Source organism: Amycolatopsis sp. CA-126428 (genome assembly GCF_002904335.1).
Taxonomy (GTDB): domain Bacteria; phylum Actinomycetota; class Actinomycetes; order Mycobacteriales; family Pseudonocardiaceae; genus Amycolatopsis.
This window is the reverse complement of the sequence record NZ_PPHF01000135.1, coordinates 1-55,228: the sequence shown is the minus strand read 5'-3', so window position 1 is coordinate 55,228 and position 55,228 is coordinate 1. Positions and strand designations below refer to the sequence as shown.

General features: G+C 72.5%; 55 protein-coding genes and 2 tRNA genes (1 of these 57 cut by a window edge). 18 read left to right on the top strand and 39 right to left on the bottom strand.

The genetic code is table 11. The annotated features are described in order from the left end of the window. The 3 genes from C2L58_RS32745 to C2L58_RS32735 form a co-directional block, all read left to right on the top strand. Positions 1-500 carry the final stretch of an ABC transporter ATP-binding protein gene (locus C2L58_RS32745; RefSeq protein WP_103341527.1) on the top strand. It extends 1,513 nt beyond the left edge of the window, so only the last 500 of its 2,013 coding nucleotides appear in the window; its start codon lies beyond the left edge, outside the window; its stop codon occupies positions 498-500. Positions 501-555: 55 nt separating this feature from the next. Then, on the top strand, positions 556-1,623 hold the full coding sequence (locus C2L58_RS32740; RefSeq protein WP_103341526.1) for a DNA polymerase ligase N-terminal domain-containing protein: 1,068 nt from the start codon (positions 556-558) through the stop codon (positions 1,621-1,623). 153 nt (positions 1,624-1,776) lie between these two features. Continuing rightward, entirely contained in the window at positions 1,777-1,989 is a 213-nt protein-coding gene (locus C2L58_RS32735) for a hypothetical protein (RefSeq protein ID WP_146073723.1), read from the top strand. Between the two features lie 153 nt (positions 1,990-2,142). Here C2L58_RS32735 and C2L58_RS32730 read toward each other — a convergent pair whose 3' ends face one another. From C2L58_RS32730 to C2L58_RS32720, 3 genes are all read right to left on the bottom strand, one after another. After that, positions 2,143-2,652 carry a hypothetical protein gene (locus tag C2L58_RS32730; protein WP_103341524.1) on the bottom strand — a complete coding sequence of 170 codons (510 nt, stop codon included), beginning with the start codon at positions 2,650-2,652 and terminating at the stop codon, positions 2,143-2,145. Positions 2,653-2,755: 103 nt separating this feature from the next. Next, complete coding sequence (locus C2L58_RS32725; RefSeq protein ID WP_103341523.1) at positions 2,756-5,710, bottom strand: AfsR/SARP family transcriptional regulator; 2,955 nt, start codon at positions 5,708-5,710, stop codon at positions 2,756-2,758. 105 nt (positions 5,711-5,815) lie between these two features. Then, positions 5,816-6,520, bottom strand: a complete 705-nt coding sequence (locus C2L58_RS32720) for a DJ-1/PfpI family protein (protein WP_103341562.1) — start codon at positions 6,518-6,520, stop codon at positions 5,816-5,818. Positions 6,521-6,618: 98 nt separating this feature from the next. Between C2L58_RS32720 and C2L58_RS32715 the strand changes: the two genes are divergently transcribed. Beyond that, positions 6,619-7,596 carry a GlxA family transcriptional regulator gene (locus tag C2L58_RS32715; RefSeq protein WP_103341522.1) on the top strand — a complete coding sequence of 326 codons (978 nt, stop codon included), beginning with the start codon at positions 6,619-6,621 and terminating at the stop codon, positions 7,594-7,596. Positions 7,597-7,827: 231 nt separating this feature from the next. Continuing rightward, the gene (locus C2L58_RS32710) at positions 7,828-9,570 is read left to right on the top strand and encodes a YibE/F family protein (protein ID WP_103341521.1); all 1,743 of its coding nucleotides are present in this window, start codon (positions 7,828-7,830) and stop codon (positions 9,568-9,570) included. A gap of 1 nt (position 9,571) precedes the next feature. Here the strand turns inward: C2L58_RS32710 and C2L58_RS32705 are convergent, their stop codons facing one another. Then, entirely contained in the window at positions 9,572-10,201 is a 630-nt protein-coding gene (locus C2L58_RS32705) for a hypothetical protein (protein ID WP_103341520.1), read from the bottom strand. Continuing rightward, a complete protein-coding gene (locus C2L58_RS32700) occupies positions 10,198-10,770 on the bottom strand; it encodes an MBL fold metallo-hydrolase (RefSeq protein WP_103341519.1) in 573 nt (190 codons plus the stop codon). Before C2L58_RS32700 ends, C2L58_RS32705 begins: the two co-directional genes overlap by 4 nt. Before the next feature lie 148 nt (positions 10,771-10,918). On the opposite strand from C2L58_RS32700, the gene C2L58_RS32695 reads away from it, so the two are divergent. From C2L58_RS32695 to C2L58_RS32680, 4 genes are all read left to right on the top strand, one after another. After that, positions 10,919-11,794 carry a peptidylprolyl isomerase gene (locus tag C2L58_RS32695; RefSeq protein ID WP_103341518.1) on the top strand — a complete coding sequence of 292 codons (876 nt, stop codon included), beginning with the start codon at positions 10,919-10,921 and terminating at the stop codon, positions 11,792-11,794. Then, positions 11,794-12,573: an aminotransferase class IV gene (locus C2L58_RS32690; RefSeq protein WP_103341517.1), complete on the top strand. Its 780-nt coding sequence runs from the start codon at positions 11,794-11,796 to the stop codon at positions 12,571-12,573. Before C2L58_RS32695 ends, C2L58_RS32690 begins: the two co-directional genes overlap by 1 nt. 73 nt (positions 12,574-12,646) lie before the next feature. Next, the gene (locus tag C2L58_RS32685; RefSeq protein ID WP_103341516.1) at positions 12,647-13,471 is read left to right on the top strand and encodes a LysM peptidoglycan-binding domain-containing protein; all 825 of its coding nucleotides are present in this window, start codon (positions 12,647-12,649) and stop codon (positions 13,469-13,471) included. Between the two features lie 95 nt (positions 13,472-13,566). Further along, positions 13,567-14,130, top strand: a complete 564-nt coding sequence (locus tag C2L58_RS32680; protein WP_103341515.1) for a hypothetical protein — start codon at positions 13,567-13,569, stop codon at positions 14,128-14,130. Between the two features lie 3 nt (positions 14,131-14,133). Here the strand turns inward: C2L58_RS32680 and C2L58_RS32675 are convergent, their stop codons facing one another. After that, complete coding sequence (locus C2L58_RS32675; protein WP_199191562.1) at positions 14,134-14,913, bottom strand: enoyl-CoA hydratase/isomerase family protein; 780 nt, start codon at positions 14,911-14,913, stop codon at positions 14,134-14,136. Positions 14,914-15,164: 251 nt separating this feature from the next. On the opposite strand from C2L58_RS32675, the gene C2L58_RS50890 reads away from it, so the two are divergent. Further along, positions 15,165-15,353 carry a hypothetical protein gene (locus tag C2L58_RS50890; protein ID WP_233226067.1) on the top strand — a complete coding sequence of 63 codons (189 nt, stop codon included), beginning with the start codon at positions 15,165-15,167 and terminating at the stop codon, positions 15,351-15,353. 278 nt (positions 15,354-15,631) lie between these two features. Here the strand turns inward: C2L58_RS50890 and C2L58_RS32665 are convergent, their stop codons facing one another. Further along, positions 15,632-16,066, bottom strand: coding sequence for a MarR family winged helix-turn-helix transcriptional regulator (locus C2L58_RS32665; RefSeq protein WP_103341513.1), 435 nt, complete (start codon positions 16,064-16,066; stop codon positions 15,632-15,634). Between the two features lie 50 nt (positions 16,067-16,116). On the opposite strand from C2L58_RS32665, the gene C2L58_RS32660 reads away from it, so the two are divergent. Further along, positions 16,117-17,406 carry an amidohydrolase family protein gene (locus tag C2L58_RS32660; RefSeq protein WP_103341512.1) on the top strand — a complete coding sequence of 430 codons (1,290 nt, stop codon included), beginning with the start codon at positions 16,117-16,119 and terminating at the stop codon, positions 17,404-17,406. On the opposite strand, the gene C2L58_RS32655 is transcribed toward C2L58_RS32660, so the two are convergent. The 8 genes from C2L58_RS32655 to ruvC form a co-directional block, all read right to left on the bottom strand. Continuing rightward, a complete protein-coding gene (locus C2L58_RS32655; protein ID WP_103341511.1) occupies positions 17,382-19,733 on the bottom strand; it encodes a RelA/SpoT family protein in 2,352 nt (783 codons plus the stop codon). The two genes, C2L58_RS32660 and C2L58_RS32655, sit on opposite strands and share 25 nt — an antisense overlap. Before the next feature lie 179 nt (positions 19,734-19,912). After that, the gene (locus C2L58_RS32650; protein WP_103341510.1) at positions 19,913-20,431 is read right to left on the bottom strand and encodes an adenine phosphoribosyltransferase; all 519 of its coding nucleotides are present in this window, start codon (positions 20,429-20,431) and stop codon (positions 19,913-19,915) included. Between the two features lies 1 nt (position 20,432). Beyond that, a complete protein-coding gene (gene secF / locus C2L58_RS32645; protein WP_103341509.1) occupies positions 20,433-21,647 on the bottom strand; it encodes a protein translocase subunit SecF in 1,215 nt (404 codons plus the stop codon). Position 21,648: 1 nt separating this feature from the next. Beyond that, complete coding sequence (gene secD, locus C2L58_RS32640) at positions 21,649-23,439, bottom strand: protein translocase subunit SecD (RefSeq protein ID WP_199191561.1); 1,791 nt, start codon at positions 23,437-23,439, stop codon at positions 21,649-21,651. A 237-nt stretch (positions 23,440-23,676) separates the two neighbouring features. Further along, the gene (gene yajC / locus C2L58_RS32635; protein ID WP_199191560.1) at positions 23,677-24,087 is read right to left on the bottom strand and encodes a preprotein translocase subunit YajC; all 411 of its coding nucleotides are present in this window, start codon (positions 24,085-24,087) and stop codon (positions 23,677-23,679) included. A 135-nt stretch (positions 24,088-24,222) separates the two neighbouring features. Beyond that, positions 24,223-25,290 (bottom strand): Holliday junction branch migration DNA helicase RuvB, encoded by a 1,068-nt coding sequence (ruvB, locus tag C2L58_RS32630; RefSeq protein WP_199191559.1) that lies wholly within the window; start codon positions 25,288-25,290, stop codon positions 24,223-24,225. An 8-nt stretch (positions 25,291-25,298) separates the two neighbouring features. Next, positions 25,299-25,895 (bottom strand): Holliday junction branch migration protein RuvA, encoded by a 597-nt coding sequence (gene ruvA, locus C2L58_RS32625; protein WP_103341506.1) that lies wholly within the window; start codon positions 25,893-25,895, stop codon positions 25,299-25,301. Beyond that, a complete protein-coding gene (gene ruvC / locus C2L58_RS32620) occupies positions 25,892-26,485 on the bottom strand; it encodes a crossover junction endodeoxyribonuclease RuvC (protein WP_199191558.1) in 594 nt (197 codons plus the stop codon). Before ruvC ends, ruvA begins: the two co-directional genes overlap by 4 nt. A 75-nt stretch (positions 26,486-26,560) precedes the next feature. Here ruvC and C2L58_RS32615 point away from each other — a divergent pair, with 75 nt between their 5' ends. Beyond that, entirely contained in the window at positions 26,561-27,001 is a 441-nt protein-coding gene (locus C2L58_RS32615) for a cupin domain-containing protein (protein ID WP_103341505.1), read from the top strand. On the opposite strand, the gene C2L58_RS32610 is transcribed toward C2L58_RS32615, so the two are convergent. The 5 genes from C2L58_RS32610 to C2L58_RS32590 form a co-directional block, all read right to left on the bottom strand. Further along, complete coding sequence (locus tag C2L58_RS32610; protein WP_199191557.1) at positions 26,998-27,549, bottom strand: DUF4262 domain-containing protein; 552 nt, start codon at positions 27,547-27,549, stop codon at positions 26,998-27,000. The two genes, C2L58_RS32615 and C2L58_RS32610, sit on opposite strands and share 4 nt — an antisense overlap. 86 nt (positions 27,550-27,635) lie before the next feature. After that, a complete protein-coding gene (locus C2L58_RS32605) occupies positions 27,636-28,391 on the bottom strand; it encodes a YebC/PmpR family DNA-binding transcriptional regulator (protein WP_013227126.1) in 756 nt (251 codons plus the stop codon). A gap of 41 nt (positions 28,392-28,432) precedes the next feature. Further along, the gene (gene pdxT, locus C2L58_RS32600; protein WP_103341503.1) at positions 28,433-29,053 is read right to left on the bottom strand and encodes a pyridoxal 5'-phosphate synthase glutaminase subunit PdxT; all 621 of its coding nucleotides are present in this window, start codon (positions 29,051-29,053) and stop codon (positions 28,433-28,435) included. Positions 29,054-29,310: 257 nt separating this feature from the next. Then, positions 29,311-29,631 carry an AzlD domain-containing protein gene (locus C2L58_RS32595; protein ID WP_103341502.1) on the bottom strand — a complete coding sequence of 107 codons (321 nt, stop codon included), beginning with the start codon at positions 29,629-29,631 and terminating at the stop codon, positions 29,311-29,313. Further along, on the bottom strand, positions 29,631-30,323 hold the full coding sequence (locus C2L58_RS32590) for an AzlC family ABC transporter permease (RefSeq protein ID WP_146073722.1): 693 nt from the start codon (positions 30,321-30,323) through the stop codon (positions 29,631-29,633). Before C2L58_RS32590 ends, C2L58_RS32595 begins: the two co-directional genes overlap by 1 nt. A 68-nt stretch (positions 30,324-30,391) precedes the next feature. Here C2L58_RS32590 and C2L58_RS32585 point away from each other — a divergent pair, with 68 nt between their 5' ends. The 3 genes from C2L58_RS32585 (at position 30,392) to C2L58_RS32575 (ending at position 33,509) form a co-directional block, all read left to right on the top strand. Beyond that, the gene (locus C2L58_RS32585; RefSeq protein ID WP_199191556.1) at positions 30,392-30,955 is read left to right on the top strand and encodes a helix-turn-helix domain-containing protein; all 564 of its coding nucleotides are present in this window, start codon (positions 30,392-30,394) and stop codon (positions 30,953-30,955) included. Positions 30,956-31,138: 183 nt separating this feature from the next. Then, positions 31,139-32,329 (top strand): FAD-dependent oxidoreductase, encoded by a 1,191-nt coding sequence (locus C2L58_RS32580; protein WP_103341500.1) that lies wholly within the window; start codon positions 31,139-31,141, stop codon positions 32,327-32,329. Between the two features lie 16 nt (positions 32,330-32,345). Beyond that, positions 32,346-33,509: an acyl-CoA dehydrogenase family protein gene (locus C2L58_RS32575; RefSeq protein WP_103341499.1), complete on the top strand. Its 1,164-nt coding sequence runs from the start codon at positions 32,346-32,348 to the stop codon at positions 33,507-33,509. A gap of 51 nt (positions 33,510-33,560) precedes the next feature. Here C2L58_RS32575 and C2L58_RS32570 read toward each other — a convergent pair whose 3' ends face one another. From C2L58_RS32570 to C2L58_RS32545, 6 genes are all read right to left on the bottom strand, one after another. Then, positions 33,561-35,828 carry an amino acid adenylation domain-containing protein gene (locus C2L58_RS32570; RefSeq protein WP_103341498.1) on the bottom strand — a complete coding sequence of 756 codons (2,268 nt, stop codon included), beginning with the start codon at positions 35,826-35,828 and terminating at the stop codon, positions 33,561-33,563. Beyond that, a complete protein-coding gene (locus C2L58_RS32565) occupies positions 35,815-36,123 on the bottom strand; it encodes an acyl carrier protein (RefSeq protein ID WP_233226066.1) in 309 nt (102 codons plus the stop codon). The genes C2L58_RS32570 and C2L58_RS32565 overlap by 14 nt, the downstream gene beginning before the upstream one ends. Before the next feature lie 44 nt (positions 36,124-36,167). Next, complete coding sequence (locus C2L58_RS32560) at positions 36,168-36,932, bottom strand: thioesterase II family protein (RefSeq protein ID WP_103341496.1); 765 nt, start codon at positions 36,930-36,932, stop codon at positions 36,168-36,170. A 376-nt stretch (positions 36,933-37,308) separates the two neighbouring features. Further along, a complete protein-coding gene (gene pdxS / locus C2L58_RS32555) occupies positions 37,309-38,232 on the bottom strand; it encodes a pyridoxal 5'-phosphate synthase lyase subunit PdxS (RefSeq protein ID WP_199191555.1) in 924 nt (307 codons plus the stop codon). 88 nt (positions 38,233-38,320) lie between these two features. After that, the gene (locus C2L58_RS32550; RefSeq protein ID WP_103341494.1) at positions 38,321-39,304 is read right to left on the bottom strand and encodes an ArsR/SmtB family transcription factor; all 984 of its coding nucleotides are present in this window, start codon (positions 39,302-39,304) and stop codon (positions 38,321-38,323) included. A gap of 32 nt (positions 39,305-39,336) precedes the next feature. Further along, positions 39,337-40,779, bottom strand: a complete 1,443-nt coding sequence (locus C2L58_RS32545) for an FAD-binding oxidoreductase (protein ID WP_103341493.1) — start codon at positions 40,777-40,779, stop codon at positions 39,337-39,339. Between the two features lie 135 nt (positions 40,780-40,914). Between C2L58_RS32545 and C2L58_RS32540 the strand changes: the two genes are divergently transcribed. Next, the gene (locus C2L58_RS32540; protein ID WP_103341492.1) at positions 40,915-43,023 is read left to right on the top strand and encodes an elongation factor G-like protein EF-G2; all 2,109 of its coding nucleotides are present in this window, start codon (positions 40,915-40,917) and stop codon (positions 43,021-43,023) included. 129 nt (positions 43,024-43,152) lie between these two features. Here the strand turns inward: C2L58_RS32540 and C2L58_RS32535 are convergent, their stop codons facing one another. The 13 genes from C2L58_RS32535 to C2L58_RS32475 all read right to left on the bottom strand — a co-directional run bounded on the left by C2L58_RS32535 (position 43,153) and on the right by C2L58_RS32475 (position 54,228). After that, on the bottom strand, positions 43,153-43,662 hold the full coding sequence (locus C2L58_RS32535) for an XdhC family protein (protein ID WP_103341491.1): 510 nt from the start codon (positions 43,660-43,662) through the stop codon (positions 43,153-43,155). A 13-nt stretch (positions 43,663-43,675) separates the two neighbouring features. After that, positions 43,676-43,945, bottom strand: coding sequence for a hypothetical protein (locus C2L58_RS32530; protein ID WP_103341490.1), 270 nt, complete (start codon positions 43,943-43,945; stop codon positions 43,676-43,678). A 32-nt stretch (positions 43,946-43,977) separates the two neighbouring features. Continuing rightward, a complete protein-coding gene (locus C2L58_RS32525) occupies positions 43,978-44,232 on the bottom strand; it encodes a hypothetical protein (protein WP_103341489.1) in 255 nt (84 codons plus the stop codon). Positions 44,233-44,234: 2 nt separating this feature from the next. After that, positions 44,235-44,717 carry an NUDIX hydrolase gene (locus tag C2L58_RS32520; RefSeq protein WP_103341488.1) on the bottom strand — a complete coding sequence of 161 codons (483 nt, stop codon included), beginning with the start codon at positions 44,715-44,717 and terminating at the stop codon, positions 44,235-44,237. Then, positions 44,714-45,859, bottom strand: a complete 1,146-nt coding sequence (locus C2L58_RS32515; RefSeq protein WP_103341558.1) for a glycosyltransferase family 4 protein — start codon at positions 45,857-45,859, stop codon at positions 44,714-44,716. The genes C2L58_RS32520 and C2L58_RS32515 overlap by 4 nt, the downstream gene beginning before the upstream one ends. An 18-nt stretch (positions 45,860-45,877) precedes the next feature. Beyond that, positions 45,878-46,795, bottom strand: a complete 918-nt coding sequence (locus tag C2L58_RS32510) for a phosphatidylinositol mannoside acyltransferase (RefSeq protein ID WP_103341487.1) — start codon at positions 46,793-46,795, stop codon at positions 45,878-45,880. Continuing rightward, on the bottom strand, positions 46,792-47,418 hold the full coding sequence (gene pgsA, locus C2L58_RS32505; protein WP_103341486.1) for a phosphatidylinositol phosphate synthase: 627 nt from the start codon (positions 47,416-47,418) through the stop codon (positions 46,792-46,794). The genes C2L58_RS32510 and pgsA overlap by 4 nt, the downstream gene beginning before the upstream one ends. Positions 47,419-47,506: 88 nt before the next feature. Beyond that, positions 47,507-48,028, bottom strand: coding sequence for a MarR family winged helix-turn-helix transcriptional regulator (locus tag C2L58_RS32500; protein ID WP_103341485.1), 522 nt, complete (start codon positions 48,026-48,028; stop codon positions 47,507-47,509). Positions 48,029-48,114: 86 nt separating this feature from the next. Further along, positions 48,115-48,657, bottom strand: coding sequence for an HIT family protein (locus tag C2L58_RS32495; RefSeq protein WP_103341484.1), 543 nt, complete (start codon positions 48,655-48,657; stop codon positions 48,115-48,117). Next, positions 48,654-50,681: a threonine--tRNA ligase gene (thrS, locus tag C2L58_RS32490; RefSeq protein ID WP_103341483.1), complete on the bottom strand. Its 2,028-nt coding sequence runs from the start codon at positions 50,679-50,681 to the stop codon at positions 48,654-48,656. Before thrS ends, C2L58_RS32495 begins: the two co-directional genes overlap by 4 nt. Before the next feature lie 133 nt (positions 50,682-50,814). After that, entirely contained in the window at positions 50,815-51,429 is a 615-nt protein-coding gene (locus tag C2L58_RS32485) for a malonic semialdehyde reductase (protein WP_103341482.1), read from the bottom strand. A 431-nt stretch (positions 51,430-51,860) separates the two neighbouring features. Further along, complete coding sequence (locus C2L58_RS32480) at positions 51,861-53,384, bottom strand: sugar transferase (protein WP_199191554.1); 1,524 nt, start codon at positions 53,382-53,384, stop codon at positions 51,861-51,863. A gap of 772 nt (positions 53,385-54,156) precedes the next feature. Beyond that, positions 54,157-54,228 (bottom strand) — tRNA-Val (locus tag C2L58_RS32475). Positions 54,229-54,618: 390 nt separating this feature from the next. On the opposite strand from C2L58_RS32475, the gene C2L58_RS32470 reads away from it, so the two are divergent. Then, on the top strand, positions 54,619-55,044 hold the full coding sequence (locus C2L58_RS32470) for an SsgA family sporulation/cell division regulator (protein ID WP_013227152.1): 426 nt from the start codon (positions 54,619-54,621) through the stop codon (positions 55,042-55,044). Between the two features lie 112 nt (positions 55,045-55,156). Next, a tRNA-Gly gene (locus tag C2L58_RS32465) sits at positions 55,157-55,228 on the top strand.

The window sequence follows — 55,228 nt, the reverse complement described above, 5'->3', positions numbered from 1 at the left end:
TGCTGCAGGACGCGTGGCTGTTCGGCGGCACGATCGCGGAGAACATCGCCTACGGCGCCGACGACCCGACCCGCGAGGAGATCATCGAGGCGGCACAGGCGACGTACGTGGACCGCTTCGTCCGGACGCTGCCGGACGGCTACGACACGGTGCTCGACGACGAAGGCGGCACGGTCAGCGCGGGTGAGAAGCAGCTGATCACGGTGGCGCGGGCGTTCCTGGCCAAGCCGGTCATCCTCATCCTCGACGAGGCGACCAGCTCGGTCGACACCCGCACCGAGGTGCTCATCCAGCGGGCGATGAACTCGCTGCGCAGCGGCCGCACGAGCTTCGTCATCGCGCACCGCCTCTCGACGATCCGCGACGCGGACGTGATCCTGGTGATGGAGAACGGCCACATCGTCGAGCACGGCGATCACGAAACGCTGCTGCACAGCGGGGGTGCCTACGCCCGGCTGTACGCGGCGCAGTTCGCCGAAGCCATGGCCGAGACGGACTGAGGCCGGCACCCGGTACCCTGGACGCTCTTCGAGCGGAAGGGGTACCGGGGCGGCCATGGCCGACAATCTCGAGGAATACCGCCGCAAGCGAGCCCGCGACCGCACCCCCGAACCCTGGCCGGACGGCCCGCCCGTCCCCGGGGACGACAACCTCTTCGTCATCCAGGAACACCACGCCACCCGGCTGCACTGGGACTTCCGGCTCGAGCGTGGAGGCGTGCTGGTCTCCTGGGCGGTGCCGAAGGGCCTGCCGCTCTCCCCCGGCGTGCCCCGGCTCGCCGTGCACACCGAAGACCACCCCCTGGAGTACCTCACCTTCTCGGGCGAAATCCCCGCGGGCGAGTACGGCGGCGGCCGGATGACCGTGTGGGACACCGGGACGTACGAAACCCTGCACTGGAACGACCACAACGTCGAGGTGGTCTTCCACGGCGCCCGCACGCGCGGCAAGTACCTGTTCCGGAACCGGCACGACGAGGACGGCCGCGACTGGACCCTGCGGCGTCTCGACCCCGCCGAACCCGGCCACGAAGACGCGCCCGAATTCCTCGAGCCGATGACGGCGGAACCGGGCGAGCTGCCGCCCGACGACGACGAGTGGGCCTACGAATTCGCCTGGGGCGGCCTGCGCACGATGCTGCTGGTCTGCGGCGGCCACGTCACCGCGCACGACGAAACCGGCGCCGACGTCACCGACCGCTATCCCGAGCTGCACAAGCTGGGCGAGCGGTTCGGGTCGACGGAAGTGCTGCTGGACGGCGAGGTCGTCGTGATGAAGGACGGCAGGCCCCATCCCGCCGGCCTCGACCAGCGCCGGCGGGCCGACAGCGCGGCCGCCAAACGCCTCAAGACCGGCTGCCCGGTCTTCTACTTCGCCTCCGACGTCCTGCACCTCGACGGCCGGGCAACGCTCGACCTGCCCTACACGAAGCGCCGCGAACTGCTGGACGGCCTGGCGATCGAGGACCGGCACTGGCAGGTGCCGCGCTCCTACCTGGGCAGCGGCGAGGCCGTCGCCGGCGCGAGCCGCCAGCACGGCCTCCCCGGCGTCGTCGCGAAGCGGGCCGACAGCCCGTACCGTCCCGGCGGCGGTCAGGGCGACTGGCTGTTGATCGGGAACTGACCCGGCAGCTCCGGCCGCAGTGCCCGTGGTCCGAATCGGCGGCCTGACCGACGGCGGAATTCCAGGGCGCGTCGTTCTACGGTCTCGAATCCGCGATCAAAGCCCGCCTGCCTTCGGGCTCGGTACGGACGCTCGGCCCGAGGAATCCGACGGGTGAGCTCAGGACCCCTCCACGCGTTGCCGTTCGCCCCGGCGAGGTTCCCGATTTCGGCGACCCTTCGGGCAGGGGGGACGTCGGCGTCGGCGACCGTGGACCCTCCCGGCGGCAGCTGGGACCACACGTGGACCACCACGGACGCCGACAAGGGCGGCACCGTCTACGTCGAAGAGAACGGCGACGTCGTGTCCGTCTGCGACACGGCGTGAACATCGGCGTCTCGGTCTACCTGGGGACGAACTTCCGGCACTTGAGCAACCACAAGTACCTCAACGATCACCAGGCGTCCTGGCTTCGTGAGCTGAGCCGAAGCCGGTGGACGGCCCGGTCGATGGATCCGACCGGGCCGTCCACACCGGCACTCAGCAACCGCAGGTGTAGTACGTGATGTCCCAGTGGTTGCCCTCGTCGCAGTAGAGGTTGCCGGACGCCGCCTGCCACTGCGGGTAGCCGTCGCCGCGTACGCCGGCGTAGGAAAAGCTGTTCTTGATGTAGGCGTCGATGCAGCTGTTGTGCGCGATGTCCACCTTGTAGCCGTTCCAGTGGCTGTAGGTGCCGGACGCGTGCCCGGTCTCGGTGCCGCCGGTGATGTTGATGGCGCAGCCGCTGGCCCGCTTCAACGTGATGACGCCGCTGACGGTGCTCTGGTTGATCTGCTCGTACGACGTGCACGTCGAGTTGCTGCGGCTGGTGCAGCCGCCGCTGGACGAGTGCGTCACGCCGGCCGCGGACAGCTGCGACGCGGCCTGCGCCTGGGTGAGCTTGGTGACCTCGACGCTCGCCGACGCGGTGCCGATGGTCGCGAACACCCCGGTCGCCGCGGTGGCGGCCAGCGTCAGTGCCGCCCGCGCCAGCATCGGTTGTCCCGGCATGAGTTGCCTCCCTCTCCTGCGACGATCCGGACGCCGGTGAGCCAAATCGGGCCGGCCATAACTTCGCCAAACTCCGGGCGCCGCAGCCCGGGCCGGGAGGCCGTCAGGTCCTGATCTTCGTCAAGACTTCACGAGTCCGGTCGTGGTCCGGGGACGCGCTGGTGACGGCGTTGAGTTCGCGCAGCGCCCGCAGTTCCCACAGCGGGAACCCGAGCTCCCGGAACAGGCCGGCGGAGGTGCGCAGCAGCCGTTCCGCCTCGCCGCCGAGACCGTCCTCGGCCTCGGTCCGGCCGAGGCTGAGCAGGGCGTACCCGGCGCCGCGGCGGTCGCGCAGCTCCCGGAACACCTCCAGCGCGAGCAGCAGGTGCCGCCGCGCGCCCGCCGGGTCGCCCGCGCGGCGGCGGGCCTCGGCCAGGCTGCGGTGGGTGTAGGCGGCGGCGTGCCGGTGCCCGATCTGCTCGAACAGCGCCAGCGACCGCGTCAGGAAGCCGTGTCCGTCGGCCAGTTCCCCGGCGTCGGTGTGCAGGTCGCCGAGGCTGCGCAGGACGTGCGCCTCCCAGTGCCGTTCGCCGGTGCGGACGGCGCCGCCGAGCGCGCCGGTGAGCAGGTCGGCCGCCTGGTCGCGGCCGCCGTGGCGGCGCAGGACGTCGGCGTAGCGCTTGGCGGCGTGGTCGTGCCCGCGGCCGTCGTCGCAGTCCCGGGCGAGCAGCATGCTCGCCTCGAAGCTTTCGACGGCGCGCCGCACGTCGCCGACGTCCTCGGCCAGCGAGCCCAGCTGCGCCGCCGCGGCCGCCTGCCCGCGGCGGTCCCCGCACTCGCCCAGCAGCGCCAGGGCTTCCCGCAGCTCGGCCTCGGCGGCACCCGGGTCACCGCCGTCGAGGTGGACGTCGGCGAGCGCGGCCAGCACCGCGCCGGTGCCCCGCGGGTCGGCCAGGGCGCGGTAGCGCTGCTCGGCCAGGACGAAGCAGTTCCGGGCCCGGTGTCCGTGGCCGTGCTGCCAGTGCACCGCGCCGAGGTTGTAGAGCTTCTCGGCCTCCGCGCGCGGGTCGCGGCGGCGGCGCGCCGCCGCCAGCCCGAGCACGGACACGGCGTGGGCGGCGTGGCCGAGCCACGGGCGGCCCGCCAGCGCGGTGCAGGCGTCGGCGAGCCGTTCGGTCAGCTCGTGCCAGCCGTGGGCGCCCGCCAGCCGGGCGGTGGCGGCGAGGTGCCCGGTCTCTTCGGCCGCCCAGGCCGCCGGGTCGGCGGCGATCCGCCGGGCGACCGCCGGATCCGGCTTCGGCAGGCCGGGTGCCGGACGGCCGCGGGCGTGCTCGGCGTATACCAGCGCGACCTCGCACGCCCGGCGCACCGCGGCCTGATCGGTGTCCGCCGGCCGCTCGGCCAGCACCAGCCGCACGAACGGGGCCACCGCCCAGCGCGACCCCGCCGGGGCGGCCAGGTGCGTGGCGGCCAGGTCGTCGAGGCGGTCGCGGGCCTCGGCGAGGGACCGGCCGAGCAGCGCCGCGGCGCACCAGTCCGGGACGGCGGCGCCGAAGGCAGCGAGCTGCCGCAGCAACGACACCTCGGCGGCGGACCGCTCCCGCAGCGCCGAAGTCACCGCGGCGCGGACGTCGAGATCGCCGGCGGTCAGCTCGTCGAGCCGGCGGCGGTCGTCGGCGAGCCGCGTGGCGAGGTCGCCGACGCGCTGGTTCGGCCGCGTCGCGAGTTTGACGCCGGCGATCCGGACGGCGAGCGCGAGCCCGCCGCAGTGCTCGAGAAGCCGGTGCACCGCTTCGGGTTCCGCCCGCAGCCGCGTCTCGCCCGCGATCGCCGCGAGCAGCGCCCAGGCGTCCTCTGTGGACAGTTCTGGCACCGGGATCGCCCGCGCCCCGCACAGCCCCGGCAGCCGGTGGCGGGTGGTGACCAGCGTCGCGCAGCCGGGCCCGCTCGGCAGCAGGGCACGCACCTGGGCCTCCGACGCGGCGTCCTCGAACAGCACGAGCAGCCGCCGGTCGGCGGTGTAGCCGCGCCAGAGCCCGGCCAGCCCGGCGCGGTCGGCCAGTTCCGCCGGGGTCGCGCCGAGCCCGCGCAGGAAACCGGCCAGCACGGCCGCCGGTTCGGCCGGTGTCCCGTCCGGGGCCCGCAGCGAGGCGGTCAGCTGGCCGTCGGGGAACCGGCGGCGGGCCCGCCAGGCGGCCTGGACCGCCAGCGCGGACTTGCCGGCCCCGGCGGCGCCGTGCAGCACGACCGGGGCCGGGCCCCGCAGCGCCCGGGCGACGTCGGCGAGCTCGGTCACGCGGCCGGTGAAGTCGGGCACCGCGGCCGGGAGCTGGGCGGGCGGCCCCGGCGTCGTCCACTCGGTGCCGGCGATGCGGCGGTACACGGCGACGAGGTCGGCGCCCGGCCACACGCCCGCCTCGTCCCACAGGGCCCGCCGGGTCCGGCGCAGCACCTCCAGGGCCGATTCGCGGCGGCCGACGGCACCGAGCGCGGCGGCGAGGCGGGCGGCGAAACGTTCGTCGGCGGGCCGGGCCGCGACCACCGGGTCGAGCCGCTCGACGACGGACCGGCCGTCGCCGTCGGCGAGCTCCAGCTCCACCAGCTGCAGCAGGGCCGCCGAGCGCCGGTCCTCCAGCCACAGCTTGTGCGCCTCCAGCAGCGGCCCGCCCGCGATGTCGGCGAACGCGTCGCCACGCCAGCACGCCAGGGCCCGTTCGAGCGCGCGGCGACGCTGGGCCCGGTCGTCGGCGCCCGAGGCGAGCAGCGCGAGGAAGTCGTCCGCGTCCAGCTCCCCCGGCTCGACGGCCAGCGCGTAGCCCCGGGGCCCGGACCGCAGCCGCTGCCCGGCCTCGCCGGCGCCGAGGCCGGGCGAGAGCGTCTTGCGCAGCTTCGACACGGTGACCTGCACGATCGCCGCGGCGCTCGACGGCGCGCCGTCCGGCCACAGCTCGTCGACCAGGGTGTCGCGGCCGACGAACCGGCCGGCGCGGGTGAGGAGGACGGCGAGCAGCCGCCGCGGCTGGGCCGCCGACGGCAGCGGCACGGAGGCCGTCAACGGGCCGAGGACCTGGAACCGCACGGCTACAACACCCCACCCGCGAGATCACCTGATCGAGCGAGCTGAATCTAACCTTCCGGCGCGCCGGCGTAACCCCGCTCACCCGGATGGCCGACGCCGTTCGCCTCAGACGTAAGCGAGCAGCTTCGCCAGCAGCGCCGGGTTCTCCTTCAATCCTTCGCGCAGCGTGTGTTCGCGCAGCGGCGTCAGGTCGCCGTAAGGCTGGTTCGCCCAGTCCAGGGGACCCTGCGGCGGTTCGGGGTCGTATTCGATGCCGAACTGGATGGTCGTCGCGATCCGGCGGCCGGCCAGCCGCTCCACCAGGTGCAGGGCCAGGTCGATCCCGGCCGAGACGCCCGCCGCGGTGATCACCGGGCCGTCCTCGACCCACCGCCGGGCGACCGGGGTCGCGCCGAGCCCGGCCAGCAGGTCGCGGAACATCCAGTGCGTCGTCGCCTGCCTGCCGTCCAGGAGCCCGGCCGCGCCGAGGACGAGGGAGCCGGTGCACACCGACGTCACCAGCTCGGCACCTCCGGCGGCGGTGCGCAGCCAGGCTAGGAGGTGCTCGTCGGCCATCGCGTGCAGCGTCGGGACGGTGCCGCCGGGCACCAGCACGGCGAAGGGCGACGGCACCTCGTCGAACGTGTGGCTCGGCGCGATCCGCAACGGCGTGTCGGTACCGACGGTGTCCTTCGTCGCGCCCACGACGACGGTCCGGTACCGCGGGTCCAGCTGCGCCAGCGCACTCAGCACCTGCAGCGGGCCCACGAGGTCCAGCGGCGTCAGGCCCGGGTAGACGACGAAGGCGACGGTCTTCTGCTCATCGGTCATGCCGTTCACCGTGGCGTTCGTGCGGGTGGCGGGCGGCGCGGATGTCCGAATTCCTGCGAACCACGTCCGAGCGCCGGTCCGGCTGCTAGCGTTCGATCATGCCAGGCTCACCCAGACGGGTCGTGATCGTCGGTTACGCCGACGCCGAGCTGCTGGACATCGCCTGCCCCGCCGATGTGTTCGACGCCGCCAACCGGCTCGGCGCGCGACCGCCGTACGACCTCCAGCTCGCCTCGGTCGACGGCCACGGCATCCGCACCGGCTCCGGGCTGACGCTGCAGCCGCACCTGCGGCTCGACCAGGTCGCCGGCGACCTCGACACGCTGGTCGTCGCGGGCGGCTGGGGCAGCACGGCCGCGGCGGCCGACGAGCGCGTCCTGGCCCACGTCCGGCGGCTCGCCCGCACCAGCCGCCGGGTCGCGTCGGTGTGCACGGGCGCGGAGGTGCTCGCGGCGGCCGGGCTGCTCAACGGCCGCCGCGCGACGACGCACTGGCGGTACGCCGCGCGCCTGGCCCGCGACTACCCGTCGGTGACGGTGGACCCGGTGCCGCTGTACGTCCGCCACGGCAACGTCTACACGGCGGCGGGCGTGACGAGCGGGCTCGACCTGACGCTGTCGCTGGTGGAGGCCGACCACGGCCCGTCGCTGGCCCGCGAGGCGGCCCGCGCGCTGGTCACCTACCTGCAGCGGCCGGGCAACCAGGCCCAGGTCAGCCTGTTCCTGGCCGGGCCACCGCCGGAGCACCGCGAGGTCCGCGACCTCACCGCGTACATCGCCGAGCACCTCGACGACGACCTCGGCACCCCGGCGCTGGCGGCCCGCGCGGACATCAGCACCCGCCAGCTCACCCGCCTCTTCGACGCCCACCTCGGCACCACCCCGGGCCGCTACGTCCGCACGATCCGCACGGAGCACGCCGCCCGCCTCCTCTCGGGCACGGACCTCCCGCTGGCGACGATCGCCCGCCGCTGCGGCTTCGGCTCGACGGAGACGTTGCGCCAGGCCTTCCTCGACCACTTCGACACCCCACCGTCGGCTTACCGCCGCGTCCACGTCCGCCAAGCCTACGGCTGACCCTCGTGTCGTCCCGCCAATCACGCGTGCTGACCTTCCAATCACGCGAGATGCCTCTCCAATCACGCGAGTTGCCTTTCTGATCACGGGAGTTGCCGTGCCGGAAGGGACGACACGCGTGATTGCGGGGACGACACGCGTGATTGACGGGACGACACGGCGCATCGGGACGAACCGGGCCGTCGGCGGCCCCTCGCGCGGGGTGCGGAAACCCGCTGTCAGGATGTGCGGGTGGACCGCCCCGACCTCGACGACGACGAAACCGGCCCGATCCGCCGGATCACGGACGAGGTGTCCCTTTCGCCGGGCCACGGAACGTCCGGAACGCCGGGTACGCCCCGGAAACCCGCCCGCCGCGCCCCGGCCGAGGGCACCCGCCGCGCGGGCGACGCCGACCGCCGCCGAGCCGACACCGGTCCCCAGCGCACCGCCCACTCCGGATCGCTGCGGGTCCCGGCCGAGCCCGGTCGCGCCGCCACCCCGCGACGCCGCGGCGACACCGGGCCGCAGCCGATCCCCGCCGACAGTGACCGCCCCACGGCCCGTCGCGGCGACACCGGACCACAGCCGATCCCCGCCGACAGTGACCGCCCCGCCGCACGCCGGGGCGGCACCGGGCCGCAACCAGTCCCCGCCGACAGTGACCGCCCCGCCGCCCGCCGTGGGGACACCGGGCCGCAGCCGGTCCCCGGGACCGCCGGCCGGCCCCGGCGCAAAGCCGCGGCCACCACTCCCGAAGCCGGACACGGGCACGGCCATGGACACGGCCACGGCCCCGCCGCCCCGGCCTCCCGGCGCGTGCGGCTGCTCCTGATCTGGCTGCTCGCGCCGCTCGCCCTGGCCACCGTCGTCGGCATGATCGTCCTCTACCCGTGGGGCAAGGCCGCCCCCACCAGCGTCGTCCCGCAGGGCACGCCCGTGCACGCCGACATCCGCACCACCGCCACCGGCCCCTGCCTCGCCCAAGGCCAGGTCCAGGTCGGCGACCAGACGGACCCGAACGCGAAACCCTGCCTGACCGTCGAACTCACCATGACCGACGGCCCGGCCGAAGGGAAACCGCTGCGCCTCACCGTCCCGATCGAGCCCAGCACCCCGCGCTTCGCCACCGGGGACGCCGTCGTCCTCGCCTACAACGGCGGGAACGCCGGTGATCCCGCCAGTTTCCAGCTGGTCGACTTCCAGCGCGGCACCCCGCTGCTCGTGCTGGCCGCCCTCTTCGCCGTCGCCGTGCTCGTGCTCGGCCGGTGGCAGGGCATCGCAGCGCTCGTCGCGCTCGGGCTGTCCTTCGTCGTCATCGCGCTGTTCATCCTCCCGGCCATCCTCGCCGGGGAAAACCCCCTGGTCGTGGCCATCGCCGGGGCCGGCGCGATCATGTTCATCGCGCTCTACCTGACCCACGGCCTCTCCGCGAGAACCTCCGCGGCGGTGCTCGGCACCCTCGTCAGCCTCGCGCTCATCGGCGTCCTGTCCGCGATCTTCTCCGCCGCGGCCTCGCTCACCGGGCTCGACGACAGCACCTCGACGCTGATCGGCTCGCTCGGCCACGGCATCGACGCGCGCGGGCTGCTGCTCGCCGGCGTCGTGATCGGCGCCCTCGGCGTGCTCGACGACGTCACCGTCACCCAGACCAGCGCGGTCTGGGAGCTCCGCCGCGCCAACCCGGACCTGACCTGGCGCGAGCTCTACAGCTCCGGCCTGCGGATCGGCCGTGACCACGTCGGCTCGGCGGTCAACACCCTCGTGATGGCCTACGCCGGGGCCGCGCTGCCGGTGCTGCTGTACTCGTCGATCTCCGGCGTCGGGCTCGGCGCGCTGCTCGGCAGCGAAGACATCGCGCAGGAGATCATCCGGACCCTCGCCGGCAGCGTCGGCATCGTCGCGGCCGTCCCGGTGACCACCGTCCTGGCCGCGCTGATCGCCTCCCGCGAGCCGGCGGGCCACCTCAGCACGGCGAAAGCGGCTCCGGCCTGACTCAGTCCAGCGTCGCCACGAACCGGCTGACGGCTTCCATGGTGAAGCGCTGCACGTACTTGCCCGACGGCGCCACCGACGCCAGCCGGTAGAGCGGGCGCTCCGCCACGCCGGAGCCGCGGGCCTCCGCCTTCAGCTCGGCGACCAGGAGCTCGCCGAACACGATGCCGTTCGCCTCGGTGTTGTTCATCAGCGCGTTCGCCAGCTTCCGCAGCTGCATGATGCCGAGCTCGCGCCCGCCGGTCCCGGAGAAGACGGCGAGATCCACCTTCGCCACCTTGCCGCGCCGGCCGGCGTTGACCAGCAGGCTCACCGTGCGGCTGCCCCGGACGTCACCGATGACGAGGTCGAGGCGCGTCGCCGTCGACAGGTCGACACGGCGCAGCCCCCACGTGCGCACCAGCAGCGTCGAACCCTCCAGCCAGACGCGGCGGCGGATGCTGACCGCCATCACGTACAGCAGCGGCAGGGCGATCACCAGCGCGACGACCAGGCCGGTCACCGTGCCGCCGATCAGGCCGGCGATCCCGCCGAACGCCGCCGCGACGATCACCACGCCGATCAGGCCCGAAATCCCGCGGCGACGGCGGCCGCGCGGATCCTCCTCGAACAGCGCGATTCGCTCGGTCATCGGTGCGCCCCCGTCCCGGCGAGGAACGGGTTGCCCGCGCGTTCCCGGCCGATCGTCGTCGCCGGGCCGTGGCCCGGCAGCACCACCGTGTCGTCCGGGAACGCCGCCAGCAGGTCCCGCAGCGCCGCCGTCACGTCCCCGCGGCCGATCGATCCGGCGAACAGCGTGTCGCCGGTCAGCGCGAGCCGGCCGCCCTCGGGCGTCTCCAGGCCCAGCACCACCGATCCCGGGGTGTGGCCCGGCACCGGCCGGACGTCGACGTCCAGGCCCGCGTACACGCCCGGGGAAAGGGGCACGCTGTCGCCGTCGTACAGCGGCACGTCGGCCGGGTGCAGGTGCAGCGGGACGCCGTGTTCGGCCGACAGCGCGGCCGCCGAGGCGACGTGGTCGGGGTGCCCGTGGGTGGCCAGCAACGCCGCCGGGACCAGCCCGTGCTCGCCGAGCGCGGCGGCCAGCGGCGCGGCCACCTCCTGGCCCGGATCGACGACCACGCACGGCCCGCCGGCGGCCGCCGCCAGCAGGTAGCAGTTGGCCTGCAGCGGGCCGCTGCCGAACCCGACGACGAGCACCGAACGCCTCCCCGGACTTCCGCGCCGGATGGCGCCGATCACGATCGGGTTGAGACTAGCGGGCCCTGTACATGGTCCTCACAGGCTGTGCCCATACACTGCCGCTACCTCAAACGTGTGAGACGAGCGGAACCTGGGAGGGTACGGGGTGGCGACCAACCAGCAGCGCCGCGAAGCTGCGAAGCGCAAACTCGAGCGGCAGCTCGAGCGCCGACTGGAGCAGCAGAAGCGACGCCGGATGATCGGGGCTGGGGTAGTCGGCGTGGCCGTCCTCGTCGTCGCCGGTGTCGTGGTGTGGATCGTGAGCGCGAACAGCGGCGACAGCGCCAACACCGCGGCATCGTCGTCCTCGGCCGCTCCGCCGCCGACCGACCTCCAGATCCCGACGCAGCGCACCGCGCTGCCGAAGCGGGCGACGCCGTTGCCGAACCCGACGACGTGCGACTTCAAGGCCGACGCGACGGGCAAGGCGCCGAAGAAGGTGAACCCGCCGGACGGCAAGAACGTCCCGTCGACCGGCACGGTGAACGTCACGCTCAAGAGCACCGCGGGCGACATCCCGCTGACGCTCGACCGGGCGCTCGCCCCCTGCGCGGTGCAGAGCTTCATCAGCCTCTCCCAGCAGAACTTCTACACCGACACCATGTGCCACCGGCTCGGCACCGAGGGCCTGCAGATGCTGCAGTGCGGTGACCCGTCGGCCACCGGCGACCCGACCCAGGACGGCCAGGGCGGCCCGGGCTACACGATGCCGGACGAGGCGTTCCCGGAGATCAAGTACGGCCGCGGCATCCTCGCCATGGCGAAGACGCAGGCCCCGAACTCCGGCGGCAGCCAGTTCTTCATGGTCTACGGCAGCGCCGACGGCCTCCCGGCGGACTACTCGGTGTTCGGCAGCATCAGCGACGAGGGCCTGAAGGTGCTCGACGCGGTGGCGAAGGCCGGCATCGCGAACCCGAACCCGCAGGACGGCACCGGAGCGCCGACCAAGCAGGTCAAGTTCACGGGCGTCACCGTCCAGTAGTGCCGCACCGGTTCGAGCTGAACGGGGATCCGCTCGGCCCGGACGCCGCACTCGCGGGAATGGTCTCCTACGGCCACTTCACCGCGATGCAGGTCCGGGACGGGCGGGTCCGCGGGCTCGCGTTCCACCTCGAGCGGCTCGCCACGAGCACGCGGCTGCTGTTCGGCACCGAACTCGACGTCGGCCTCGTGCGTTCCTACGTCCGGCGGGCGGTCGCCGGGGAATCCACGCTCTCGGTCCGGGTCGTCGTGCTCACGCGGTCCTTCGACGAGCCGATGACCCCCGAGATCCTGGTCCGGACGGGGCCGCCGCGCCCGGCCGACCCGGCGCCGCTGCGCCTGCGGACCGTGCGCTACCAGCGCGATTTGCCGGAGGTCAAGCACCTCGGCACGTTCGGCCAGATCCACGCGGCCCGCCAAGCCCGGTTGGCGGGCTTCGACGACGCGTTGTTCGTCGACCACCGGGGCCGGATCAGCGAAGCCTCGATCTGGAACGCCGGCTTCCTCGCCGGGAACACCGTCGTGTGGCCGGAAGCCGCGGTGCTGCCCGGGATCACGATGCTGGTGCAGCGGGAAGCCCTACGGCGGCGCGGCGTGCCGCAGGAGACGCGGGAGGTCCGGCCCGCCGACCTCCGCGATTTCGACGCCGTGTTCGTGACGAACTCCGAGACGCCCGGGCGCGCGGTCGCGTCCGTCGACGACCTCGTGCTGCCGCCGGCCGACCACGCCGTGGCCCTGCTCGCCGAAGCGTACGAGACCGTGCCGTGGGACAAGATCTGAACCGCGTCCGCGCCCGCCCCGTGTAGGGGGCAACACCGGAGGCCCGCCGGGTCGCCGGGGAGAGGTGCCGACGATGGTCGAAAACCGGGTTCCCGCGGTCCGCCGCGTCCTCGGGCGGGCCGGTCAGGCCGGCTGCGCCGGTGTCCTCTTCGCCGTGCTCGCCGGCGGTCCCGCGTTCGCCCAGGCCGACCCGCCGCCGGTCAAGTACTACATCGTGCCGCACGCCGACAACCCCGAGGACATCACGCTGTTCAAGATCGCCGAACGCGCGCTCGGCGACGGGCGCCGCTTCCCCGAGATCTTCCAGCTCAACCAGGGCCGGCCGCGGCCGGACGGCACGCCGTTCACCGATGCCGCGGCGATCGAGCCCGGTCAGGTGCTCCAGCTGCCCGAGGACGCCGTCCAGAAGCCGGGCGTGCAGTTCGGCCCGCTACCGGCCCCCGCGCCCGTTCCTCCGGCGGCCAAGCCGGCTCCGGTGGCCAAGGCCGCTCCGGCCGAGGAGACGTCCGGTCTCGGCGTCGGCCTCGCTTCGGCCGTCAGCGGCACCGGCGGCCTGCTGACCGGCCTGCTCGCCGGGCTCTGGTGGCGGCGCCGCCCGCAGCTGCTCCCCCCGGCCCCGTTCGAACCGCAAGCGCGCGAAGAGGACGACTTCGGCAGCGGCTCGGTCAGCGGCACCCTGCCGCTCCCGATCGTCGTCCCCGAGCCGCGCCCGGACGTCGTGCTGCGCCCGGAACCGAAGACCACCGAGCTCGCGATCATCGTGCTGGACACGGCCGAAAACCAGGTGATCGCCGCGGTGCGGCCGGGCTCGCGCTTCCACTTCCGGATCGGCCCGCAGCCGGACTTCGCGGACTCCGCCACCGTGCTCGTCGTCGACGGCGAAGGCGACCGGCCCTGACCCCCGGGCGTGCGCGCCCGGTCACGGTGCGCTGAACGGATCAACCGGCGCCGGAACACTGGCCATCGGGGCGCCGGGCCCGCGATAGTCGTCCCATGACGCGGGATCCGTTCGGCACCCTCCGGAAGGCGCTGTGGATCGGTGGCGCTCCCTGGACCGGCAAGTCCACCGTCGCGCGGCTGCTGGCCGAGCGGCACGGCCTGACGGCGTACCACCACGACGACCGGGCCCGGCCCGGGTCCCCGCTGCCGGACGACCTCCCGGCGGGCGACCAGCTGGCCGCGCTGATGGCCGAGTTCGGGCGCCGCTTCGACCGCGCCCTCGACGACCTGCGCGCGCTGACCTCGCCGCGGCCGGTCGTCGCCGAAGGCCGGGGCCTGCGGCCGGAGCTGGTCGCCCCGCTCGTGGACTCCCCCGGCCGCATGGTGGTGCTGGTGCCGACCGAGCTGTTCCGCCAGCACCAGCTCCGGCACCGGCCGGAGGCACCCGCGATCCCGCAGCAGCGCACCCGGCTCACGCGCGACCGGATGCTCGCCGCCCAAGCCGTGCGGGCGGCGCGGGACCTCGGCATCCGCGTCATCGAGATCGACGGCAGGCTCGGCCCCGCCGGTGTCACCGACGTCGTCGCCGAGCACTTCCACGCCTACCTGGACGGCTGAGGCTCAGCGGAAGGTGAACCGCGGCGGGCGCCGCGCCAGGAAGGCGGCGACCCCCTCGGCGTAGTCCTCGCCGTGCAGGGCTTCCGAGCGGATCTCCTCGACCTCGGCGTCCGGGGTTTCCTGCCCGGCGACGATCTTTTCGATGATCCGGTTCATCCCGCGGATCGACGCCTGGGACCGCGCGCACAACGTCTCCGCGAACGCCAGCGTCGAGGCTTCGAGGTCCTCGGCCGGGAAGACGTCGTTGAGCAGGCCGATCTCGCGGGCGCGGGCGGCGGTGATCAGCTCACCGGAGAGGAGGAAGTACTTGGCGTGGGCCGGCCCGACGAGCGAGACGAGCTGGCGCGTCGAGTCGAAGTGGTAGACGATGCCGAGCTTCGCCGGGGTGATGCCGAACCGCGCGCCCTCGGCGGCGAACCGGAAGTCGCAGGCGACCGAGACCTGGCAGCCGCCGCCGATGCAGTTGCCCCGGATCATCGCGACCGACGGCTTGCGCATCGCGGTGAGGGCGGCGACCGCGCCTTCGACGGCTTTGTCGTAGCTCGCCGCGCCGTCGGCCGTGGTGCGCAGCTCCCCGAACTCGCTGATGTCGGCGCCGGCGGAGAAGTGCTCCCCCGCACCGGTGATCACCAGCACTTTCAGCGCCGGGTCGGCCTCCACCTCGGCGACCACGTCCGGGATCGCCGCCCACATGCCGTAGGTGATGGCGTTCATCTTCTCCGGCCGGGTCAGCGTCAGGCGGGCGACATCGCCCTCGCGCGTCAGGTCGAATCCGTCGGTCATGAGCCGCACTTTAGCTTCTCGCCCTCAGCGAAACCGGCGGTGTGTGACGCGGTCGGGTGGCTGGTTTGGGGCCGTGGCGGCGATCGAGGTGGGCGGGACGGCGTTCGGCCACGACGACGCGGGAGAGGGGCCCGCGGTCGTGCTGCTGCAGCCCGCACTGGGCGACCGCCGGATGTGGGACGCGCAGTTCACCGAGCTCGCCGCCACCCACCGGGTGATCCGCTACGACCGCCGCGGGTTCGGGGAAACCCGTGGCGAAACCGGTGAACGCCCACTACGAGGATCTGCTGGCGTTGCTCGGTTCGGGTCTCACCGGGCACACCTGGCCGGACCACATGCTGGCGGACATCGCGCGGCTGGCCGCGGAAGTCATGCCCGGCGGACGTGCGGGCCATGGTGGAGGCCAACATCCGGTACCTGGTCGCCGGGCCGGCGCGTGAGGTCTCCGTGTTGCCGGGCGAAATGCTCGCGCTGGTCCGGGCAATGTGCTCACAGGTGTACCGGCACGAGTGGACCGCTCCACAGTGGACGGAGTGGATCCCGGACACCCGGCACCGGCTCGCCGAGATCACCACGCCGGCCCTGGTGGTGATCGGGACGTCGGACGCGCCGGGGCTGGTGGCCCGGATCGGCGGCGGCAGGTACGGCGCCTACTCGACGTACAGCGTGGTCTCGTCCACCGCGGCAAAGTCCCGTCGGCGAACCTGGCCGCCCGGTTCTAGCCCGGCTCGACGCGCTCGACCAGCTCCTCGCTCCAGGACCGGATGGCCGCCGCCTGGTCGGGGGTGAGGTGGTCGAGAACAGACCGGCGGATGTTGGCGCCGTGGACCCTCGTCGCGCTGCCGGCCAGGCGGCGGCCCTCCTCGGTGAGCTCGATCCCGGTGCGCCGGCCGCCGGCCCCGTCTTCGGTCCGGACGACCAGGCCGCGCTTCTCCATGCGCGTCAACAGGTGCGCGACCCGGCTCTTCTCCCAGCCGAGCGCGTCGGCGAGCTCGCCGACGCGCATCGGGCGCCGCAGCGTCACCAGCACGCTGAACTCGGCCTTCGAAATGCCGCAGTCGCGCTGCAGGCCGCGGTCGAGCTCGCGGACGAGCAGGCGGTGCGCGCGCATCCAGGTGTCCCAGAACGCCCAATCCTCGGGGCTCATGTCCATGCCGGACAGTCTAAGCTAGAGTTGACGCATCAACTCTTGGGAGGACGCTGATGAACACGCTCGTGCGCGGTGGCCTGGTGGTCAGCATGGATCCGGCGGTCGGGACACTCCCCCGCGGGGACGTGCTCATCGAGGACGGCCGGATCGCCGCGGTGGGCCCGGACCTGGACGCGGCCGGGGCCGAGGTCGTCGACGCGGGAGGCAAGATCGTCCTTCCCGGGTTCGTCGACACCCACCGGCACACCTGGCAGACCGCGTTCCGCGGTCTCGGCGCCGACTGGACGTTCGGCCAGTACCGCGTCGCCGTGCACGGCACGCTCGGGCCGCACTACCGCCCCGAAGACGTCTACCTGGGCAACCTGCTCGGCCGGATCGAAGCGCTGAACTCGGGGGTCACCACCCTGCTCGACTGGTTCCACCGCGCCGACCGCCCCGAGAACGCCGACGCCGCGATCCAGGCCCTGCATGACGCGCCGGGCCGCTCGATCTTCTGCTACGGCGCCGCCGGGCCGGACATCGCGCCGGAGATCCGGCGGGTCCGGGCCCTGCTCCCGGGCGAAGACATGGCCCTCGGCCTGCGCGGCCCGGTGATGTCCACACTGGACGAAACCGCCGCGGACGTCGCGCTGGCGCGGGAACTCGGCCTGCCGGTGAGCATGCACGTCCACGGCACCGGCGGCTGGCCGCGCGGTGACCGGCCGATCGCGGAACTGCACGAGCGCGGCCTGCTCGACGACCGCACGACCGTCGTCCACGGCAACGGCCTCTCCGACGACCAGCTGGCGATGCTGGCCGACGCGGGCGGCTCGGTGTCGGTCAGCCCGGACGTCGAGCTGAAGATGGGCTTCGAACCGCTCATCACCGCCCGGGCCCTCTCCGCCGGAATCCGCCCGTCGCTGTCGGTCGACGACTGCCCGTCCGCCGGCGGCGACATGTTCTCCGCCATGCGCACCGCGCTGGCCGCCGAGCGCGGCGCCCTCACGACCCGGGACGTCCTCGCGTTCGCCACGGTGGACGGGGCCCGGACCTGCGGGCTCGGCGCCCGGACCGGCAGCATCACCGTCGGCAAGGACGCCGACCTGGTCCTGCTCGACGCCGAGGACCCGGCGGTCTTCCCGGTGGGCGACGCCGTCGGCACGATCGTCAGCGCCGGTCACCCCGGCCTGGTCGACAGCGTGTTCGTCGCCGGAACGGCGGTCAAACGCCACGGCAGGCTGCTCGGCCTCGATCTCCCGGCCCTGCGCGCGCGGCTGCTCGAGTCCCGCGACCGGATCGCCGCGGCCGCGGGCATCCCGGTCGACGGGTCGTGGCAGCCTCAGGAAGCGGACGTCACGCGGTAGACGTCGTAGACACCTTCCACGCCGCGGACCACCTTGAGGACGTGGCCGAGGTGCTTCGTGTCGCCCATCTCGAACGAGAACCGGCTGACCGCGACCCGGTCCCGCGACGTCGTCACCGACGCAGACAGGATGTTGACCTTCTCGTCGGCCAGCACCTTGGTCACGTCCGAAAGGAGGCGGTGCCGGTCGAGCGCCTCGACCTGGATGGCCACCAGGAACACCGAAGACGCCGAGGGCGCCCACTCGACCTCGACCAGCCGCTCGGGCTGGGACTGCAGGTCGCCGGCGTTCGTGCAGTCGGTGCGGTGCACCGAAACGCCGCCGCCGCGGGTCACGAACCCGAGGATCTCGTCGCCCGGCACCGGCGTGCAGCAGCGGGCCAGCTTCGCCCAGACGTCGCTGGCGCCCTTGACCACCACGCCGACGTCGTTGGAGCCGCGGCGGCGGGTCACCGTGGACGGCGTCGCGCGCTCGGCGAGCTCCTCCTCCGCGGCGTCGACACCGCCGATCAGCGCGACCAGGCGCTGCACGACGTGCTTCGCGCTCGTGTGGCCCTCGCCGACCGCCGCGTACAGCGACGAGATGTCGGCGTGGCGCAGCTCGGTGGCCACCGCGCCCATCGACTCCGCGGAGACCAGCCGCTGGATCGGCAGGCCGACCTTGCGGATCTCCTTGGTGATGGCTTCCTTGCCGCCTTCGATCGCCTCGTCGCGGCGTTCCTTGGCGAACCACTGCCGGATCTTGGCGCGCGCCTTCGGCGAGCCGGCGAACTGCAGCCAGTCCCGCGACGGCCCGGCGTTCTCCGCCTTCGACGTGAAGATCTCGACGACTTCGCCGTTCTCCAGCTTGCGTTCGAGCGCGACCAGGCGGCCGTTGACGCGGGCGCCGATGCAGCGGTGGCCGACCTCGGTGTGCACGGCGTAGGCGAAGTCGACCGGGGTCGACTCGACCGGGAGCGTGATCACGTCGCCCTTCGGCGTGAACACGAAGATCTCGCGCGAGGCCAGCTCGTAGCGCAGCGACTCGAGGAAGTCGCCCGGGTCCGCCGCCTCCCGCTGCCAGTCGAGGAGCTGGCGCATCCACGCCATCTCGTCGACGTCCATGCCGTTGCCGCTGTGGGTGCCCTTGGTTTCCTTGTAGCGCCAGTGCGCGGCGATGCCGTACTCGGCGGTGCGGTGCATCTCGTAGGTGCGGATCTGCACCTCGAGCGGCTTGCCGTCCGGGCCGATCACCGTGGTGTGCAGCGACTGGTAGACGCCGAAGCGCGGCTGCGCGATGTAGTCCTTGAACCGGCCGGGCACCGGCTGCCACAGCGCGTGCACGACCCCCATCGCCGCGTAGCAGTCCCGGACGTCCTCGACGAGGATCCGCACGCCGACCAGGTCGTGGATGTCGTCGAGGTCGCGGCCGCGGACGATCATCTTCTGGTGGATCGAGTAGTAGTGCTTCGGCCGGCCCTCGACCTTCGCGGTGATCCGCGACGACACGAGGTTGCTGGTCAGGTCCGTGATCACCGACCGCAGGTAGATGTCACGCGAGGGCGCGCGGTCGGCGACCAGGCGGACGATCTCGTCGTACTTCTTGGGCTGCAGGATGGCGAACGCGAGGTCCTCCAGCTCCCACTTGACCGTGGCCATGCCGAGCCGGTGGGCCAGCGGCGCGAGCACTTCCAGGGTCTCGCGGGCCTTGCGGGCCTGCTTCTCCGGCGGCAGGAAGCGCATGGTGCGCATGTTGTGCAGCCGGTCGGCGAGCTTGATGACCAGCACCCGGGGGTCCTTGGCCATCGCGATGACCATCTTGCGGATGGTCTCGGCTTCGGCGGACGAGCCGAGCTGCACCTTGTCCAGCTTCGTGACGCCGTCGACCAGCTCGGCGACCTTGTCGCCGAAGTCGGCCTTCAGGCTCTCGACGGCGTAGCCGGTGTCCTCGACCGTGTCGTGCAGCAGGGCCGCGACGAGCGTGGTCGTGTCCATGCCCAGCTCGGCGAGGATGGTGGCGACGGCCAGGGGGTGGGTGATGTACGGGTCGCCGGACTTGCGCCGCTGGTTGCGGTGCAGCTCCTCGGCGACGTCGTAGGCGCGCTGGAGCAGGCCGAGGTCGCCGTTGGGGTGCAGCTCGCGGTGGATGACGGCCAGGGGTTCGAGGACCTGCTTCACCGGGGCCGCGCGCTGCGCGGTGATCCGCCGGGCGAGCCGCGCCCGGACCCGCCGGGTCGCGGACGGGTTCGGCGCCGCACCGTTCGGCTTCGGCGGCGCGGGCGTTGCCGCCTGCCCGTTCTGCGGGGCGCCCTGCTTCGCGGGCACCCCGGCGTCGAGCTCCTGGCTCACCCGCACCTCCTGCTGCTCGTGCGGCCTTCGGACCACCAGGGTAGCCGTTGCACCTCGCGGCCCTGTCGGGTGCGCCCGTTCAGGGGGATGTGGGCCCCGCCACCAGCCGCTTCACCGTCGTGAGTGGTAAGGCGGGTTAGAACCCGCCTTACCACTCACGACAAGCCGCGGCAGACCCGTCAACAGGTGTGGAGGGCGTGGACCTTCCGGTCGCCGAGGACCTGGCGGCCGCCCAGGGCGGCCAGTTCCAGGACGACCGACACGCTGTCGACCACCGCGCCCGCGTCCTCCAGGAGCTTGCCGGTGGCCGCGACCGTGCCACCCGTGGCCAGGACGTCGTCGAGGACCGCGATCCGCTGGCCCGGCTTGACCACGCCGGCCGGGAGCTCGACCGTCGCCGTGCCGTACTCCAGGGCGTAGTCGACGCGGCCCGCCACCAGCGGCAGTTTGCCGGGCTTGCGGATCAGCACCACGCCGAGGCCGCAGGCGTACCCGACGGCCGCGGCGAGGAGGAAGCCGCGGGCCTCCACGCCGGCGAGCGCCTCGACCGAAGGGTCGAGGGTGCCCGCCAGCGCGTCGGTCACCGCTTTGAACGCGCCCGCGTCCGCGAACAGCGGGCTCAGGTCGCGGAACAGCACACCGGGCTCGGGGAAGTCCGGCACCTCGGCGATCAGGCCGAGGGCATCGTCGAGCTGCACGTCAGCGCTTCCGCTTCCCGGCCGGGCGCTGCTTCTGGATCCGGGCGGGGACGCTGGACGCGGCCGCGTACGCCTTCTCCTTGCGCAGTTCCTTGGCCAGCGCGTCGTCGTCCGAGGCGTCGAAGTCCTCGCCCGCGGCCTTGCGCTCCTGGCTGACCCGGCGCTGCCGGACGCGCTCGGCCTGCTGCTGGTACTTCGGGTCGCGCATCTTGAAGTCGACCAGCAGCGGCGTCGCCAGGGCGACCGACGACAGGACGCCGACGAGGGTACCGGTGAGCTGCACCAGCGCCAGGTCCTGCAGCGTGCCCGAGCCGAGCAGCACGTACCCGACGATCAGCAGGCCGAGGATCGGCAGCAGCGCGATGAACGCCGTGTTGAACGACCGCATCAGGGTCTGGTTCAGCGCGAGGTTCGCGGCCTCGGCGTACGTGCGGCGGGTCAGCCCGAGCAGGCCGCGGGTGTTCTCGCGGACCTTGTCGAACACCACCACCGTGTCGTAGAGCGAGAACCCGAGGATGGTCAGCAGGCCGATCACGGTCGCCGGGGTGACCTCGAAGCCGACCAGCGAGTACACCCCCGCGGTGACCAGGATGTCGTGCAACAGCGAGACCAGCGCCGCCACGGCCATCCGCGCGTCGAAGTAGATCGCCAGGAAGATGACCACCGCGACGAGGAACACCGCGAGCGCGAGCAGCGCCTTCTGCGAGATCTCCCCGCCCCACGAGGCGCTCACCGCGCTGTCGCTGATCGCCTGGACGCTGGGCTGGCCGTTGGTGCCCTTCGGGCCCAGGTCCTGGAACAGCCCCTGCTTGAGCTTGCCGACGTCGGCCGCGTTCAGCGTGTCGGTGCGGATCTGGATGGTCGACGCGGCACCCGTGCCGACCTTCTGCGTCTCCGCGGCCGGGTGGCCGAGGGCCTTCTGGAACGACTCCTTGGCCTGCTCCTCGGTGATCACGCCGTGGATGCCGTTGGCCGGCAGCTGGATCTGCGTGCCGCCCTCGAACTCGATGCCGATGTTGAAGTCGCGGAAGATCATCGACGCGAGGCACACCAGCACCAGGGCCGAGAAGAAGATGTACCAGCGCTTGCGCTTGCCGACGACGTCGAACGCGCCGGTGCCCACGTACAGCCGGTGGAAGACGCTTTCCCTCTTGCCGGGCTTCGCCGCCGCCTTGGCGTTGCCTTCGGCGTCCGTGCCCAGTTCTTCGACCCCCACGTCAGGCCTCCTTCACGTTCGCGCGGCCGACCGAGGTCGACTTCTTCCGCTGCGAACCCAGTTGCTGCACGGCGCCGAGGCCCAGGTGCCTCGGATTGGACAGGAACGCGTTCTTGGACGTGGACACCATGGCCACCAGCGGGTGCGTCACGAGGTACACGACGACCAGGTCGAGCACCGTGGACATGCCGAGGGTGAACGCGAAGCCCTGGACGTCGCCGACCGCGATGACGTACAGGATGGCCGCGGCCAGGAAGCTCACGCCGTCCGAAGCCAGGATGGTGCGCCGGGCGCGGACCCAGCCGCGCGGCACCGCGGACCGGAACGTCCGGCCCTCCCGGATTTCGTCTTTGAGCCGTTCGAAGTAGATGACGAACGAGTCCGCCGTGATGCCGATGGCGATGATCAGGCCGGCGATGCCCGCGAGGTCCAGCGTGTAGCCGATCCAGCGGCCGAGCAGCACCAGCACCGCGAACACCAGCGCGCCGGACAGGGCCAGCGAGAGGATGGTGAGCACGCCGAGCAGCCGGTAGTAGAACAGGCAGTAGACGAAGACCACCAGCAGGCCGATGCCGCCGGCGATCAGGCCGGCCTGCAGCGAAGCGAAGCCGAGGGTGGCCGACACCGTCGTCGCGTCCGAGGAGGCGAACGACAGCGGCAGCGAGCCGTACTTGAGGATGTCCGACAGGTCCTTGGCCTCGGCCTGGGTGAACTTGCCGGTGATCTGGGTGTTGCCGTCGACGATCGCGACCTGGATGTTCGGCGCGGACACGACCTGCGTGTCGAGCACGAACGCGGCCTGCTGGCCGACGTTCTTCGTCGTGAAGTCCGCCCAGATCTTGGTGCCCTCGCTCTTGAAGCTGAGGTTCACCACCCACTGGCCGTTCTGCGAGTTGTAGCTCGAGTTCGCGTCCGCGATCTCGGTGCCCGGCAGGAACTCCGGCTCCATCAGGTACTTGTACGTGTCGTGGTCACCGCAGGCGACCAGCGGCAGGCGCGGGTCGTCGTTGCCCTCGAGGGGGTCCTTGGCGTTCGGCGCGCAGGTGAGCGCCGTCATCGCCTTCGAGACGAGCTCCTGGTTCGGCTGGCCGTCGGCGCCGATCAGCTGCGGGTTCTGCCGGAGGGCCTTGGCGGCCTGGATCTCCTTCGCGGTCTCCGCGTCGACCGAGCCGTCCGAGGGGGCCGGTGCCGGGGTCGACGCGGGCGGCGGAGTGCTGCTGCTCGGCGCGGCCGGCGTGGTGCTCTGCTGCTGCGCGAGCGCCGCGCCCGGGGTGCCACCGCCACCGGGCTTGCTCGTCGGGGCACCCGAGGTCGCTGCCGGCGCGCCCGAAGACGGCGGCGTCGAGCTGCTCGGGGCGCCCGACGGGGGCGGGGTCGTGGCGGGCGGCGCGGTCTGCGGCGGCACCACCGGCTGGGTGGCGGCCGAGACGACCTTCCGGAAGCCCAGCTTCGCGGTCTTGCCCAGGCTCTTCGCCTGGTCGCCCTGCTCGCCCGGAACCGTGATGACGACGTTGTTGCCGTCGAGGAGGACCTCGGTGCCGCCGACGCCGATCCCGTTGACGCGCCGTTCGATGATCTGGCGCGCCTGGTTCAGGGACTCGCGGGTCGGCTGGCCGCCGTCGGGAGTGCGGGCGGTGAGCGTGACCCGGGTGCCGCCCTGCAGGTCGATACCCAGCTTCGGGGTCGGCTTGTGGTTGCCGGTGAGGAACACCAGCGCGTACAAGACGATCACGATCAGGGCGAACAGGGCGAGATAGCGTCCCGGGCGGAGATGCCCGGCTGAAGCTGCCACGGTTGCTTCGGTCTCCTCGGACGGGGTGGGACCCCCACGTTGCGGTGCCCGCCCGGAGGGTTACCGGGAGGGACTGTGTGCATTCACCGGCCGTGTGCGATTCACTCCCGGGCACGGGTATGACGGCGGACACGCACGCAGCACCGAGACACTACTCGGTGCTGCGTGAGCCCGGCGTGCGAGGCCGTACCGACTTTCGTCGGGATTCCCCGCCCGGCCCAGGAGTGCCGCGGAAGGCTACTTCTTGCCGTGCTCCAGCGGCGGCGCCACCTGCGCGGTGGTCTGCGGCTCGTCGGCCTTGACACCGGCGGACGACTCGATGATCGACGGCTCCTCGGCGGGGGCCTCGACCACGTCGTCGGCGGAGTCCTCGTCGGTCTCGACGACCGGCTCGACCTTCTCGCGGACCGCCAGGCGCAGCCAGGTGGTGACGACACCGGGGGCGATCTCGATGTCGATCGTGGTGTCGCCCGAAGTGTCGGCGACGGTGCCGTACAGACCGGACGTGGTCATCACGCGGTCACCGGGCGCCAGGCTGCTCTGCAGGTCCTGCTGCGCGGCCTGCTGCTTCTTCTGCTTGCGGGTGCTCATCACCAGCGGCACGGCGAGGACGAGCACGAGCAGCAGGGGCAGCAATAGCTGTTGCATGATTCTCCGTTCGACGGACACCCGGGCCCAGCCGAAATGTCCGGTTTTTGGGTATGTGCTCCTGTCGAGTGTGCCAGGTACCAGCGCGGACGCCAGCACCCACCCGCCGGTACGGGCCGCTCGGCCTGTTCGAACTCAGTCCTGCCCGAACAGCGACGGCCCGCCCGGGTCCGGGCGCCCCGGGAGGTCCGCGGGCGGCACCATGCCGAGGTGTTCCCACGCGGTCGCGGTCGCGACGCGGCCACGCGGGGTGCGGGCGAGCATACCGGCGCGCACGAGGTAGGGCTCGCAGACCTCTTCCACCGTGGTCGCCTCCTCCCCCACGGCCACCGCCAGCGTCGAAATGCCCACCGGCCCGCCACCGAAGGACCTGGTCAGCGCGGTGAGCACGGCCCGGTCGAGCCGGTCGAGCCCCAGCTCGTCGACGTCGTAGACGGCCAGCGCGGCGCGGGCGACGTCGCGGGTCACCTTGCCGTCGGCGCGGACCTCGGCGTAGTCGCGGACGCGCCGCAGCAGCCGGTTCGCGATCCGGGGCGTGCCCCGCGAACGGCCGGCGATCTCGGCGCAGCCGTCGCGGTCGATCGGGATGTCGAGGATCGTCGCGGCGCGGCGGACGACCAGCTCCAGCTCGGCGTCGGTGTAGAACTCCATCTGGCCGGTGAAGCCGAACCGGTCCCGCAGCGGGCCGGTCAGCGAGCCGGACCGGGTGGTCGCGCCGACCAGCGTGAACGGGGCGATTTCCAGCGGGATGCTGGTGGCGCCCGGGCCCTTGCCGACGACGACGTCGACGCGGAAGTCCTCCATCGCGAGGTAGAGCATCTCCTCGGCGGGGCGGGCGATCCGGTGGATCTCGTCGATGAACAGGACGTCGCCCGGCGCGAGGTTGGACAGCATCGCGGCGAGGTCGCCGGCCCGCTCGAGGGCCGGGCCGGAGGTGATCCGGATGGCCGCGCCCAGCTCGGCCGCGACGATCATCGCCATCGACGTCTTGCCCAGCCCGGGCGGCCCGGACAGCAGGACGTGGTCGGGCGGCACGCCGCGGCGGCGCGCGCTCTCCAGCACCAGCTCGAGCTGCTCGCGCACGCGCGGCTGGCCGACGAACTCGTCGAGCTTGCGCGGCCGCAGCGTGCCCTCGACGTTCTCTTCGCCGGTCTGGGCCCACGCCGAGAGGGCTTCCTCTTCCTCCACGGCTTCATACTCCATGCCCGCGCCTACCGCTTGCGGCCGAGGGTGGCCAGGGCGGCGCGCAGCACGCCGGCCGTCGTGTGGCCGTCACCGTCGGCGAGGACCTTGTCGACGGCCTGCTCGGCCTGCTTGGCCGGGAACCCGAGCCCGGCCAGCGCCTCGACGACCTCGGCCCGCAGGGCGCCGGGGGCGGTGACGGCGGGCGCGTCGCCCGGGCCGGCGAGGGCGGTGACCTTGTCGCGCAGTTCGAGGGTGAGCCGTTCGGCGCCCTTGCGGCCGATGCCGGGCACCGACGTCAGCACGGTGATGTTGCCTTCGACCAGCGCGGCCCGCAGCTTGCCGGGGTCGAGCACGGCGAGGGTGGCCAGCGCGAGCCGCGGCCCGATCCCGGACACCGTCTGCAGCAGCCCGAACAGCTCGCGCGCGTCGGCGTCGGCGAAGCCGAACAACGTCAGCGAGTCCTCGCGGACGACCAGCGCGGTGTGCAACCGGGCCTCTTCGCCGCGGCGCAGGGTCGCCAGCGTCGCCGGGGTGGCCTGCACGGCGAAGCCGACCCCGCCGACCTCGACCACGACGTGGTCGAGGCCGACCGAGAGGACTTCTCCGCGTACCGACGAGATCATCGTGCTGCTCCTGGGTTCTCGGCTTGCTTCGCCTGTTTCGCCGCCGCGGCGAGGCGGGCTTTGTGCGTGCGGGCCATCTCGGCCGCGCGGGCTTCGGCCTCGGCGAGCCGGGCCCGCATCGGCTCCCGCCAGAGGTGGCAGATGGCCAGCGCGAGGGCGTCCGCGGCGTCGGCCGGGTGCGGGGCGACCTCGAGGTTGAGCAGGCGCATCACCATGGCGGTGACCTGCGCCTTGTCGGCCCGGCCGGACCCGCTGACGGCGGCCTTGACCTCGCTCGGGGTGTGGAAAGCGACCGGCAGGCCCCGGCGGGCGGCGGCGAGCGCGACCACGCCACCGGCCTGGGCGGTGCCCATCGCGGTGCGGACGTTGTGCTGGGCGAAGACGCGCTCGACGGCCACGGCCTGCGGCTTGTACTTGTCCAGCCACCGCTCGACCTCGTCGGAGATGCCGAGCAGGCGGTGCGCCAGATCGGCGTCCGCCGGCGTCCGCACGACGTCGACCGCGACGCAGCGCACGACCCGGCCCTTGCCGCCGTCGACCACCCCCAGGCCGCACCTGGTCAGACCGGGGTCGACCCCGAGCACGCGCACCAGTATTTCCTTCCCGCCGCGAACACCAGTTCGAGCTTGCAGGCTACTGGGCCCGTCTGCGGCAGGATGGGTGACATGCCGGAGCCATCCGATTTCGTCACCCACCTGGGCCTCCAGCCGCTGCCCGTCGAAGGCGGGCGGTGGGCGCAGAGCTGGCGGGCGGAGACCGGCTCGGCGATCTACTACCTGCTCGTCGCGCCCGAGGCCTCCGCCCCGCACCGCCTGGACCGGGTCGAGGTCTACGCCCACCACGCCGGCGCGCCCGCGGCCATGCTGCTGCTGCACCCGGACGGCTCGGTCGAGCGGCCGGTGCTGGGGACCGACGTCGCCGCCGGGGAACGTCCGCAGGTCGTGGTGCCCGCCGGGACGTGGCAGGCCACCGTCACGTGCGGCGCGTGGAGCCTGCTGGGCACGGTCGTGGTGCCGCCCTACACCGACGACTGCGTGGAGTTCGCGGCCGCGGCCGAGCTGGCGCTGAAGTATCCGGAAGCGGCCGCCGACCTGCGGAAGTTCTAGGGGCCGTCGACGCCGGGGGTCCAGCTTTCCGGGCCGCCGCTCTCGGTGAGCACCAGCTGCCACCGCGCGAACCCCTCGGGCGCGTCCGGGTGCCAGGGGAACTTGCCCTCCGGCGTCGCGACGATCAGCTGCAGCGCCGGGAAGTCGCCGTCCGGGTAGATGAGGAACGCCGTGCCGAAGTATTCGGGGTAGTGCCCCTTGTTGACGCGCTCGAGGACCACCGGGACGCCGTCGAAGAAGTCGTCGTAGCGCCGGCCGACCTCGAAGATCTCGCCGTTGGCGGCCCGGTCGACGTAGGCGTCGAGCAGCACCTGCCCCATCTGGCCGGGCAGCCCGACCACGACGGCCTCCGGCACGTTGTGCAGCGCCCACGCGCACGCGGTGAAGCTGTAGCCGGCACCCTCGTCGTCGGCGGCGACGTTGATGACGGCGTTGCCGCGCTCCTTCGCCTGCCCCTCGATCCATTCGATGAGGCGCAGTTCTTCCGCGGACAGTTCGGCGGTGATGTCGGCGGGAGCGGCGGGGGTCGTCGAGGTCACGGCGCACATTCTGCCTGACGAGCCCGCCGGAGCCCAGTGCCCGGGCCGGAAAGTTTCCGGCCCGGGCACGAAAGCGGTGCGGCGTAAGGGAAAACTCAGCCGACTTCGGCGAGCACCTCGTCCGACACATCGAAGTTCGCGTACACGTTCTGGACGTCGTCACAATCCTCGAGGGCGTCGATCAGCTTGAAGACCTTCTTCGCGCCGTCGACGTCGAGGGGGACGTTCACCGTCGGGAGGAAGGTGAGCTCCGCCGACTCGTACTCGAACCCGGCCTCCTGGAGCGCCTTGCGCACCGGCACCAGGTCGCCGCCCTCGCAGACGATCTCGAAGCTCTCGTCGAGGTCGTTGACCTCTTCGGCGCCGGCGTCGAGCACCGCCATCAGGACGTCGTCCTCGGTGGCGTCGCCCTTCGGCATGATCACCACGCCCTTGCGGTTGAACATGTACGCGACCGACCCCGGGTCGGCGAGGGAGCCGTTGTTGCGCGTGAGCGCGGTGCGGACCTCCATCGCGGCGCGGTTCTTGTTGTCGGTGAGGCACTCGATCAGCACCGCCACGCCGTTGGGGCCGTAGCCCTCGTACGTGATGTCCTGCCAGTCGGCGCCACCGGCCTCTTCACCGGCGCCGCGCTTGCGGGCGCGCTCGATGTTGTCCTGCGGGACCGAGTTCTTCTTCGCCTTCTGGATGGCGTCGTAGAGCGTGGGGTTGCCATCCGGGTCGCCACCACCGGTGCCGGTCCGCGCGGCCACCTCGATGTTCTTGATCAACCGCGCGAAGAGCTTGCCGCGCTTCGCGTCGAGGTTGGCCTTCTTGTGCTTCGTGGTGGCCCACTTGGAGTGGCCGCTCATCTCTCCTCCATCTGTTCCGTACCCCGGCCGGGCACCGCGTCTCAGCCGGCCTTTCGCACAAGGTCGACGAACAGCCGGTGCACCCGCACGTCGGGCGTGAGTTCCGGGTGGAACGCGGTCGCCAGCACCGCCCCTTGCCGGACCGCGACGATCCTAGCGGTCTCCTCGTCCACGCCGGGCACGCCGCTGACCGTGGCCAGCACCTCGACGCCGTCCCCGGCCTTCTCGACCCAGGGCGCGCGGATGAACACGGCGTGCACGGGCCCGCTGTCGACCTCGGCGAAGTCGAGGTCCGCCTCGAACGAGTCGACCTGCCTGCCGAAGGCGTTGCGCCGGACGACGACGTCCAGGCCGCCGAGCTGCTGCTGGTCGGGCCGCCCGTCGAGGGTCTGCCGCGCCAGGAGGATCATCCCGGCGCACGACCCGAAGGCCGGCAGCCCCTCGGCGATCCGCGCTTTGAGGGGTTCCAGCAGCTCGAAGCTCTCCAGCAGCCGCGACATGGTGGTGGACTCGCCACCGGGCAGCACCAAACCGTCCACTTCGGACAGCTCACCGGCCCGCCGGACCGGCACGGCCCGCGCGCCCGCTTCGGCCAGCATCGCGACGTGCTCGCGCACGGCACCCTGCATGGCGAGCACACCGATGACCGGCTCCGACGACACCCGACCTCCCGAAAGACCTTCCCACCAGCCTAGACGCACCGGCCCGGCGGCTTACCGGCAGGTCAGAACCGCTCCCGCCCGCCTTCACCGGCACCCGGCCCGAACGAGGCTCCACCGCATCCGGAGCGGCGGCATCACCCATGACCGAGCAGGCATCACCCGTGATGCCCCTTGGCTCACGCGTAATGCCCGCTGGAACACGCGTGATGCCCGCCTGATCACGCCTGATGCCCCTTGCCGCACGCCGGCGCGGGCGGTCAGGGCACTCCGGCCAGCCTGAGCAGCGCCGCCGTCGCCGCGGCGGCCACCACCACCAGCGCGAACGGGACCTTCCGCCACGCCAGCACGCCGGCCACCAGCACCCCTGCCGGGCGGGCGATTCCGGCGAACCCGTGTCCCTCGGTCAGGGCGCTGACCGCGACCAGCGCCGCCAGCAGCACCACGGCCGCCAGGGCCATCAGCCGCTCGGCCTTCGGCGTCAGTTTCACGCGGCTGCGCAGCGCCGGCCCGGCGAACCGGAACGCGAACGTCCCGAGTGCCAGCACCCCGGTGGCGATCAGCAGTTCCATGCCGTCCATCAGTGCGCCTCCTCCAGCTCGGGCTCCTTCGCGGCCACCCCGGCCAGCACGCCGGCCAGCGCGAGCAGCACCGGCAGGCCCGCGGGCAGGAACGGCGTCGCCACCAGGGCGACCAGCACCCCGATGAGCACCGGCAGCCGGGCCGCCTTGTCACGCAGCGAGGGCAGCACGAGCGCCAGGAGCACCGCCGGGAACGCCGCGTCCAGGCCGAACGCGTCCGTGTCGCTGATCGCCGTGCCGGCGTACGCCCCGCCGACCACGCCGATGTTCCAGGAGACGAACAGGCCGATCCCGCACGCCCAGTACGCGGCACGCCGGCGGTGCGCCTCGCGCTGGGCCAGCGCGAACGCGACCGATTCGTCGATCATCAGGTGGCTGCCCGCCAGCCGGGCCGCCCACCGCTTCCCCAGGACGTCGCCGATCGCGAAGCCGAACGGCAGGTGCCGCGCGTTGGCCAGCAGCCCGGCCAGCACCGCGGCGAACGGGTTGCCGCCCGCGGCGACGATGCCGATGAACATGAACTGCGACGCCCCGGCGAAGACCACCAGCGACATCAGCATCGGCAGCCACAGGGGGAAGCCGGAGCTCACCGCGATGGCGCCGTAGGAGACCCCCACGAGACAATCGGCGAGACAGACCAGGCCGATGTCACGGGCGAGGCCCCGATCGAGTGTTCGCCATATCGAACGCATGTGTTCTAGAGTGAACGCAAGGCCCCGTGTTCGTCAAGGCGAACGAAAAGACCGATGGAGCGAACAGCATGTCTCAGGAAGCCACCGGGGCGCCGCTGGAGATCATCGCGGCCTCGCTGCGCCGCGAACGGACGCGCGCGGGACTGTCGCTGACCGAGGTCGCGCGCCGCGCCGGCCTGGCCAAGTCGACGCTGTCGCAGCTCGAGTCGGGTGCCGGCAACCCGAGCGTCGAGACGCTGTGGGCCCTCGGCGTCGCTCTCGACGTGCCCTTTTCCCGGCTGGTCGAACCGGATCGGCCGAAGGTCCGGGTGGTGCGCGCGGGCAAGGGGCCGACGGTCTTCGCCGAACACGCCGACTACGCGTGCACACTCCTGTCGGCCTGCCCCTCCGGCGCCCGCCGCGACATCTACGTCGTCCGCGGCGAGCCGGGCACCCCGCGCCGCTCCGACCCGCACATGACCGGGGTGGTGGAGCACATCGTGCTGTGTGCCGGCCGCGCCCGGATCGGCGTCATGGACGACCCGGAGGAGCTCCTGCCCGGCGACTACATCTGCTACCCCGGCGACGTCCCGCACATCTTCGAAGCCCTCGAGCCGGGGACCTACGGCGTCGAGATCTCCGAATACATCTGACCCGTCACCGGTTTCGGGGCCGGCGGCCGAAGAGCACGGTCGAAGTGGGTCCGCCCGCGCTTTCCGCCATAGGTTGGCACCGGTCGCGACGCCGATCCGGACCAGCCGTCCGCCCTCGCCGCGCCCGCCGTTCCCGTCCCTCGCGAGCCAGCGGCTCGCTGACGTTCGTTGTGAGGCAGCCGCATGTACGACGTCATCGTGGTCGGGGCGCGCTGCGCCGGTGCGCCCACCGCCCTGTTGCTGGCCCGCGCGGGCCACCGGGTGCTCCTGCTCGACAAGTCGGCGTACGGCTCCGACACCCTCTCCACCCACCTCGTCCACCAGCCCGGGAGCGCGGCCCTCGCCCGCTGGGGAGTGCTGGACCACGTCCGCGCGTCGGGCTGCCCGCCACTGGAACGCACCGTCTACGAGATCGCCGACGTCCACATCGACGGGCGCGCCGGCGGCGTCGCGGGACAGCGGGCGAAGTTCGCCCCGCGGCGCCGTGTCCTGGACGCGCTGCTGGTGGACGCGGCCGTCGAGGCCGGGGCCGAGTTCCGCGACCGCTGCCGGGTGACCGGGCTGCGGTGGGACGCGACGGGCCGGGTCGTCGGGGTCGAAGGCCGGCACGGGGGCCGGAGCTTCACCGAAGACGCGCGGCTGGTGGTGGGCGCGGACGGCATGCGCTCCACCGTCGCCCGGCTGGTGGGAGCGCCGTACCGGGTGCAGGACCCGCTCATGACCTGCGCCTACCACACGTACTGGCCCGACGTGCCCGCCGACGGCGTGGAGCTGTACGAGCGGCCCGGCGGCTGGGTGGCCGCCGTGCGCACCAACGACGACGCGACCATCGTGCAGGCGTACTTCCCGCAGTCCCGGTTCGCGGAGGTCCGCACCGACGCGCGCAGGGCCTACGAGGAGCAGATCCGCGCCACCGCGCCCGCGCTGTACGAGCGGCTGCGGGGCCGGGAGCCCGCGGAGCGCCTGCACGGCAGCGGTGACCAGCAGAACTTCTTCCGGCAGGCGACCGGGCCCGGCTGGGTCCTCGCCGGCGACGCCGGGCACCACAAGGACTCCATCACCGCCCGCGGCATCAGCGACGCGTTCCGGCAGGCGGAAAGCCTGGTGACCGAGGTGGGCAGCGCGCTCGGCGGCGATCCCGCGCGGCTCGACGCCGCGCTCGCCCGGTTCGCCGAAGACCGGGACGCGACCCTCACCCCCGGCTACCAGGCCACGCTCGGCGTCGCCCGGCTGGCTCCGGCCCACGAGCAGCGGCTCGCCCTCCTGCGGGCCGTGCAGTCCGATCCGGAACTCGTCGCGACCTACCTCGACACGGTGGCCGGGACAGTGCCCCCGGACGCCCTCTACACGCCGAAGCTGCTCGCCCTCCTCTGAAGCCACCGGAGCGAAAATGGTCACCTTCACCGCCGAGCACGTCGCGCTGCGCAAGCTGGTCCGCGAGTTCTCCGAAAAGGAAATCGGGCCGTACGCCGACGAATGGGAAGCGAACGGGAGCTTCCCCGCGCACGAGCTGTTCCCGAAACTGGCCGAGCTCGGCCTGCTCGGCCTCGAGTACGACCCGGCGTACGGCGGCCAGGGCGCGGACCACCTCTGCACGGTGATCCTGCACGAGGAGCTCGGCCGCGTCGGACCCGCCGGCGTGGCCCTGGGCATCGGCATCCAGACGGACATGGCGACCCCGTCGCTGCACCGGTACGGCAGCGAGGAACTCAAGCAGCGGTACCTGGTCCCCGCGCTCAACGGCGAGGCGGTCTGCGCGGTCGCGGTGACCGAGCCCGATTCGGGCTCCGACGTGGCTGCCTTGACGACCCGGGCGGTGCGCGACGGCGACGACTGGGTGATCAACGGCTCGAAGGCCTACATCACCAACGGCACCCAGGCGGACTGGATCTGCCTGCTGGCCCGCACCTCCGGCAAGCCCGCCGGCGGCGCCGGCGGCGGCGTCGGCCTCTCGCAGATCATCGTCCCGGCGGACACCCCGGGCTTTCAGGTGTCCCGCAAGCTCGACAAGCTCGGGATGCGCTCCTCCGACACCGCCGAGCTGACGTTCACCGACGCGCGGGTCCCGGTCGCCAACACGATCGGCGAGATCGATCTCGGTTTCTACCAGCAGATGAGCCAGTTCCAGAACGAGCGCCTCGCCCTGAGCTACGCGGCGGTCGGCGGCATGGAGACGGCCCTCACCCGGACCGCGGACTACCTGAAGACCCGCAAGGTCTTCGACAAGCCACTGATCGGCAACCAGCACCTCGCCTTCACGCTGGCCGAGCTGAGTGCGCGGCTGGACGTCCTGCGGCACTACAACTACGCGGCCGCGGAGGCCTACATCCGCGGCGAGGACGTGAACCGGTTCGCGACCGTCGGGAAGCTGGAGGCGGGCCGCCTGGCCCGCGAGATCGCCGCGACGTGCCTGCAGTTCCACGGGGCCATCGGGTACATGGAGGAGATGTGGACCGCCCGCTACTTCCGGGACAGTCCCGTGTGGTCGATCGGCGGCGGCGCCGACGAGGTCATGCTGTACGTCCTGTCCCGGCTGGACGGCTACCACGCTTGAGAAGCCCGGCTGCCGGCCCGCGCCGCTTCGGCGGCGCAGGCCGGCAGCCGGTCAAGCGGCCCGCGGGCTCTGCTTCGCGAACCAGCCGACGGGCCGGGCGGCGGCCACCAGCCGGCGTCGATCGATCTTCCCGGTCGTCGTGATGGGCAGCTGATCCACGACCGCCCAGAGGGCGGGAACCATGTAGGACGGCAGTTCCTCCCGCAGGCGGTCGCGCAAATCCACCGGCGTGACCGCCGTTCCGGGCGTGAGCCGGACGGCGGCGACGAGCCTCTTGTCGGTGCTGTCGCCTTCCGTGACCGTCACGAACGACTCCTCGACGCCGTCCTGGGCGCGCAGCACCTCGCCGATCGCGGACAGCTCGATGCGGAAGCCGCGAATCTTGACCTGGTCGTCCGCCCGGCCCAGGAAGTGGAGCCGGCCGGACCCGTCGAGCCGGACCAGGTCACCGGTGCGGTACAGCCGGGCCGGAACGTCCGGGGAGAAGAACCCGAACGCCCGATCCGTCTCCGCCCGGTCGTTCAGGTAGCCCGCGGCGAGACCGGCCCCGGCCGTGTACAACTCTCCGACAGCACCGGGCATCAGCAGTCTCCCGCGGCCGTCCAGGATGTACACCTGCGTTCCCTGGATCGGCGAACCGATGGGCAGCGGCCCGTCGACGTCCGCGGATTCGCGCACCGAACAGGACGTCGTGACGACCGTGTTCTCGGTGGGACCGTAGCAGTTCGTGATGACGAGACCCGGGTTTTCCGCCAGCGTCTGCTTGACGTGCTCGTGCGGCACCACGTCACCACCGGTCATGAGGTGCCGCAAGCCGGCGAACGACCGGCTCGCGAATTCGTGCACCAGCCCGAACAGGCCCGCCGTGAGGAACGCCACGGTGACCCGGCGTTCCTCGAGGAAAGCGCCGATCTCGTTCGGCAGCAGCACGTCCGGTGGGCAGATCTCCAGTGTCGCCCCCGTCAGCAGGGTGCCCCAGATTTCCAATGTGGACGCGTCGAAAGCCAAGGGCGCCAAGCGAAGGGAGCGCTCGCCCGGGCCCAGCGCCAGGTGCCGGCCGTCGTGGACCAGCCGGAGCACGCCGCGGTGCGGGATCGCCACGCCCTTCGGCGCCCCGGTCGAGCCCGACGTGAAGGCGACATACGCCAGCCGGTCGGGATCGGGCCGGACGGGCGGTGCCGCCGCGCCACCGGCCTCCCATCCCCGGTGCCAGGAACCGATCAGCGGCACGCCGAGCCGGCCGGCCGCGGCGCCGGCCGCGATCGCGGCGGCCGGGCGGGCCTTGGCCAAGATCCTCGCGGTGTGCGACGCGGGCTGGGCCAGGTCGGCCCCGAAATAGGCGGCGCCCACCCAGAGCGTGCCCAGCACGGCCACCACCTCCGCGACCGACCGCGGAACCGCGATCAGCACGGTGTCGCCTTCGCCGACGCCGGCCGCGCGCAGCAGCCGGGCCTGCTCGGCCACGGCGGCGGCCAGCTCGGCGTACGTCAGCGCCGAGTCCGCGTCGCGCACGGCCACCGCGGACGGCCACCGGTCCGCCGCGTCGCGGAAGAGCTGGTCCACCGACGAGCCGGGGAGGACGACATCGGTGTCGTTGACGGTCTCGAGGATCGTCCGCGACCAGGCGGAGATGCACCGGATGTCCGCCAGCGTCACCCCCGTGCCGGGCGCCACCAGTGCCTCGGCGAGGTGTTCCGCGGCGGCCGAAAAATCCAGGAAGAACCGCTGCGCCTCGTCTTCCTCCCACAGGTCCGCCGCGCAGACGGCGAACGACCCGCCGGTGTCCTCCAGCCGCACGGCGATGTCGAACCGGGGTCCGGCGGCCGGCGCCGGCGTGCCGGGCAGGGCCACGAAAACCTGGACCAGCGGGTGCCGGCGCCCGGACCGCTCGACGCCCAGCCGCGTGACGACTTCGTCGAGGGGAAAGCCGTCCCGGTCCAGGCTCCACGCCAGCGATTCGCGCACCCGGTGGGTGAACGCTTCCGGCGTCAGGTCGTCGTCGATGTCGAAGCGCACCGGGATCGGGTCGGCCGGATCGCCGACCCCGATCAGCAAGGTGCGCACCCCGGTCAGCCGGGCCAGCGTGAGCCCGAACGCGGCGAAGAGAACGGACGACGGCGGGACGTTCGCGGTGCGCGACAGCTCGCGCAGCAACGCCATGGTTCGCGCGGACAGCTCGATGGGCTGCCGGCGACCGGGTGCGGGCGCGCGCGGTGACCGGCGTTTGCCCGACGGCACCTCCAGGACCGTCGGCACCTTCGCCAGTCTTTGCGCCCACAGTTCGACCGGGTGCTCGTCCCGGCCCTCAAGGGTTTCCATCGGCCCGCCCCACCTCGGCTTCGCCACGGCCGTCGGCTCTCATCCGGTCGAGCAAGGCCGCCTGGGCCCGGATCGTGGGGGCCCGGAGGACGTCGACGGGCGTGATCGTGATTCCCGAGCTCTTCGCCATCTTCGCGATGAGGGAGATGAGGACGAACGAGTCGCCGCCCGCGTCGAAGAAACTCGTGTCGTCGTCGGGGGTTTCGTAGCCGAGGGTGTCCCGCCACGCCGAACGGACGAGACCGAGGAGACGAGGTTGCTCGTCGACCTGCTGAACACTTGCCGCGTCTGCCATGAATTGCACCTCTCCGGTTGGTTTCGTGCGGTTCTCCGGCCGGCTCAGGCGGTCGTCGTACCGGACCGCACGGTCTCCAGTACGCCGGTGAGGTCCGCGAGCAGCGCGGCCTCCTGGGGTTTGAGGTAGAAGTGCCCGCCGGGCAGCACCCGGAGCCGGAAGGCGCCGTTCGTCAGGTCCGCCCAGCGCGCGATCTCCGCCGGGGTCACCTCGGAGTCGTCCTCACCGGCGTAGGCGTAGACGGGGCAGGCCAGCGGCGGCCGCGGGCCACCGGAATAGCCGGCCACCAGGTGGTAATCGCCGCGGACCGCCGGGAGCACGGCTTCCCGCATGCCGGGGTTCTCGAAGGCTTCGGCGCGGCTCGCGTCCAGGCCCACGACGTGCGCGATGATGTCCTCGTCCGCGCTGGGCACCGGCCCGCCGGGCAGCGCGTGCGGCGGCTGCGTCCCGGACACGCACAGGGCGGCCGGCGGACACCCCCGGTCCTGCAGGCGCAACGCCACCTCGTGCGCCACCGTGGCCCCGAAGCAGTGGCCGAAGAGCACGATCTCCTGCCGTGCCAGCTCGCCGAGCGCGTCGGCGATGTCCTCCGCGAGGGCTTCCAGCCCGGGTGGGAACGGGTCGTCGAACCGATCCTCCCGGCCGGGGTACCGGACAGCCAGCACGCCGACGTCCGCCGGCAGTCCCGCCGGCCAGGTGCGATACGCACCCGCCACGGCACCGGCGTGGGGAAAGCAAACCAGTTTCGTCTCGCACCCGTCGTCGTCGCGGAAGCGACGGATCCACTTTTCTTCTACGGCGTTCTTCATCGGCTGAGCCCCTTTCCACGGCCGGCTGCCGCAGCCAGGAGTCTTTCGCTGAACGCCGCCGATCGCGCCTCTGAGCGTGCGAAGTCCTCGAACGGCGTCCTTTCCGCCGCCATCGGTGGGCCGGCGGGCGCGGGTCGTCCGGGCCGAGCCGCTACGGCTCTGCCCGCAACTCGCCGCCGACCGCGCCCGCGAGGCGAGTGGTCCCAGCTTTGGCCGGCCACCGGGCCCGGTTCGCCGCCGGCTGCTCGCGCAGCATCACGAGCCCGGACCGGACGTGGCCGTACGACTCGCCGGCCGCTGACCACCGAGATCCCCTCGAGACAGAAAAAAGCCCCGTGGCGATATCGCCACGGGGCCTCCGCCGATCGGCGTGGCTCTACCAGCCGCGCTCGGCCAGCCGGTGCGGCTCCGGCAGTTCCTCGACGTTGATGCCGACCATCGCCTCGCCCAGGCCGCGCGAGACCTTGGCGAGGACGTCCGGGTCGTCGTAGAACGTCGTCGCCTTGACGATCGCCGCGGCGCGCTGGGCCGGGTTGCCGGACTTGAAGATGCCCGAGCCGACGAACACGCCCTCGGCGCCGAGCTGCATCATCATCGCCGCGTCGGCCGGGGTGGCGATGCCGCCCGCGGTGAACAGCACCACCGGGAGCTTCCCGGCCTGCGCCACCTCGCGGACCAGCTCGTACGGCGCCTGCAGCTCCTTGGCCGCCACGAACAGCTCGTCCTCCGGCAGCGAGGTCAGCCGCCGGATCTCCTGCCGGATCCGGCGCATGTGCGTGGTCGCGTTGGAGACGTCGCCGGTGCCGGCCTCGCCCTTGGAGCGGATCATCGCCGCGCCCTCGGTGATCCGCCGCAGCGCCTCGCCGAGGTTGGTCGCGCCGCAGACGAAGGGCACGGTGAAGGCCCACTTGTCGATGTGGTTGGCGTAGTCGGCCGGGGTGAGGACCTCGGACTCGTCGACGTAGTCCACGCCGAGGGACTGCAGGACCTGCGCCTCGACGAAGTGGCCGATGCGGGCCTTCGCCATCACCGGGATCGAGACGGCCTCGATGATGCCGTCGATCAGGTCGGGGTCGCTCATCCGGGCGACGCCGCCCTGGGCGCGGATGTCGGCGGGGACGCGCTCGAGGGCCATCACCGCGACCGCGCCGGCGTCTTCGGCGATCTTCGCCTGGTCGGCGGTGACCACGTCCATGATCACGCCGCCCTTGAGCATCTCGGCCATCCCGCGCTTCACCTTGGCGGTGCCGGTGACGGACTGGACGGTGCCGCTGGAGGGGGTGGGCTGCTGCTCGGACACGACGACGCCTTTCGACACGGTTCAGAGGTGGACGAATCCGAGCGTAGGTCGGCGGTGGACCCTTGAAGCAGGCCAGTACGCGGGTATCTCAGCAGTCCACTTCGCCGGCGCCCGCGACCAGGGATTCCGCGAGCGAAGTGCGCACGTAGAGCACGTGACGTCCGGCACGATGCCGGTTGACCAGGGCCGCGGCCTTGAGCACGCCGAGGTGCTGCGACACCGCCCCGGCGCTCAGCCCGGTCCGGCGGGCCAGTTCCGCGGTGGACGCCGGCGCGGCCAGTTCGGCCAGTAGCAGCGCGCGGCCGCGGCCCACCACGGCGGCCAGCGCGCCCGGCGCGGTGGCCGTGCCGGTCTCCCACAGCGTGGCGATCCCGCGCGGCGGGTAGCGCAGCACCGGCTGCCAGCGCGCGTCGGTCTTGGAGAACACCCGCGGCCAGACGAACGCCGAGGGCACCAGCACGAGGCCGCGCCCGTCGAGCGGGACGGCAGCGTGCAGGTGCCGGTGCGCGACCGTGAGCGTGCCGCCCTGCCAGCGGACCAGCGGGGTGAGGTCGTTGAACAGCTCGGCGGCCCCGCCCTGGGCCAGCAGCCGGGACCGGTACAGCACGTCGGCTTCGAGCAACGCGCGGATCCGCGGCCAGTCGGGGGCCAGCACGAGGTGCCAGTACCGCTCCATCAGCGTCGCGAGCCGCTCCAGGCCCGCCTCCGGCTCGCGGTGGAGACGGTTCAGCGCGGGCGAGCGCGGCCCGGCCATCGCGTCGAGCTCGCGCCGGACCAGGCGGGCGGGCACGTCCCGCAGGTCGGCGAGCTCGTCGGCCAGTTCGGGCAACGGCGTCGACGGCGTCCCGGCCAGGAACCCGGGCAGGTGCCGCAGCGGGACGAGGTCGCGCAGCAACCCGATGTCGAGGCCGGCTCCGGCCAGCGCCGCGGTGGCGCGCTTGATCCACGGCAGGTGCAGGGCGTGCTGCCCCGGGGAGTTCAGGACGCGGACGCTCGCGACGATCTCCCAAACCGGGGAGAACGCGAACCGGGTGTGCGCCAGGTCCTCTGTGGAGAATGCCAGGTCGAGCACTGCTGCCTCCTGCCGGCGGGATCCGGCGCAGTCTAAGACCCTCCCTTGTGGACGATCGGCCGGGGCTCGGAAAGCCCTTGCGGGAAGGCGAAAAGCCCGTGCGGGTCATACTTCCGGGCGACGGCGCGCAACCGCGGCAGATTCACCCCGTAGTACGCCCGGGCCCAGTCCGGCAGGTCCGGGTCGAGGTAGTTGACGTACCCGGTGGTGCCGAACTCGGGCCCCAGCCCGTCGCGCACCGCGGCCAGCGCGCGCCGGGCTTCGGCTTCGCCGCCGTCCTCCGGCGTGGCGCCGTGCAGGAACTGGAAGCTCGCCAGGGCGGCCCGGTGGGGGAAGGCGGTCTCGCGGGCACCGACACGGGCGATCGCGCCGCCGGCGGAGTCGATGAGCGTGCCGACGCGCGGCGCCCGGGTCAGCACCTCGACGACCGCGGCCGGGTCGGTGACGGGCCGCAGCAGCATGCGCGAAGTCCCGACGTAGGCCGCCCGCGCCGCGACCGCGCCGGGCCGGGCCTCGTGGTCGTCGAACGAGCGCATCGCGCCGAGGTGGTCGGTGACCCGCGCCTCCCGTCCGGCCGGTGGCGTGCCCACGCGGCGGACGAGGTCGTCGAGCAGCTCCTTCAGCCGGGCTTCGGGGCCGAGGAACGTCCCGCTGGCGACGGCGGTCGCCGCGTCGATGTTCACCCCCGACCACAGTTCGTCCGGCATCCCCGGCAGCCACTCCTGCCAGGCGGCCAGCAGCGCGGCCTGCGTGCCCGGCGGGAAGGTGAGCTTGAAGGTGCCGACGTCCGCGACGGGCACGGTCCGGAAGGTGAACCCGGTGACGATCCCGAAGTTACCGCCGCCCCCGCCGCGCAGCGCCCAGAACAGGTCCGGCTCCGCCGCCCGCGACACCGTGCGCACCCGGCCGTCGGCGGTGACGATCCGCGCCGCCTCCAGGTGATCGCACGTCAGTCCGTGCTTCCGGTCGACCAGGCCGACGCCGCCGCCGAGGGCGAGCCCGGCGATGCCGACGGTTTCGCACGAGCCGGCCGGCAGGACCCGGCCGCGGGCGGCCAGCGTGGCCGCGATCGGTCCCAGCCGGGCGCCGGCGCCGATCGTCGCGCGGCCGTCCGGACGCACGTCGATGCCCGAAAACCGGCTCAGGTCCACCACGATGCCGCCGTCCACAGTGGAATACCCGGGATAGCTGTGCCCGCCGCTGCGCGCGGCGACCGGCAGGCCGTGCCGGGCGGCGAACCCGACCGCGGCCTGGACGTCCTCGACGCGCGCCGCACCGACGACCGCGGCCGGCATCCGGTCGTCGTACATCGTGAAGAAGCCCTGCTTCGCCTCGGGGTAGGCCGGGTCACCGGGCCGGAACAGCGGACCCGAAAGCCGGGCACGGAGCCGCTCCCAGTCGTCCGGCGGGGGCCACCCCGCCAGGCCCGCCACCGGCACCGCCCCGGAAATCCGCAAAAAAGCCCGCCTGTCCACGCCACCACTCCCCCGCGCCGCGCCTCCCCCGGGGGCATTCGGCTGGTCCCGGGGGCCTTGCCTTGCCGTGACCAGGGTAGCGGGTGTGTGATCGAGGACACATCTCGTCCACCAGCCGTTCGCCGAGGAGTCGTCATGGCCGACAAACAAGCCAAGAACGCCGACACCGGGGCCGCCGTCGCTGTGAACGACCCCGCCAAGGTCCGCAACGTCGTGCTCGTCGGCCCGGCCGGTTCCGGGAAGACCACCCTCGCCGAAGCCCTGCTCGCCGCCTCGGGCACGGTGCCGCGGGCGGGCTCGGTGGTCGACGGCACGACGGTGTGCGACCACGACCCGGCGGCGGTCCGCCAGCAGCGCTCGGTCGGCCTCTCGGTCGCGCCGGTGCTGCACCAGGGCCACAAGATCAACCTGATCGACACGCCCGGGTACGCGGACTTCGTCGGGGAGCTGCGGGCCGGGCTGCGGGCGGCCGACGCGGCGCTGTTCGTCGTCTCCGCCGCCGAAGGCGTGGACGCGGCGACGGTCGCGGTGTGGGAGGAGTGCGCCGCGGTCGGGATGCCGCGCGCGGTCGTCGTCTCCCGGCTCGACCACCACCGGGCCGACGCGACGGCCGAGATCGCCGCCTGCCAGGCCGCGTTCGGTGCCGGCGTGCTGCCGCTCTACCTCCCCGCGGGCGACGGCCTGGTCGGGCTGATCACCCAGCGGTACTTCGACTACTCCGGCGGGCACCCGCCGACGATCGGCGAGCCCGCGGCGGCCGACCTGGAGCGGCTGGCCGAGGCCCGCAACGAACTGATCGAAGGGATCATCGCCGAGAGCGAGGACGAGTCCTTGATGGACCGCTACCTCGCCGGCGAGGAGATCGCGGAGGCCACCCTCATCGCCGACCTGGAGACCGCGGTCGCCCGCGGGTCCTTCCACCCCGTCATCCCGGTGTGCGCGACCAGCGGCGTCGGCCTGGCCGAGGTGCTCGACGGCATCGTCCGCGCGTTCCCCTCCCCGCTGGAGCACCGGCCCCCCGACGTCACCACGCCGGACGGCGGCGAGCACGCCGCGATCACCGCCGACCCCGAGGGCCCCCTGGCCGCGGAGGTCGTCCGGACGGCCGTGGACTCTTATGTCGGCCGGGTGTCCCTCGTCCGGGTGTTTTCCGGGACGCTCCGCCCCGAACGCCCGGTGCACGTGTCCGGGCACGGCCTCGCCGAACGCGGCCACGAAGACCACGACGCGGACGAGCGCGTCGCCCACCTGTATTCGCCGCTCGGGTCTTCCCTGCGGGAAGTGCCCTACTGCGTCGCGGGCGACCTCTGCGCGCTGACGAAGGTCGGCTCGGCCGAGACCGGCGACACCGTCTCCTCCCCCGACGACCCGCTGCTGATGGAACCGTGGGCGATGCCGGAACCGCTGCTGCCGGTGGCGGTCGTCGCGAAGACCCGCAGCGACGAGGACACCCTCGCCCGCAACCTTTCCCGGCTCGTCGCCGGCGACCCGACGCTGCGGCTGGACCGCAACGCCGAGACCGCCCAGCTGGTGCTGTGGTGCATGGGCGAGGCCCACGCCGACGTCGTGCTCTCGCGGCTGCGCGCGGGCGGCGCGGACGTCGACACCGAGCCGGTGAAGATCAGCCTGCGCTCGACGTTCGCCAAGCCGGCCAAGGGCCACGGGCGGCACGTGAAGCAGTCCGGCGGGCACGGCCAGTTCGCCGTCTGCGACATCGAGGTCGAGCCGCTGCCGCGCGGCGGCGGCTTCCAGTTCGTGGACAAGGTCGTCGGCGGCTCGGTGCCGCACCAGTTCATCCCGAGCGTGGAGAAGGGCGTGCGAGCCCAACTGCAGCGCGGGCTGGCGGACGGCCACCCGGTGGTCGACGTCAAGGTCACCCTGGTCGACGGCAAGGCGCACAGCGTGGATTCCTCGGACGCGGCGTTCCAGACGGCGGGCGCGCTGGCCCTGCGCGAGGCCGCGGCGAACGGGCACATCACGATGCTCGAGCCCTTGGAGGAGGTGGCGATCCGGCTGCCGGACGAGCACCTCGGCACGGTGCTCGGCGACCTGTCGTCCCGGCGCGGCCGGGTGCTCGGCACCGAAGCGGGCGAAGGCGGCCGGACGGTGATCCGCGCGGAGGTCCCGGCGACGGAACTCCTCCGCTACCTGATCGACCTGCGCTCGATGACCTCGGGCACGGCGACGTTCACCCGCCGCCACGCGAGGTTCGAGCCCATGCCGGAGGGAATGGCGGTCCACTGACCCGTCCCGGAAGGGTCGGTCCGCGTACCTGGAGGGTCGGTTCGCGTACCTGGAGGGTCGGTTCGCGTACCTGGAGGGTCGGCTGGCGAACCGACCGTCCGAGTACGCGAACCGACCGTCCGGGTACGGCTAGGTGGTGAAGTCGAAGCCGCCGGGGCGGTTGTTGCGGTCAGCCAAGAGGCCGGCCAGGGTGGCCAGCGCGATCTCCGGCGGGGTGCGGGAGCCGATGTTCAGCCCGACCGGGCGGTGCACCCGGGCGATGTCCGCTTCGGCGACGCCCAGTGCGCGCAGCGCCGCCACGTGCGGGCCCGGGTGACGCGGGTTGCCGAGCACGCCCACCCACCGCGGCTCCCCCGCGAGCGCCGCCTTCAGCACCGGCCCCAGCTCGGGCCGGTGGTGGTCGGTGACGACCACGTCCGTGGACGCGTCGAGCGGTGGCAGCGTCGTCTCCGCCTCGAACCCCTCGGGCACGTCCGTGCCGCGCGCGGCGTCGGGCTCGAACAGCGCCACGCGGTACCCGAGGTCCTTCGCGAACTTCAGCAGGTACCGGGACACCGGCGACGCGAACACCGCCACCAGGGTCCGCAGCCCCGGATCGGCCGGAGCCGTGCCGTGGGCGACGTCGCAGGTCTCGCTCATGCCGCCCAGTGTGTCAGCCGCCGGCCTGCTCGCCCACCGTCACGCGGAACTGCCACAGGTCGGTCTTGCCCTTCACGAGCACCAGGTACCCGTCGCGCACGCGCAGCACCAGCCGGTTCCGCGGCGACGACGGCCGCGGCGGCCGGTGCTGCTTGGCGAGCAGGTACGCGTCGCCCTCCGCGCTGTCGCGGTCCGGGTACGGCGTCGCCTCCGCGACACCCCAGCCCCGGCCGTCGCCCGCGCCGCCCTGCTCTTCGATGACCACCCACCACGTGGAACCCATGCCGGTCCGACGCGCCGGGGGCCGCCGTGGTTTCAGAGCTCTTCGAGCACGCTCAGCCGGAAGTGGAACGTCGACGTCCGCCCCTCGACGATCACCAGGTACCCGCCCGGCCCGCGCAGCACCTTCCGCGACTTCGGCGACCACGGGTAGGCAGGCTGGTACTCCCGCGCGAGCCGCAGCGCCTCCGCTTCGGCGGTCTGCTGGTCCGGGTGCGGGAACGTCTCCGACAGCGACCAGTTCCGGCTCTCGCCCATGCCGCGCTGCTCCTCGACGACCACCCACCACATTTTCAGACCTCCGGCTCCGCGAATTCGAAGTACTCCGGCAGCGGCGCGGTCCCGGCGAGGCGGAAGTACCGCACCTTCCGCCGCCGCCGCAGGCGCAGCGTGTCGCGGACGGCGTCGTTGTGGACGCGGCGGGCGATCACCACCCGGTGCTCGGCGTCGGTCAGCTCCTCGGCCAGCTCGGCCGGCAGGCCCGTCCGGTCGACGCGGCGCAGCTGCAGCGTCAGCTCGTTCTCCGCGGCTTCGCGCTCGGCCCGGGGCGCCGCTTCGGCGCGTTCGGCCGACGTCCGCAAGCCCGTGTCGCCCAGCACCAGAGCGACCGCCCGCGCCACCACCGCCCGGCGCGCCAGCGCCGAGTCCAGCGCGGCCCAGCCGGCGTCCGTGCGGACGTGCAGGCGGTCGAGCCGGTTCGCCGTCGCCACCAGGAAGAGCCCACCGAGCACGACGATCGCCGCCAGCACCGGGAGCAGCCAGCCGAGCACGCTCACCGGGCGAGCTCCTGCTCCGGCGCCGCGACCCGGCGGGGGTCGGCGGCGACGGCCGTCTCGTAGACCCGCAGCACCTGCGTGGCCACCACCGACCAGTCGTACATCGTGACGCGCTCCCCCGCCGCCGCGGCCAGCGACGCCCGGCGCGCCGGGTCGCCGAGCAGCTCGCGCAGCCCGTCCGCGAGCGCGGCCGGGTCACCGGTCTCGACGAGCTGGCCGGCGCGGCCGTCGTCGAGCACCCGCCGGAACGAGTCGAGCCCGCTGGCCAGCACCGGGGTCCCGGCGGCCATCGCCTCGGTGAGGATCATCCCGAAGCTCTCGCCGCCGGTGTTGGGCGCGCAGTAGACGTCGACGCTGCGCAGCGCCTGGGCCTTCACGTGGTCGTCGGCCTGGCCCAGCAGCTCCAGGTGCGGGGCCAGCTCCGGCCCGGCGTCGCGGCGCAGCTGGTCCTCGTCGCCGCGGCCGACCACGACCAGCCGCAGGTCCTCGAACTCCGGGAGGAGCCGCCGCAGCGCCTCCAGCAGCACGCCCATGCCCTTGCGCGGCTCGCCGAACCGGCCGACGAACCCAACCGTGCCCCCGGCCCGCGGGTAGCCGGGCAGCGGCAGCGCCGAGGAGAAGAACTCGACGTCGACGCCGTTGGGGATCTCCACGGCGTCGCCGCCCGCGTGCTCGACCTGGACCCGGCGGGCCAGCGCGGACACCGCGATCCGCGCGGTGATCTTCTCCAGCAGCGGCCGCAGCACGGGCTGGAACGCCGACAGCGTGCGCGAGCGGGTCGTCGCGGTGTGGAACGTCGCCACGATCGGGCCGTCCGCGATGAGCAGCGCCAGCAGGGACAGGCTCGGCGCGGCGGGCTCGTGCAGGTGCAGGACGTCGAAGTCGCCCTCGCGGATCCAGCGCCGGACCCGCGCGTAGGACACCGGGCCGAACTGCAGCCGCGCGACCGAGCCGTTGTACCGGATGCCGAGCGCCTTGCCCGCCGGGTGCACGAACTCCGGGAGTTCGGCGTCTTCGTCGGCCGGTGCCAGCACCGACACCTGGTGCCCGCGGGCCAGCAGCGCCTTCGTCAGGTCGATCACGTGCCCCTGGACCCCGCCGGGCACGTCGAAGGAGTAGGGGCACACGATCCCGACCCGCATCGGCCGCGTGGCCACCGCTCAGCTCGCTTCTTCGAGGCTGACCCGCTCGGCGGCCTCGAGGTCGGCGGGCCAGAACTTCTGCACCATGTGCCAGTCGGCCGGGTGCGCGGCGATGTCGCCGGCGAAGATGTCGGCCAGTGCCTGGGTGGCCGCCGGGACCTCGGCCCGCGCGGTGACGCGGATGCGCGGGTGCAGCCGGATCTGCCAGCCGTCCTCGGTGAACCAGCAGCCGGCCGGGATCAGCGCCGCGCCGGTCGTCGCGGCCAGCCGGGCCGGGCCGCCGGGCAGCCGGGCGGGCTCGCCGAAGAACTTCACCGGGATGCCGCTGGTGGTGAGGTCGCGGTCGCCGACCAGGCAGACGGCCTTGTTCTCGCGCAGGCGTTTCAGCAGCACGCGCATCGCCGAGCTGTCGCCGGTCAGGGGCACGATTTCGAAGCCGAGCGACTCGCGGTACTCGACGAACCGGCGGTAGAGCGACTCGGGCTGGAGGCGTTCGGCGACGGTCGTGAAGCCACCGAGGTAGTCGGCCAGCCAGACGCCGGCGATGTCCCAGTTGCCGCTGTGCGGCAGGGCCATCACCGCGCCGTTGCCCTCGGCCAGCGCCGCGTCGAGGTTCTCCACACCGGTGATCGAGGCCGCGACCTTGGCGCTGACCTCCTTGTGGTCCATCGACGGCAGCCGGAACGTCTCGTGCCAGTACCGCGCGTACGAGCGCATCGCGCGCCGCGTCAGCTCGTCGAGCTCGGCCGGGTCGGCCTGGGGCACCACCCGGGCGAGGTTCGCGCGCAGCTGCCGCACGCCACCGCCGTCCCGGCGGACGGCCAGGTCCGCGCCGAGCGAGAAGACCGTGCCGCCGAACCCGGGGGGCAGCCAGCCGGCCAACTTCCACCCGGCCGCGTAGCCGAACGCGCTCAGCCGCTCGGTCACGCCACTCATGCTCGTTGCTCCCCGGCGGCGGCCTCGCGGGCCGCCTTCGCCACGGCCGCGAAGCGCTGCAGCAGCGTGACGACCGATCCGGCGGCGAGCAGCCAGAGCGTCACGTCCACGGTGTACGGGATGCCGAAGCCGTGCAGGCCGGTGCCGACCAGCGCGATGATCAGCCGCTCGGCGCGCTCGACGAGCCCGCCGTCGACCGGCAGGCCGGAGGCGTCGGCCCGGGCCTTGACGTAGGAGATGACCTGGGCGAGGACCAGGCACAGCAGCGCCGCGGCGGCGGCCGGGTGGTTGTCGTCGACGACGAAGCACCACCAGGCGATGGCGGCGAACAGCGCGCCGTCCACCAGCCTGTCGCAGGTGGCGTCGAGCACCGCGCCGAACGGGGTGCCGTAGCCGCGGGCGCGGGCCATGGCGCCGTCGAGGATGTCGAGCATCGCGAAGCCCCACACCGTGAAGGTGCCCCACAGGAGGTGGTCGTTCGGGAAGAAGACCAGCGCGCAGACCACCGCGCCGGCGGTGCCGAACACGGTCATGGCGTTCGGGGTCAGCCCGGCGCGGACCAGCGCCTGGCCGATCGGATCGGTGACGCGGGAGACGGAGGCACGCGCGAAGATATTGAGCATCGGTTCGTCGAGGCACCTGGCTACGAGGGTCGGGTGGGCGAATGCAGCCTATCCACCCACCTCGGCCGTCCCGACGCGCCGCCCCGGGTCAGCCCGATTTCGTGAGCTCGCCCTCGTGCTCCCGCGCCTCTTCGGCGGCTGCCGCGGCGGCGCACTTCGGCGACAGCTGACGCCGGATGGCCGCGCTGATCTCGCCGAGCGCCGTGACCTGCTCCGGCGTCAGCGGGTCGAACAGGCTCTCCCGGACGGCTTCGACGTGCCCGGGCGCGGCCGCTTCCAGCGCGGTGAAACCGTCGTCGGTCAGCACCGCCCAGGCGCCGCGCTTGTCGGTCGGGCACGCCTCGCGCCGGACCCACCCGTTCGCCTCCAGCCGCGCGACGGCGTGCGAAAGGCGGCTGCGGGACGCTTGCCGGGCGTCGGCGAGCTCGCTCATCCGCAGCCGGCGGCCGGGCGCTTCGGAGAGGGCGACGAGGACTTCGTAATAGGTGTGCGGCATGCCCGAGTCGTGCTGCAGCTGAGCCTCGAGGTGCGCGCTGAGCATGCGGGTGGCCGCGTTGAACTCACGCCAGACGCGCTGTTCGTCGTCGCTGAGCCATCGGGTTCCGGACATAACCCCATCATACTATCGGTTGAACACTCAATCAGGAGTTTTCGCCGGTCGGAGCCACGATGGTCCAGACGAGTGCGGGCCGGGTGTCACCAAGCGTCGGCGAGCAGGTCCCTCGTCTCCCCCAGCAGCTGCGGGAGCACCTTCGTCTGGCCGATGATCGGCATGAAGTTGGCGTCCCCGCCCCACCGCGGCACCAGGTGCTGGTGCAGGTGCGCGGCGATGCCCGCCCCCGCGATGACGCCCTGGTTCAGGCCGATGTTGAAGCCGTGCGCACCGGAGGCCGCGCGGATCACCTTCATCGCGTGCTGCGTGAACTCCGCGACCTCGCGCGTCTCCTCGGCGGTGAGGTCGGTGTAGTCCGCGACGTGCCGGTACGGCACCACCATCAGGTGCCCCGGGTTGTACGGGTAGAGGTTCAGCACCGCGAACACGAGGTCGCCGCGGGCGACGATCAGGCCGGTTTTGTCGTCCAGCGAAGGGATCCGGCAGAACGGGCAGCCGGTGTCCTCGTCGCCGTCCGGCTTGTCCTGGCCCTTGATGTAGGCCATCCGGTGCGGGGTCCAGAGGCGCTGGAAGGCGTCCTGGACCCCGATGCCCTGCTGCTCGACGAACTCGGGACCCTCGCTCACCGAACGATCGTCTCCAGCGCCTCGGCCGACGGCGACGCGTTCTCGCGGCGCTCGACCCACTCCGCGATCGCCTCGACCGCCTTCGCCACCGGCACGCCGTTGATCTGGCCGCCGTCGCGGAAGCGGAACGACACCGCGCCCGCCTCGGCGTCCTTCGCGCCGGCGAGCAGCATGAAGGGCACCTTCTGCGTGGTGTGCGTACGGATCTTCTTCTGCATCCGGTCGTCGCTCGCGTCGACCTCGGCGCGGATCCCCCTGGCGCGCAACGCCTTCTCGACGTCCTGCAGGTACTCGACCTGGTCGGCGGTGATCGGGATGCCGACCACCTGCACCGGCGACAGCCACGCCGGGAAGGCGCCCGCGTAGTGCTCGGTGAGCACGCCGAAGAAGCGTTCGATCGAGCCGAACAGCGCGCGGTGGATCATCACCGGGCGCTGGCGCGAGCCGTCGGAGGCGGTGTACTCGAGCTCGAACCGCTTGTTCTGGTTGAAGTCCAGCTGGATGGTCGACATCTGCCAGGTCCGGCCGATGGCGTCCTTCGCCTGCACCGAGATCTTCGGGCCGTAGAAGGCCGCGCCGCCCGGGTCCGGGACCAGCTCGAGGCCGGAGTCGACGGCGGCCTGCCGCAGCGTCTCGGTGGCCTCCTCCCACTCCCAGTCCTCGCCGATGAACTTGTCGGAGTCTCCGCGGGTGGACAGCTCGAGGTAGAAGTCGGAGAGGCCGTAGTCGGCGAGCAGGTCGAGGACGAACTTCAGCAGCGACCGCAGCTCGCCCGGCATCTGCTCCTTGGTGCAGTAGATGTGCGAGTCGTCCATCGTCAGCCCGCGCACGCGGGTGAGGCCGTGCACCACGCCGGACTTCTCGTAGCGGTAGACGGTGCCGAACTCGAACAGCCGCAGCGGCAGCTCGCGGTAGGACCGCCCGCGCGAGCGGAAGATCAGGTTGTGCATCGGGCAGTTCATGGCCTTGAGGTAGTAGTTCTCCTCGTCGAACTGCACCGGCGGGAACATCGTGTCCGCGTAGTAGGGCAGGTGGCCGGAGGTGTGGAACAGCTCGCCCTTGCTGATGTGCGGGGTGTTCACGAACTCGTAGCCGGCCTCCTCGTGGCGGCGGCGCGAGTAGTTCTCCAGCTCGCGGCGGATGATGCCGCCCTTGGGGTGGAACACCGGCAGGCCGGAGCCGATCTCCTCGGGGAAGGAGAACAGGTCCAGCTCGGCCCCGAGCTTGCGGTGGTCGCGGCGCTCGGCCTCGGCGATGCGCTCGAGGTAGGCGTCCTGCGCCTCCGCCGACTCCCACGCCGTGCCGTAGATCCGCTGCAGCTGCGGGTTCTTTTCGCTACCGCGCCAGTACGCGGCGGCGACGCGGGTGAGCTTGAACGCCGGGATGAACTTCGTGGTCGGCACGTGCGGACCGCGGCAGAGGTCACTCCAGACACGTTCCTTGGTGCGCGGGTCGAGATTGTCGTAGATGGTGAGTTCGCCCTCGCCCACCTCCATCACCTCGGAGGTGTCCACTTCGGACTTGAGGTCGACGAGCTCGAGCTTGAACGGCTCGTCGGCGAGTTCTTTCTTGGCCTCGTCGACGGAGTCGAAAACGCGCCGCGAGAACTGCTGGGCGCCCTTCACGATCTGCTTCATGCGCTTTTCGAGCGCCTGCAGGTCCTCGGGGGTGAACGGCTTGCCGACCGCGAAGTCGTAGTAGAAACCGTCCTTGACCGGCGGGCCGATGCCCAGCTTGGCGTCCGGGAACTGCTGCTGCGCGGCTTGGGCGAGCACGTGTGCCGCCGAGTGGCGGATGACGCTGCGGCCGTCCTCGGTGTTCGCGGCGACCGGCTCGACCTCGGCGTCGGCTTCCGGCGCCCAAGCGAGGTCGCGCAGCTTGCCGTCGGCGTCGCGGACCACGACGATCGTGTCCTCGCCCTTGGTCGGCAGACCGGCTTCGCGGACCGCCGCGCCCGCCGTGGTGCCCGCCGGTACCACCACACGGGAGGCGGCCACGGGGGAAACGGGGGGCGACTGGGACACGATCGGCTCCTCAAGCTGGAGTGACAGAGATGACGCCGTCGATGCTAGTCGGCTGCACTCGCGCGCCTCACGCGCGTGGCGCGAACGCCGGACCGGCCGCCTCCCCCTGCGGAAGCGGCCGGTCCGGTGGTGCTCAGAGGGTCTCGACGACCTGGTCGAAGTCCAGCCGCGGCAGGCGGTCGAACCACGGGTTTTCGCCCGGCTTGCCGACGTTGACGACGACCAGCGAGCGCCACTTCTTGTCCGCGAAGAACTCGTCGTCGACGCCCTGGGCGTCGAAGCCGGTCATCGGGCCGGCGGCCAGCCCGGCGGCGCGGACGCCGATGATGAAGTAGCCGACCTGCAGCAGCGAGTTCAGCTTCGAGAACTCGACGCGGCCCTGCTCGTCGGCGAAGTTGTCCTTCACCTGCGGGGCGTGCGGGAACACCTGGGGGATGTTTTCGTGGAAGTCGACGTCCGCGGCGAGCACGACGGTCAGCGGCGCGGCTTCGGTCTTGTCCCGGTTGCCCGGGGCCATGTGCGGGAGCAGGCGGGCCTTCGCCTCGGCCGTCCGGAGCACCAGCGCGCGCAGCGGCTGGGTGTTCATCGACGTCGGGGCCCACTTGACGAGGTCGTAGATCGCGCGGACCTGCTCCTCGGTCACCGGCTCGGAGCTGAAACTGTTGGCCGTGCGGGCCTCGCGGAACAGCAGGTTCTGCACATCCGCGGGGAGCTGGAGGGCCTCGGTCTGCTCGGCAAAGGTGGTCATGGGGCTGTGCTTCCTTCCGTTGGGTCGGTACCCCGTGCAACCAAGTTGAGCGTTGAACTATTTCGGGCTCAACTACTTTGGAGCGGTGAGCTGGACCACAAGGGACGCGGGGATCACCGGACGCGAGAAGGGGTCACCCGACCGGGTTACGGACGCCTCTCCTCGGGTGCCGGTAACCCGGGCGGACGGCGGCAGCCCGGGTGGCCCGGCCGGCGCGCGGCGGCGCGCGAACAGGGGCACCGGGGCGGCCTGACGGCCCGGCTCGCGTGGATCGACGTCGAGCGGCGGGATGGCCGGTAGCGCGGTGCAGCCGAACCGGCGGCTCCAAGGGGTGCGCGTCTTCGGGAAGTCCCCGGGAAACGGACACGGCCGCCGGCTCCCCGCGGTGGGAGCCGGCGGCCGTGGTGCGCGGCGCGCGGTGTGCGGACGGGTCAGTAGGCGCCCTGGCCGCCCATCACCGCGCGGAAGGTCTTCCAGAGGATCACCAGGTCCAGGGCGAGCGACCAGTCCTCGACGTAACGCAGATCCAGCCGGATGCTCTCGGCCCACGTGAGGTCGCTGCGCCCGCTGACCTGCCAGAGGCCGGTGAGGCCCGGCTTGACGAGCAGCCGGCGGCGGGCGTCCGGCGGGTACTGCTCGGTTTCCTCCGGCAGCGGCGGCCGCGGGCCGACGAGCGACATCCTCCCGGACACGACGTTGAACAGCTGCGGCACCTCATCGAGCGAATACCGCCGCAGGAAACCACCCACCCGGGTGATACGCGGGTCGCGCTTCATCTTGAAGAGCGGGCCCGCGCCTTCGTTGTCCGCCGCCAGGGTCTGCTTGATCGCGTCGGCGTTGGTGACCATCGTCCGGAACTTGAGCATGGTGAACGTCGCGCCGTCGCGGCCGACGCGGCTCTGGCGGTAGATCACCGGGCCGCGGTCGTTCAGCTTGATGGCGACCGCGATGACGAGCAGCAGCGGGGACAGCAGGGTGAGCAGCAGGGCCGAGCCGCAGCGGTCGACGATCTCCTTGACCACGCGACGGCCGCCGGTGAACATCGGCGCGGTGACCCGCAACAGCGGCATGCCCAGCACGCCGGTGACGTTGAGCCGGGGACCGGCGACCTCCATCAGCACGGGCGCCACGACCATCTCGGCGCCGGTGCCCTCCATGTCCCACGCCAGCCGCTGCAGCCGTTTCGGCGTCCAGTACTGGTCGGCGGTGATCGCCACGACCCGGTAGCCGCCGCGCCGGACGTGCCGGGACAGCTCTTCCAGCCGCCCGACCACGGGGACGCCGTCGATCTCGCCGCTGTCGCGGTCTTCGCCGTGGCCGCTGAACGTGCAGGCGGCCTCGACGCGCCAGCCGACGTGCACTTCCGAGCGGGTGCGGGCGATCAGGTCGGCGACGGTTTCCGGGCTGCCCGCGGCCATCACGGGCAGCAGGCAGAGTCCCTTGGCGCGCTTGCGGTGCAGGACCTGGCGCAGCAGGTAGCGCTGCGGGAAGGCGACCAGGGCGATGGCCGGAACCACCACGAACACCCAGACCTGGACCTCGAGCGCGCCGAACAGCAGGCCGCCCAGCGCGACCAGGACGGCCGCGGTGAGGAAGCCGCGGCCGAGCGTGCGGTACTCCTCCGCGCCTTCGCCGAGCACCCGCGGGCTCCACGCCCGGCTGGCGGGCAGCGAGACGAACACCGCGAGCATGGTGCCGAAGGCGTGCATGTCGTGCGGGGCAACGCGATCGATGACGAACGCGCTGATCGCGATCACCAGCAGCGTGATGAACACATCGCTGCCGATGACCCAGGCTCTGTACCGCGCTTCCCAGGCCGCGGGCCACGCCTTGGCCGACGGGCCCCCGCTGTCGCCGGGGTGGTCGCCTCGCTGGGCGGGACGCGGGATGGCCTGGAGGTCGATGTGCGGCGGTGGCTGGCTCACCGTGTACGAAGGCCGCACCGACTCTTCCATCTGACCTCCCGGGAACTGGATCGAGTTGAGCCGCGGGCACGCAGCGTCACCGGAGATAACTTCGGAGAGTCACTGCCTATTCGTGGTCGCGCAGAGCCCGCGGAGGCTTCACACGGCAAGTTATCGGCGACTCTCTCGGCAGTGTTACAAGGGATTTCCAGCCACATGCTGCGTGACATCCCCGCCAGAAAGTGGCCGGAAGATAACGAGATGAAGACGATGCGTAAGAGGGCGTATCCCCACGAAAACTACGTTCTGTAGCGAAATGGGCGATGCCCGCACCCGGGTGGACCAAGCTGGGCCGAACGGCCCAGCGGGCCTTTTCGGAATCTACAGTGGACACTGCGGGCGCCGGGTGGTCCACAGTGGACCAGCCCGGGCCGGCGGTCGCCGGCGCGCGGGCCCGGCGGCCACCGACGGTGACATTCATCGCCAGGCCGTCACGCGCGCCGCTTCTGTCACACGTCGTCCTCGCGCGACCTCAGGCCGGCGCGACGACGTGCCGAGGATCACATCCGGCCTCCCACGGGTGGCGTTCGACAGAAAACCGCCGCGGCGGCAGGCTTCGACAGCAGTTCCGGCGAGCCCCGGCGGCGGGGCGCGAACCGCTCTCGTGAGCTGATACGGATGATCCGAACGGATCGTTCACTCCGCTTCGGCGTCCCGACGGACCGGGCTGCGGAAATGCGGGCCGACCTCGGAGGCCGGACGCCGGAGGCAGCAAAAGAGCCCCGCCGCCTCTTCGGCGAACAGGGCTCTCTCGACTCTCGCGTGGGCGATACTGGGATCGAACCAGTGACCTCTTCGGTGTGAACGAAGCGCTCTCCCGCTGAGCTAATCGCCCGCTCGCGGTGTTGGCCGTAACTTTAGCGTACGACTTTCAGGCGCCTGCAAACGGGTGGTCCTGGTCGACCACACTCCGCTTACCGGCGAGTACGGACCGCACAACCCCGAGCTAGCCAGGGTTGTCCGGCCGGGGGGCCGCCTGACGCCACGTTCGACATCCGTGCGACGGTGCTATCGCCCGGCGACTAAACCGCGCAGTATGGAGGCGTGGGCTCCGCGGGGCGCGCCGGTCAGTTGCGCGCCGCGGGTGGTCACGGGTGAGGACGGGAGCCGAAGCGCCCGGACGGGTGATCTGCGGCGCACCCGCGACGGAATCGGCCTCCTGATGCGTCCAAGTGGTGACGCCCTCGGCCGGGCCGGGCCGGGAAGGGAGACGAAGGGTAGGACGATGCGCAACGATCACGTGACGCTCCGCTCGACGGCGGTCTTCGACCTGCTGGCGCCGCGGACTCCCGCGGTTCCGGTGAAGGTGGAGCTGCGCTACGACACACGCGACCCGTACGCGGTGGTGGCCGCCTTCCGCACCGGCCGCGCCGGCTGGGTCGAGTGGGTGTACGCCCGCGACCTCCTCGCGGACGGCCTCCTGGCCGACGCGGGTGACGGCGACGTCCGCATCCGCCCCTCCGTCGAGGACCCCGAAGCCGTCCTGATCGAGCTGAACTCGCCGTCCGGGCACGCCATGTTCGAGGCGTCCGCCCAGGAGCTGGCCGACTTCCTCGACCGGACGTACGACGTGGTCCTGCCGGGCAACGAGCACCTCTGGGTCGACGTCGACGACGCGCTCACCCACCTCATCCCCCACGATCTGGCCTGATGACGGCCCCGCAACGGCGGAGTGACACCCCGGTGTCGAACCCGCTTCCGGGGTCCGATATGGTTTTCCCACACCACGGCGACGGGGGAACGACCTCCCGGAGCTGCGGAATGCGGATGTAGCGCAGCTGGTAGCGCATCACCTTGCCAAGGTGAGGGTCGCGGGTTCGAATCCCGTCATCCGC

What these genes read in the sequence shown, in the direction of transcription:
- C2L58_RS32500 (WP_103341485.1), bottom strand. Translation starts at nt 48,028, where the DNA reads ATGTCCGGAACCCGATGGCTCAGCGACGACGAACAGCGCGTCTGGCGT.
- ruvA (WP_103341506.1), bottom strand. Translation starts at nt 25,895, where the DNA reads ATGATCTCGTCGGTACGCGGAGAAGTCCTCTCGGTCGGCCTCGACCAC.
- C2L58_RS32560 (WP_103341496.1), bottom strand. Translation starts at nt 36,932, where the DNA reads ATGAAGAACGCCGTAGAAGAAAAGTGGATCCGTCGCTTCCGCGACGAC.
- C2L58_RS32660 (WP_103341512.1), top strand. Translation starts at nt 16,117, where the DNA reads ATGAACACGCTCGTGCGCGGTGGCCTGGTGGTCAGCATGGATCCGGCG.
- C2L58_RS32595 (WP_103341502.1), bottom strand. Translation starts at nt 29,631, where the DNA reads ATGGACGGCATGGAACTGCTGATCGCCACCGGGGTGCTGGCACTCGGG.
- C2L58_RS32685 (WP_103341516.1), top strand. Translation starts at nt 12,647, where the DNA reads ATGGTCGAAAACCGGGTTCCCGCGGTCCGCCGCGTCCTCGGGCGGGCC.
- C2L58_RS32730 (WP_103341524.1), bottom strand. Translation starts at nt 2,652, where the DNA reads ATGCCGGGACAACCGATGCTGGCGCGGGCGGCACTGACGCTGGCCGCC.
- C2L58_RS32480 (WP_199191554.1), bottom strand. Translation starts at nt 53,384, where the DNA reads ATGGAAGAGTCGGTGCGGCCTTCGTACACGGTGAGCCAGCCACCGCCG.
- C2L58_RS32715 (WP_103341522.1), top strand. Translation starts at nt 6,619, where the DNA reads ATGCCAGGCTCACCCAGACGGGTCGTGATCGTCGGTTACGCCGACGCC.
- pgsA (WP_103341486.1), bottom strand. Translation starts at nt 47,418, where the DNA reads ATGCTCAATATCTTCGCGCGTGCCTCCGTCTCCCGCGTCACCGATCCG.
- C2L58_RS32525 (WP_103341489.1), bottom strand. Translation starts at nt 44,232, where the DNA reads ATGTGGTGGGTGGTCGTCGAGGAGCAGCGCGGCATGGGCGAGAGCCGG.
- C2L58_RS32510 (WP_103341487.1), bottom strand. Translation starts at nt 46,795, where the DNA reads ATGAGTGGCGTGACCGAGCGGCTGAGCGCGTTCGGCTACGCGGCCGGG.
- ruvB (WP_199191559.1), bottom strand. Translation starts at nt 25,290, where the DNA reads ATGGAGTATGAAGCCGTGGAGGAAGAGGAAGCCCTCTCGGCGTGGGCC.
- C2L58_RS32675 (WP_199191562.1), bottom strand. Translation starts at nt 14,913, where the DNA reads ATGACCGACGGATTCGACCTGACGCGCGAGGGCGATGTCGCCCGCCTG.
- C2L58_RS32605 (WP_013227126.1), bottom strand. Translation starts at nt 28,391, where the DNA reads ATGAGCGGCCACTCCAAGTGGGCCACCACGAAGCACAAGAAGGCCAAC.
- C2L58_RS32615 (WP_103341505.1), top strand. Translation starts at nt 26,561, where the DNA reads ATGCCGGAGCCATCCGATTTCGTCACCCACCTGGGCCTCCAGCCGCTG.
- C2L58_RS32585 (WP_199191556.1), top strand. Translation starts at nt 30,392, where the DNA reads ATGTCTCAGGAAGCCACCGGGGCGCCGCTGGAGATCATCGCGGCCTCG.
- C2L58_RS32665 (WP_103341513.1), bottom strand. Translation starts at nt 16,066, where the DNA reads ATGGACATGAGCCCCGAGGATTGGGCGTTCTGGGACACCTGGATGCGC.
- C2L58_RS32485 (WP_103341482.1), bottom strand. Translation starts at nt 51,429, where the DNA reads ATGACCACCTTTGCCGAGCAGACCGAGGCCCTCCAGCTCCCCGCGGAT.
- C2L58_RS32535 (WP_103341491.1), bottom strand. Translation starts at nt 43,662, where the DNA reads ATGAGCGAGACCTGCGACGTCGCCCACGGCACGGCTCCGGCCGATCCG.
- C2L58_RS32580 (WP_103341500.1), top strand. Translation starts at nt 31,139, where the DNA reads ATGTACGACGTCATCGTGGTCGGGGCGCGCTGCGCCGGTGCGCCCACC.
- C2L58_RS32590 (WP_146073722.1), bottom strand. Translation starts at nt 30,323, where the DNA reads ATGCGTTCGATATGGCGAACACTCGATCGGGGCCTCGCCCGTGACATC.
- C2L58_RS32680 (WP_103341515.1), top strand. Translation starts at nt 13,567, where the DNA reads ATGACGCGGGATCCGTTCGGCACCCTCCGGAAGGCGCTGTGGATCGGT.
- C2L58_RS32515 (WP_103341558.1), bottom strand. Translation starts at nt 45,859, where the DNA reads ATGCGGGTCGGGATCGTGTGCCCCTACTCCTTCGACGTGCCCGGCGGG.
- yajC (WP_199191560.1), bottom strand. Translation starts at nt 24,087, where the DNA reads ATGCAACAGCTATTGCTGCCCCTGCTGCTCGTGCTCGTCCTCGCCGTG.
- C2L58_RS32740 (WP_103341526.1), top strand. Translation starts at nt 556, where the DNA reads ATGGCCGACAATCTCGAGGAATACCGCCGCAAGCGAGCCCGCGACCGC.
- C2L58_RS32610 (WP_199191557.1), bottom strand. Translation starts at nt 27,549, where the DNA reads ATGTGCGCCGTGACCTCGACGACCCCCGCCGCTCCCGCCGACATCACC.
- C2L58_RS32705 (WP_103341520.1), bottom strand. Translation starts at nt 10,201, where the DNA reads ATGACCGAGCGAATCGCGCTGTTCGAGGAGGATCCGCGCGGCCGCCGT.
- C2L58_RS32575 (WP_103341499.1), top strand. Translation starts at nt 32,346, where the DNA reads ATGGTCACCTTCACCGCCGAGCACGTCGCGCTGCGCAAGCTGGTCCGC.
- C2L58_RS32540 (WP_103341492.1), top strand. Translation starts at nt 40,915, where the DNA reads ATGGCCGACAAACAAGCCAAGAACGCCGACACCGGGGCCGCCGTCGCT.
- C2L58_RS32565 (WP_233226066.1), bottom strand. Translation starts at nt 36,123, where the DNA reads ATGGCAGACGCGGCAAGTGTTCAGCAGGTCGACGAGCAACCTCGTCTC.
- C2L58_RS32470 (WP_013227152.1), top strand. Translation starts at nt 54,619, where the DNA reads ATGCGCAACGATCACGTGACGCTCCGCTCGACGGCGGTCTTCGACCTG.
- C2L58_RS32720 (WP_103341562.1), bottom strand. Translation starts at nt 6,520, where the DNA reads ATGACCGATGAGCAGAAGACCGTCGCCTTCGTCGTCTACCCGGGCCTG.
- C2L58_RS32530 (WP_103341490.1), bottom strand. Translation starts at nt 43,945, where the DNA reads ATGGGTTCCACGTGGTGGGTGGTCATCGAAGAGCAGGGCGGCGCGGGC.
- C2L58_RS32570 (WP_103341498.1), bottom strand. Translation starts at nt 35,828, where the DNA reads ATGGAAACCCTTGAGGGCCGGGACGAGCACCCGGTCGAACTGTGGGCG.